The organism is Curtobacterium salicis (assembly GCF_011759505.1).
In the GTDB taxonomy this organism is placed as follows: Bacteria; Actinomycetota; Actinomycetes; order Actinomycetales; family Microbacteriaceae; genus Curtobacterium; species Curtobacterium salicis.
The window spans coordinates 686575-742771 of the sequence record NZ_JAAOYO010000002.1 but is presented as its reverse complement, the minus strand read 5'-3'; the positions used below and the strand labels follow the sequence as shown (position 1 = coordinate 742771).

General features: G+C 72.2%; 53 protein-coding genes (2 of these 53 running past the window's edge). 33 read left to right on the top strand and 20 right to left on the bottom strand.

Going from position 1 to position 56197, the window contains the following annotated elements; all coding sequences use genetic code 11:
- On the bottom strand, positions 1 to 265 hold the 5' end (the start) of the coding sequence (locus E9228_RS07825) for an Ig-like domain-containing protein (protein WP_166779991.1). The gene continues 2525 nt to the left of window position 1, outside the view; the window shows 265 of its 2790 coding nt (coding positions 1-265); it begins with the start codon at positions 263 to 265; its stop codon lies beyond the left edge, outside the window.
- A 195-nt stretch (positions 266 to 460) separates the two neighbouring features.
- Between E9228_RS07825 and E9228_RS07820 the strand changes: the two genes are divergently transcribed.
- A complete protein-coding gene (locus E9228_RS07820) occupies positions 461 to 1294 on the top strand; it encodes an aldo/keto reductase (RefSeq protein ID WP_166780168.1) in 834 nt (277 codons plus the stop codon).
- Positions 1295 to 1364: 70 nt separating this feature from the next.
- Here the strand turns inward: E9228_RS07820 and E9228_RS07815 are convergent, their stop codons facing one another.
- On the bottom strand, positions 1365 to 2516 hold the full coding sequence (locus E9228_RS07815; protein ID WP_341849830.1) for a class I SAM-dependent methyltransferase: 1152 nt from the start codon (positions 2514 to 2516) through the stop codon (positions 1365 to 1367).
- A 143-nt stretch (positions 2517 to 2659) separates the two neighbouring features.
- Between E9228_RS07815 and E9228_RS07810 the strand changes: the two genes are divergently transcribed.
- The gene (locus tag E9228_RS07810; protein WP_166779989.1) at positions 2660 to 3337 is read left to right on the top strand and encodes a GntR family transcriptional regulator; all 678 of its coding nucleotides are present in this window, start codon (positions 2660 to 2662) and stop codon (positions 3335 to 3337) included.
- Positions 3338 to 3532: 195 nt separating this feature from the next.
- Here the strand turns inward: E9228_RS07810 and E9228_RS07805 are convergent, their stop codons facing one another.
- The 5 genes from E9228_RS07805 to E9228_RS07785 all read right to left on the bottom strand — a co-directional run bounded on the left by E9228_RS07805 (position 3533) and on the right by E9228_RS07785 (position 8188).
- A complete protein-coding gene (locus tag E9228_RS07805; RefSeq protein ID WP_208385622.1) occupies positions 3533 to 3952 on the bottom strand; it encodes a heat shock protein transcriptional repressor HspR in 420 nt (139 codons plus the stop codon).
- Positions 3953 to 4059: 107 nt separating this feature from the next.
- Positions 4060 to 5067 (bottom strand): DnaJ C-terminal domain-containing protein, encoded by a 1008-nt coding sequence (locus E9228_RS07800; RefSeq protein WP_166779988.1) that lies wholly within the window; start codon positions 5065 to 5067, stop codon positions 4060 to 4062.
- A gap of 30 nt (positions 5068 to 5097) precedes the next feature.
- Positions 5098 to 5748, bottom strand: coding sequence for a nucleotide exchange factor GrpE (locus E9228_RS07795; RefSeq protein WP_166779987.1), 651 nt, complete (start codon positions 5746 to 5748; stop codon positions 5098 to 5100).
- A 3-nt stretch (positions 5749 to 5751) separates the two neighbouring features.
- Positions 5752 to 7617 carry a molecular chaperone DnaK gene (gene dnaK, locus E9228_RS07790; protein WP_166779986.1) on the bottom strand — a complete coding sequence of 622 codons (1866 nt, stop codon included), beginning with the start codon at positions 7615 to 7617 and terminating at the stop codon, positions 5752 to 5754.
- Between the two features lie 148 nt (positions 7618 to 7765).
- Positions 7766 to 8188 (bottom strand): pilus assembly protein CpaE, encoded by a 423-nt coding sequence (locus E9228_RS07785; protein WP_166779985.1) that lies wholly within the window; start codon positions 8186 to 8188, stop codon positions 7766 to 7768.
- 314 nt (positions 8189 to 8502) lie between these two features.
- On the opposite strand from E9228_RS07785, the gene E9228_RS07780 reads away from it, so the two are divergent.
- From E9228_RS07780 to E9228_RS07710, 15 genes are all read left to right on the top strand, one after another.
- On the top strand, positions 8503 to 11190 hold the full coding sequence (locus tag E9228_RS07780) for a glycoside hydrolase family 2 protein (protein ID WP_166779984.1): 2688 nt from the start codon (positions 8503 to 8505) through the stop codon (positions 11188 to 11190).
- 197 nt (positions 11191 to 11387) lie between these two features.
- Positions 11388 to 11669: a twin-arginine translocase TatA/TatE family subunit gene (gene tatA, locus E9228_RS07775; protein ID WP_166779983.1), complete on the top strand. Its 282-nt coding sequence runs from the start codon at positions 11388 to 11390 to the stop codon at positions 11667 to 11669.
- Between the two features lie 155 nt (positions 11670 to 11824).
- Positions 11825 to 13258 (top strand): MFS transporter, encoded by a 1434-nt coding sequence (locus E9228_RS07770; RefSeq protein WP_166779982.1) that lies wholly within the window; start codon positions 11825 to 11827, stop codon positions 13256 to 13258.
- A 75-nt stretch (positions 13259 to 13333) separates the two neighbouring features.
- The gene (locus tag E9228_RS07765) at positions 13334 to 15508 is read left to right on the top strand and encodes an ATP-dependent Clp protease ATP-binding subunit (protein ID WP_166779981.1); all 2175 of its coding nucleotides are present in this window, start codon (positions 13334 to 13336) and stop codon (positions 15506 to 15508) included.
- A 77-nt stretch (positions 15509 to 15585) separates the two neighbouring features.
- Positions 15586 to 16140 carry a DUF2231 domain-containing protein gene (locus E9228_RS07760; protein WP_166779980.1) on the top strand — a complete coding sequence of 185 codons (555 nt, stop codon included), beginning with the start codon at positions 15586 to 15588 and terminating at the stop codon, positions 16138 to 16140.
- A gap of 56 nt (positions 16141 to 16196) precedes the next feature.
- Entirely contained in the window at positions 16197 to 16850 is a 654-nt protein-coding gene (locus E9228_RS07755) for a response regulator transcription factor (RefSeq protein WP_166779979.1), read from the top strand.
- The gene (locus E9228_RS07750; RefSeq protein WP_166779978.1) at positions 16847 to 18088 is read left to right on the top strand and encodes an ATP-binding protein; all 1242 of its coding nucleotides are present in this window, start codon (positions 16847 to 16849) and stop codon (positions 18086 to 18088) included. Before E9228_RS07755 ends, E9228_RS07750 begins: the two co-directional genes overlap by 4 nt.
- A 47-nt stretch (positions 18089 to 18135) precedes the next feature.
- Positions 18136 to 18672, top strand: a complete 537-nt coding sequence (locus E9228_RS07745; RefSeq protein WP_166779977.1) for a hypothetical protein — start codon at positions 18136 to 18138, stop codon at positions 18670 to 18672.
- Between the two features lie 62 nt (positions 18673 to 18734).
- Positions 18735 to 19844 carry a peptidoglycan-binding protein gene (locus E9228_RS07740; protein WP_166779976.1) on the top strand — a complete coding sequence of 370 codons (1110 nt, stop codon included), beginning with the start codon at positions 18735 to 18737 and terminating at the stop codon, positions 19842 to 19844.
- Complete coding sequence (locus E9228_RS07735; protein ID WP_166779975.1) at positions 19841 to 20566, top strand: ATP-binding cassette domain-containing protein; 726 nt, start codon at positions 19841 to 19843, stop codon at positions 20564 to 20566. Before E9228_RS07740 ends, E9228_RS07735 begins: the two co-directional genes overlap by 4 nt.
- On the top strand, positions 20563 to 21750 hold the full coding sequence (locus tag E9228_RS07730) for an ABC transporter permease (RefSeq protein ID WP_166779974.1): 1188 nt from the start codon (positions 20563 to 20565) through the stop codon (positions 21748 to 21750). The genes E9228_RS07735 and E9228_RS07730 overlap by 4 nt, the downstream gene beginning before the upstream one ends.
- Positions 21751 to 21951: 201 nt before the next feature.
- Complete coding sequence (locus E9228_RS07725) at positions 21952 to 22740, top strand: DeoR/GlpR family DNA-binding transcription regulator (RefSeq protein WP_166779973.1); 789 nt, start codon at positions 21952 to 21954, stop codon at positions 22738 to 22740.
- Positions 22737 to 23831: a 1-phosphofructokinase family hexose kinase gene (locus E9228_RS07720; protein ID WP_166779972.1), complete on the top strand. Its 1095-nt coding sequence runs from the start codon at positions 22737 to 22739 to the stop codon at positions 23829 to 23831. The genes E9228_RS07725 and E9228_RS07720 overlap by 4 nt, the downstream gene beginning before the upstream one ends.
- A gap of 106 nt (positions 23832 to 23937) precedes the next feature.
- Positions 23938 to 26106, top strand: coding sequence for a PTS fructose transporter subunit IIABC (locus tag E9228_RS07715; protein ID WP_166779971.1), 2169 nt, complete (start codon positions 23938 to 23940; stop codon positions 26104 to 26106).
- Positions 26107 to 26267: 161 nt separating this feature from the next.
- Complete coding sequence (locus E9228_RS07710; RefSeq protein ID WP_166779970.1) at positions 26268 to 28067, top strand: DUF262 domain-containing protein; 1800 nt, start codon at positions 26268 to 26270, stop codon at positions 28065 to 28067.
- 186 nt (positions 28068 to 28253) lie between these two features.
- Here the strand turns inward: E9228_RS07710 and E9228_RS07705 are convergent, their stop codons facing one another.
- The gene (locus tag E9228_RS07705; protein ID WP_166779969.1) at positions 28254 to 29939 is read right to left on the bottom strand and encodes a beta-N-acetylhexosaminidase; all 1686 of its coding nucleotides are present in this window, start codon (positions 29937 to 29939) and stop codon (positions 28254 to 28256) included.
- Positions 29940 to 29982: 43 nt separating this feature from the next.
- On the opposite strand from E9228_RS07705, the gene E9228_RS07700 reads away from it, so the two are divergent.
- Together E9228_RS07700 and E9228_RS07695 are read left to right on the top strand one after the other, a co-directional pair.
- Entirely contained in the window at positions 29983 to 31161 is a 1179-nt protein-coding gene (locus E9228_RS07700) for an ROK family protein (RefSeq protein WP_166779968.1), read from the top strand.
- Positions 31162 to 31218: 57 nt separating this feature from the next.
- Positions 31219 to 31932 (top strand): DedA family protein, encoded by a 714-nt coding sequence (locus tag E9228_RS07695; protein ID WP_166779967.1) that lies wholly within the window; start codon positions 31219 to 31221, stop codon positions 31930 to 31932.
- 28 nt (positions 31933 to 31960) lie between these two features.
- Here E9228_RS07695 and E9228_RS07690 read toward each other — a convergent pair whose 3' ends face one another.
- The gene (locus E9228_RS07690; protein ID WP_166779966.1) at positions 31961 to 32158 is read right to left on the bottom strand and encodes a hypervirulence associated TUDOR domain-containing protein; all 198 of its coding nucleotides are present in this window, start codon (positions 32156 to 32158) and stop codon (positions 31961 to 31963) included.
- Positions 32159 to 32379: 221 nt separating this feature from the next.
- Here E9228_RS07690 and E9228_RS07685 point away from each other — a divergent pair, with 221 nt between their 5' ends.
- Positions 32380 to 33435 carry a serine/threonine-protein kinase gene (locus E9228_RS07685; RefSeq protein ID WP_166779965.1) on the top strand — a complete coding sequence of 352 codons (1056 nt, stop codon included), beginning with the start codon at positions 32380 to 32382 and terminating at the stop codon, positions 33433 to 33435.
- A 49-nt stretch (positions 33436 to 33484) separates the two neighbouring features.
- A complete protein-coding gene (locus tag E9228_RS07680; protein ID WP_166779964.1) occupies positions 33485 to 34108 on the top strand; it encodes a phosphoribosylanthranilate isomerase in 624 nt (207 codons plus the stop codon).
- 87 nt (positions 34109 to 34195) lie between these two features.
- On the opposite strand, the gene E9228_RS07675 is transcribed toward E9228_RS07680, so the two are convergent.
- Positions 34196 to 34960, bottom strand: a complete 765-nt coding sequence (locus E9228_RS07675; protein WP_166779963.1) for an HAD-IIB family hydrolase — start codon at positions 34958 to 34960, stop codon at positions 34196 to 34198.
- Between the two features lie 21 nt (positions 34961 to 34981).
- The gene (locus E9228_RS07670) at positions 34982 to 35572 is read right to left on the bottom strand and encodes a nitroreductase family protein (RefSeq protein ID WP_166779962.1); all 591 of its coding nucleotides are present in this window, start codon (positions 35570 to 35572) and stop codon (positions 34982 to 34984) included.
- Positions 35573 to 35633: 61 nt separating this feature from the next.
- Between E9228_RS07670 and E9228_RS07665 the strand changes: the two genes are divergently transcribed.
- Positions 35634 to 36557 (top strand): AEC family transporter, encoded by a 924-nt coding sequence (locus tag E9228_RS07665; protein ID WP_166779961.1) that lies wholly within the window; start codon positions 35634 to 35636, stop codon positions 36555 to 36557.
- Positions 36558 to 36613: 56 nt separating this feature from the next.
- On the opposite strand, the gene E9228_RS07660 is transcribed toward E9228_RS07665, so the two are convergent.
- From E9228_RS07660 to E9228_RS07650, 3 genes are all read right to left on the bottom strand, one after another.
- A complete protein-coding gene (locus E9228_RS07660; protein ID WP_166779960.1) occupies positions 36614 to 38392 on the bottom strand; it encodes a hypothetical protein in 1779 nt (592 codons plus the stop codon).
- 55 nt (positions 38393 to 38447) lie between these two features.
- Entirely contained in the window at positions 38448 to 40301 is a 1854-nt protein-coding gene (locus E9228_RS07655; RefSeq protein WP_166779959.1) for a hypothetical protein, read from the bottom strand.
- Between the two features lie 102 nt (positions 40302 to 40403).
- Positions 40404 to 41240 carry an exodeoxyribonuclease III gene (locus E9228_RS07650; protein ID WP_166779958.1) on the bottom strand — a complete coding sequence of 279 codons (837 nt, stop codon included), beginning with the start codon at positions 41238 to 41240 and terminating at the stop codon, positions 40404 to 40406.
- Between the two features lie 198 nt (positions 41241 to 41438).
- On the opposite strand from E9228_RS07650, the gene E9228_RS07645 reads away from it, so the two are divergent.
- The 6 genes from E9228_RS07645 to E9228_RS07620 are packed head-to-tail and all read left to right on the top strand — an operon-like array spanning position 41439 to position 44436.
- Positions 41439 to 41885: an Asp23/Gls24 family envelope stress response protein gene (locus E9228_RS07645; protein ID WP_166779957.1), complete on the top strand. Its 447-nt coding sequence runs from the start codon at positions 41439 to 41441 to the stop codon at positions 41883 to 41885.
- Positions 41882 to 42073 carry a DUF2273 domain-containing protein gene (locus E9228_RS07640; protein ID WP_166779956.1) on the top strand — a complete coding sequence of 64 codons (192 nt, stop codon included), beginning with the start codon at positions 41882 to 41884 and terminating at the stop codon, positions 42071 to 42073. Before E9228_RS07645 ends, E9228_RS07640 begins: the two co-directional genes overlap by 4 nt.
- Positions 42070 to 42411: a hypothetical protein gene (locus tag E9228_RS07635; RefSeq protein WP_166779955.1), complete on the top strand. Its 342-nt coding sequence runs from the start codon at positions 42070 to 42072 to the stop codon at positions 42409 to 42411. Before E9228_RS07640 ends, E9228_RS07635 begins: the two co-directional genes overlap by 4 nt.
- On the top strand, positions 42408 to 43031 hold the full coding sequence (locus E9228_RS07630) for a hypothetical protein (protein ID WP_166779954.1): 624 nt from the start codon (positions 42408 to 42410) through the stop codon (positions 43029 to 43031). The genes E9228_RS07635 and E9228_RS07630 overlap by 4 nt, the downstream gene beginning before the upstream one ends.
- Positions 43028 to 43609, top strand: a complete 582-nt coding sequence (locus tag E9228_RS07625) for a hypothetical protein (RefSeq protein ID WP_166779953.1) — start codon at positions 43028 to 43030, stop codon at positions 43607 to 43609. The genes E9228_RS07630 and E9228_RS07625 overlap by 4 nt, the downstream gene beginning before the upstream one ends.
- A 2-nt stretch (positions 43610 to 43611) precedes the next feature.
- Positions 43612 to 44436: a phosphotransferase gene (locus tag E9228_RS07620; RefSeq protein ID WP_341849828.1), complete on the top strand. Its 825-nt coding sequence runs from the start codon at positions 43612 to 43614 to the stop codon at positions 44434 to 44436.
- Here E9228_RS07620 and E9228_RS07615 read toward each other — a convergent pair.
- Positions 44433 to 45797 carry a M23 family metallopeptidase gene (locus E9228_RS07615; protein WP_166779952.1) on the bottom strand — a complete coding sequence of 455 codons (1365 nt, stop codon included), beginning with the start codon at positions 45795 to 45797 and terminating at the stop codon, positions 44433 to 44435. The genes E9228_RS07620 and E9228_RS07615 overlap by 4 nt on opposite strands.
- A gap of 121 nt (positions 45798 to 45918) precedes the next feature.
- Entirely contained in the window at positions 45919 to 47604 is a 1686-nt protein-coding gene (locus tag E9228_RS07610; RefSeq protein WP_166779951.1) for a hypothetical protein, read from the bottom strand.
- A gap of 89 nt (positions 47605 to 47693) precedes the next feature.
- Here E9228_RS07610 and pyrE point away from each other — a divergent pair, with 89 nt between their 5' ends.
- Entirely contained in the window at positions 47694 to 48245 is a 552-nt protein-coding gene (gene pyrE / locus E9228_RS07605; protein WP_166779950.1) for an orotate phosphoribosyltransferase, read from the top strand.
- Positions 48242 to 50107, top strand: a complete 1866-nt coding sequence (locus E9228_RS07600) for a hypothetical protein (RefSeq protein WP_166779949.1) — start codon at positions 48242 to 48244, stop codon at positions 50105 to 50107. Before pyrE ends, E9228_RS07600 begins: the two co-directional genes overlap by 4 nt.
- Positions 50108 to 50255: 148 nt before the next feature.
- On the opposite strand, the gene E9228_RS07595 is transcribed toward E9228_RS07600, so the two are convergent.
- On the bottom strand, positions 50256 to 51209 hold the full coding sequence (locus E9228_RS07595) for an aldo/keto reductase (protein ID WP_166779948.1): 954 nt from the start codon (positions 51207 to 51209) through the stop codon (positions 50256 to 50258).
- A gap of 90 nt (positions 51210 to 51299) precedes the next feature.
- On the opposite strand from E9228_RS07595, the gene E9228_RS07590 reads away from it, so the two are divergent.
- Positions 51300 to 51944, top strand: a complete 645-nt coding sequence (locus E9228_RS07590) for a HEAT repeat domain-containing protein (RefSeq protein ID WP_166779947.1) — start codon at positions 51300 to 51302, stop codon at positions 51942 to 51944.
- 53 nt (positions 51945 to 51997) lie between these two features.
- Here the strand turns inward: E9228_RS07590 and E9228_RS07585 are convergent, their stop codons facing one another.
- Complete coding sequence (locus E9228_RS07585; RefSeq protein WP_166779946.1) at positions 51998 to 52693, bottom strand: metal-dependent transcriptional regulator; 696 nt, start codon at positions 52691 to 52693, stop codon at positions 51998 to 52000.
- A 62-nt stretch (positions 52694 to 52755) separates the two neighbouring features.
- Between E9228_RS07585 and E9228_RS07580 the strand changes: the two genes are divergently transcribed.
- Positions 52756 to 53652, top strand: a complete 897-nt coding sequence (locus E9228_RS07580; RefSeq protein ID WP_166779945.1) for a CPBP family glutamic-type intramembrane protease — start codon at positions 52756 to 52758, stop codon at positions 53650 to 53652.
- 23 nt (positions 53653 to 53675) lie between these two features.
- Here E9228_RS07580 and E9228_RS07575 read toward each other — a convergent pair whose 3' ends face one another.
- Positions 53676 to 55109, bottom strand: coding sequence for an FAD-dependent oxidoreductase (locus tag E9228_RS07575; RefSeq protein ID WP_166779944.1), 1434 nt, complete (start codon positions 55107 to 55109; stop codon positions 53676 to 53678).
- The gene (locus E9228_RS07570) at positions 55106 to 56002 is read right to left on the bottom strand and encodes a UbiA family prenyltransferase (protein WP_166779943.1); all 897 of its coding nucleotides are present in this window, start codon (positions 56000 to 56002) and stop codon (positions 55106 to 55108) included. Before E9228_RS07570 ends, E9228_RS07575 begins: the two co-directional genes overlap by 4 nt.
- Before the next feature lie 62 nt (positions 56003 to 56064).
- Here E9228_RS07570 and E9228_RS07565 point away from each other — a divergent pair, with 62 nt between their 5' ends.
- Positions 56065 to 56197: the 5' portion of a glycosyltransferase gene (locus E9228_RS07565; RefSeq protein WP_166779942.1), read on the top strand. It continues 1064 nt past the right edge of the window; 133 of the gene's 1197 nt are visible here — the first part of the coding sequence; it begins with the start codon at positions 56065 to 56067; the stop codon falls past the right edge of the window.

Genomic DNA, 56197 nt, shown 5'->3' with positions numbered 1-56197 from the left:
TGGCTTCTTCGAGCGTGTCGGCCGACCTGTTGCCCCTGACCTCATCGGCGGGAGTCGCGTCGGCCAGGTAGCTGTAGCCGCTGTCGGTCTTCGCGATGAGCTGGAGTGTTGCCCCCTTATCGCCGACCTCGTACTGATGCGCCGACGACGCCTGCGTCTCGGTCGCGGCGCCGGCCGGCATGACGCCGAAACTCAACCCGCTCATGACGGTCGCCGCGGCCAGGACGCCAGCGCCCAGCTTCGCGACGGTGTTCTTCTTGGACATCCGTGTGTGTCTCTCTGTTCGTGATGGGACGTCCCGGGCTGCGCGAGAACGCGGTCCGGGAGCGGAACGAGCCGCGGCAATGCGGCGAGCAACAAATATACCACATACGAATACGGCATGACGCAGATGTGCCGCCGACGGCCCGCTGGGAGCTCCCGGAGCGCTCGCTGAGGACCGAGGAGTTGGATGGACACCATGACTACCGTTCCGAACATCACGCTCAACGACGGCCGCACGATCCCCCAGCTCGGCTTCGGCGTCTTCCAGATCGACCCCTCGGAGACGAAGGCCGCCACCCTGACCGCGCTCGAGGTCGGCTACCGCCACATCGACACCGCCGAGATGTACGGCAACGAGAAAGAGGTCGGCGAGGCGATCGCCGAGTCCGGCATCCCGCGTGAGGAGATCTTCGTCACCTCGAAGCTCAACAACGGCTTCCACGCCCCGGAGGCGGCTGCCGAGAACGGCAAGAAGTCGGCCGACCTGCTCGGTGGCTACACCGACCTGTTCCTCATCCACTGGCCGCTGCCGACCGTCAGCGACTTCGTCCCGACCTGGAAGGCGCTCGAGGAGCTCTACCACGCCGGCACCAGCCGCAGCATCGGTGTGAGCAACTTCCAGGCGCACCACCTCAACCGCCTCGCTGCGGAGACGACCGTCACCCCGGCCGTCAACCAGATCGAGGTGCACCCGTACCTCGCGCAGGAGGAGCTCCGCGCCTACGGCCGCGAGCACGGCATCGTGACCGAGGCCTGGTCCCCGATCGCGCAGGGTCTGGTCCTCGACGACGAGACGATCGTCCGCATCGCCGGCGCCACGGGCAAGACCCCGGCGCAGGTCGTCCTCCGCTGGCACATCCAGCGCGGTGACGTCGTCTTCCCGAAGTCGGTCACCCGCTCGCGCGTCGAGGAGAACTTCGCGATCTTCGACTTCGAGCTCTCCGACGAGGACATGACGGACATCACGACCCTCGACAAGGGCCACCGCACCGGCCCGGACCCCGACACGTTCGACTACGTCCCGGCGTAGTCCGATCCGTCACGACGACGCCCCCGCACCGATCCGGTGCGGGGGCGTCGTCGTCGTGGTGGTGCGGTGCTCAGCCGCGAGCGACCGAGGCGGTCACCGTGAACTTCGCGGTGCGCACGACCTGTCGGGTCGGCCCCACCAGGCGCTCGAGCACCGGCCGGTAGCGCAGGTGCGAGTTCCAGACGCACCACAGTTCCCCGCCGGCCTGGAGGATCGTGGCCGCGTTCCGGAACATCGCCTCGGCCGCGTCGGTGCTCACCGTCGTGCCCTCGTGGAACGGCGGGTTGCAGAGCGCGAGCTGGGCGCTGCCGGAGTCGATCTCGTCGCCGGCGTCACTGCGGAGGACCCGGACCCGATCGGCGACGCTGTTCACCTCGGCGGTCGCGGTGGTCGAGGCGACCGCGGTCGAGGTGACGTCGGTCGCGATGACCCGGATCGCCGGTCGTCGACGGGCGAGCTCGACGGCGATGACGCCGTTGCCGCTGCCGAGGTCGACCGCGGTCCGGGCGGTGGGCACCGCGTCGTCCATCGCCTCGAGCAGCACCCGCGTGCCGAGGTCGAGCGAGGCGCCGGCGAACACCCCACCGTGCGCGACGATGGTCATGCCGAGCTCGTCGAGGTGCACCCGTCGGGGCCACGGCGCGGTGACGGCAGCGCGGGCAGCGGCGGCGGCGAGGGGGTCCTGCGCGACGAGCAGTCGGCTCTTGCCCCGGCCGCGGGATGCCGTGACGTCGCCGAAGTACCGGCGCAGGACATCGTTCTGGGACAGCGTCATGTGCTTGTTCACGCCACCGCAGAGGAGTACCACGTCGGGGGCGGCCCAGCGTGCGACGGCCCGTGCGATCTCGTCGAGCCGGTCGTGCGACTTCGGCAGGCGGAGCAGCACGAGCCGGACGTCCCGGAAGGCGTCCTCGAGGGACCGGGCATGCGTGAACCCGCGGCGTCCGAAGGTCCCGGCGGCGGCGCCGAGGGCGCGTTCGCTCGTCAGGGAGTCCTGCACGACGCGGACGCCGTCGGCACCGTGCAACGCCAGGAGCCCGAGCGTCAGCACGCCGTACCGGTCGTCGACGACCGCGACCTCGCCGGGCTGGCGGAGGGCGTCGCTGTGCACGTGGGGTGCCTCGTCGAGCAGGAACCGGTCCGTGCCGTCGATGGTCATCAGGTCCGGACCGCGGTCGGCGGGGGAGCGGCGGAAGTGGTCCGCGAAGTCGAATGACGGCACCTGCTGAGGGTAGCCGGGCGGGCTGGGCCGGAGGCGCACGGCCATCCGCAGTGGTATGTCACACGCGACAGGCCGCGACACGGACCCTACGCTCGGAGGACGTCCGGATCGTCCGGACCCCAGCGGAGCAGCGAGAGGGGCCGATGTTCGCTCAGCCTTCCGAGACCAGGCCACTGCTGCGCGACATCGCGCGCGACCGACTCCGCAGCGAGATCATGCGCGGGTCCCTCTGCCCGGGTGAGCGGTTGGACGACCAGGAGCTGGCCGCTCGTCTCGGGTGCTCGCGCACGCCGGTGCGCGAAGCCCTGGCGGACCTGGCGCACCTGGGGCTCGTCGAACTCCGCGCGAACCGGTACACGCGGGTCGCGGTCCCGGCGCGGGAGGACGTCGTCCCGGCCCTGCAGGCACTCGGACTGTTGTTCGGTGGCGTCGTGCGGGTGACGGTGCCGCGACTCGGCGACCGGAGTCGGAGCGCGGTCTTCCGGCGGCTGGGGCTCCTGCTCGACTGTCTCGAAGCGCCGTCCTGGCAACCCTCGGCCGACGCGGCGACGCCGATCTACCGCACGTTCATCGAGGAGTGCCGGAACCCGATGTTGACCGCGGCGCTGCGGGGCGCCCTCGACGGGCTGACGTTCCGGCTGCGGCACCGCGAGCTCGAGGCCGCCCTGCCGTGGCAGGACATCCGGACGGGCATCGTCGCCCTGCGGGTCGCGGTCGACCTGCGCGACGGCCGTCTGGCGGAGCGGGCGACGTGGTCCGCGCACCTGCTCCCGGACCCCGACCACGCGGGACCGGAGGACGTCGGACCCGCGCATGTGTGAGCGGTGTGTCCGGGACGTGCTCGCGCACCTCCGACGGCAGGCACGGCGTCACCGGGCCGCGGCGTCCGGGGCGCCGGCGACCGCTGGCGACGACCGGCTCCGACCACCGCCCACCTGCAGCGCCGCTGGCGGGGACTTCGACGCCCTGTTCGACGACTCGGCCCCCTGAGCCGGCGATGTGTGCGGCGGGCGGCGTCAGCGCTGCGGGCGGTAGAGCACGACCGCGTTGTTGCGCTGCGGTCGTGCGCCCGCGCGGAGGGAGACGGCGGCACCGGTCGCGGTCGCCGCGAAGACCCGGGCGCCCGGCCGGCTGATGAGCTGGTCGGCGAGGGCGCGCTCCAGGTCCCGGACACGAGCGCGCAGCAGCGTGTTCTCGTTCTCGAGGTCGAGCACGCGGCGGATGCCCTCGAGGGACACGCCCTCGGAGCCGAGGCGGGCGATCTCCCGCAACTGCGTGATGTCCCGCATCGAGTACCGGCGGGAGCCGCCGCGGGTCCGACCGGGGACGACGAGCCCGAGGCGGTCGTACTGCCGGAGCGTCTGCGGGTGCATCTCCGCCAGCTCTGCGGCGACCGCGATCGCGAAGACGGGGGAGTGCTCGTCCAGATCGGCCATCGGGCGCTCCTTCCGTCGGGTGTGGCGTGGGATGGGGGCGACCGGGAGGCGCGGTGCCGGTTCCTGACGGAGCCGCACCGAGCCTCCCGGCCGTGTGGGGCGCGCGGCTAGCCGCGCGCCTTGGCGAGGAGGTCCTCGCGGGGGTCCTCGTCGGGCAGGGCCGCCGCGAGGGCGTCGAGCGCCTCGCGGGCCTTGTCCGACAGGTGGGACGGGACCGCGACCTGGACGGTGGCGAGCAGGTCGCCGGTGCCGTTCTTGGTCGTGACCCCGCGGCCCTTGACACGCAGGACACGTCCGGACGGCGTGCCCGGGGCGACCCGCAGCTTGACGGTCGGACCGCCGAGCGTCGGGACCTCGATCGTCGCGCCGAGTGCCGCCTCGACGAACGTCACGGGGACGTCGATCCGCAGGTTGAGCCCGTCACGCTCGAACACCGGGTGCTTCCGGACGGTGACGGTGACCACGAGGTCACCGGCGTCACCGCCGTCGGGGCTCGGCTCACCGCGCCCACGCAGCCGGATCTTCTGGCCGTCGGCGACGCCCGCGGGGATGCGGACGTTCACCTGACGACCGTTGCCCTGCGCGAGCTTGACGGTGTCGCCGGCGATCGCGGTGGCGAAGTCCAGGGTCGTCGTCGCGGTGACGTCGCGCCCCTTCGTCGGACCGCCGAAGCCGCGGAAGCCGCCGGTGTTCTGGCCGAAGCCACCGCCGCCGAACATGCCGCCGAGGATGTCCTCGAAGCCGCCGGCACCACCGCCGCCGCCCTGACCGAAGCGGACGCGCTGTCCGCCGCCGCCCTGGCCGCCGCCGAACATGCCGCCGAAGACGTCCTCGAAGCCGCCCTGGCCGCCCGGGCCACCCGCGGTGAAGCGGGCGCCGGAGCCCATGGCACGCACCTGGTCGTACTCGGCGCGCTGCTCCTTGTCGGAGAGCACCGAGTACGCCTCGCTGATCTCCTTGAACTTCGACTCGGCGGCTGCGTCACCCGGGTTGGAGTCCGGGTGGTACTGCCGCGCGAGCTTCCGGTACGTCTTCTTGAGCTCAGCTTCGGATGCGTCCTTCGACACACCGAGCACGGCGTAGAAGTCCTTGTCGAACCAGTCCTGACTGGCCACGGCTCACCTCCCTTCTTCCGTCGTCGGCGCTCAGGCCGGGACCGCCACCGCGACCTTGGCGGCACGGATGACGCGGTCGCCGAGCTTGTAGCCCGGCTCCACGACGTCCGCCACGGTCTGGCTGGTGGCGCCCGGCGTGGGCAGCTGGACGATGGCCTCGTGCACGTTGGGGTCGAAGGACTCGCCCTTCTCACCGATCTGCACGAGCTTGAACCGGTCGAACCCGCCGCGGATCTTCTGCGCGATGACGTGCATCGGTCCGTCGGTCAGGTCACCGTGCGCCTCGGCACGGTTCAGGTCGTCGAGGGCGGGGAGCAGGGCCCGGACGACCTCGGCGATGACGACCTCGCGGTTGGCGTCCCGGTCGCGCTCGACGCGCTTCCGGAAGTTCACGAGCTCGGCCTGCGCACGGAGCATGTCCGTCCGCATCTCGGCGACCAGGTCGCGGTCGGACGGCGAGAGCCGGTCCTCGGCGATGCCGGACGCGGCATCGGCGAGCAGGGCCTCGTCCTCCGGGCTGAGGTCGTCGGCGGGGCCACCGGCGGCGGGACCGTCGACCGGGACCTCGACGTCGGGACCCTCGGCCTCGATCAGGTCGTCGGGCTCGGTCGCGTTCGTGGCGTCGCCCTCGACCTGCGGGTCCTGGGCGTCGTCGACGTTGTCGTTGTTCGGGTCAGCCATCGGTTACTTCTTGTCCTTGTCGTCCTCGTCGTCCACGACCTCGGCGTCGACGATGTCCTCGTCGTCACCGGCGGTCTGGCCCTCGGCACCGGCGTCCGGACCGGCTGCGGCAGCGGACTGGTCCTGGGCGTAGATGGCCTGGCCGATCTTGCCCTGCGACTCGTTGAGCTTGTCGAACGCGGTCTTCACCGCGTCGTCGTCGTCACCCGCGAGGGCCGACTTCAGCGCGTCGACATCGGCCTGCACCTCGGACTTGACGTCCGCGGGGAGCTTCTCGTCGTTCTCCTTGATGAGCTTCTCGATCGAGTAGGCGAGCTGCTCGGCCTGGTTGCGACGCTCGCTGGCTTCGCGACGGGCCTTGTCCTCGGCCGCGTGCTCCTCGGCTTCGCGGACCATGCGCTCGATGTCCTCCTTCGGCAGCGACGAGCCGCCGGAGATGACCATCGACTGCTCCTTGCCGGTGCCCTTGTCCTTCGCGGACACGTGCACGATGCCGTTGGCGTCGATGTCGAACGTGACCTCGATCTGCGGGATGCCCGCGGGTGCCGGGGCGATGCCGGTGAGCTCGAAGGTGCCGAGCGGCTTGTTGTCGCGGGTGAACTCGCGCTCGCCCTGGAAGACCTGGATCGCGACCGACGGCTGGTTCGAGTCGGCGGTGGTGAAGGTCTCGCTGCGCTTGGTCGGGATCGCGGTGTTGCGGTCGATGAGCTTCGTCATCAGGCCGCCCTTGGTCTCGATGCCGAGCGAGAGCGGGGTGACGTCGATGAGCAGGACGTCCTTGCGCTCGCCCTTGAGGACACCGGCCTGCAGTGCGGCACCGACGGCGACGACCTCGTCCGGGTTGACACCCTGGTTCGGGGACTTGCCACCGGTCAGCGACTTGACGACCTCGGCCACGGCGGGCATACGGGTCGAGCCGCCGACGAGGACCACGTGCGCGATGTCGTTGACGGACACGCCCGCTTCCTTGATGACGTCGTTGAAGGGCTTCTTGGTGCGGTCGAGCAGGTCGGAGGTCATCTGCTCGAACTGTGCGCGCGAGATGGTCTCGTCGAGGTTCAGCGGGCCCTCGCTGGTGAGCGTGAGGTAGGGCAGCTGGATGTTGGCGCTGAGCTGGCTCGACAGCTCCTTCTTCGCCTGCTCGGCGGCTTCCTTGAGGCGCTGCTTCGCGATCTTGTCCGTGGACAGGTCGACACCGTGGTCGGCCTTGAACTTCTTCACCAGGTGGTCGACGATGCGCTGGTCCCAGTCGTCGCCGCCGAGGCGGTTGTCGCCGGAGGTCGCGCGGACCTGGATGGTGGAGAAGTCGTCGTCCTTGCCCACCTCGAGCAGGGAGACGTCGAACGTGCCGCCACCGAGGTCGAAGACCAGGATGAGCTCGTCTTCCTTGCCCTTGTCGAGGCCGTACGCCAGTGCTGCGGCGGTCGGCTCGTTGATGATGCGGAGGACGTTGAGGCCGGCGATCTCACCGGCGTCCTTCGTGGCCTGGCGCTCGGCGTCGTTGAAGTACGCCGGGACGGTGATGACCGCGTCGGTGACGTCTTCACCGAGGTACTGCTCGGCGTCGCGCTTGAGCTTGCCGAGGGTACGGGCCGAGATCTCCTGCGGCGTGTACTTCTTGCCGTCGATGTCGGTCGTCCAGTCGGTGCCGATGTGGCGCTTGACCGAGGCGATGGTGCGGTCGACGTTCGTCACGGCCTGGCGCTTGGCGGTCTCGCCGACCAGGACTTCGCCGTCCTTCGTGAAGGCGACGATGGACGGGGTCGTCCGGAGGCCCTCGGCGTTGGCGATGACGGTGGGCTCGCCACCCTCGAGCACGGCGACGACCGAGTTGGTGGTTCCGAGGTCGATTCCTACTGCGCGTCCCATGGGACTCCCTTTCGGTAGTGGAGCAAAGTCTGCTCGGACTTGCGTCCGATGGACTCAACTCTACTCCGCCTCGGCTGGACGTCAAGGTGGGTGGGCCAGGAGTTGCGCCGGATCGACTCAAGTCACCGGGACCGGCCGGAGCGACGCCTCAGTCCAGCGCCGCGGTGATGTACGCCGCCAGGGCCGCCCCGTACGCCATCGCTGCATCCGCCGCGGCGAAGGACCGTTCGACGTCGTCGATCCGGGCGGTGACCGTGTGCACGACGTCCCCGGCGGCCGACGTCGTCCGGGTCAGGCCGACGAACGCGGGACCGAGGAGCTCGCGCAGCTGGTCCTCACGCGGGAGCCAGAGCGACTCCTCGGCCGTGACCGAGTCGAGCGCCCACTCCGTCGTCCCGTTGAACCCGAGCACGGTGCCGGTCGGGTGGTCGTGCCGTTCGACGGTCATCTCCGAGACCGTGTAGACGTCCTCCTCGACGCCCGGCTTGTCGATGACGAAGCGATCGCCGGTGTCCGGGTGCCAGCGGAGTCCGGCGTCACGCAGGGACCGGGCGAGTTCGACGCTGATCATGCGCTCCAGCCTGGCACTCGGAGGTCGGGACCGGCCGGGAGGCACGTGGCGGCGTCACCCGCGCACCTCGCGGCCGCCGGAACTCGCGCCCGCCGGATCGCGCGCCCGTGCCTCGGACCTGGGCGCAGGGCAGCCGTACTAGCATCACCGAGCATCCCCACGTGCGATCGCCCGCCGGTCCGCGTGCGCGACGTGACGACCCCGGGCGACCGGTGCCGTGCCTCCCGGCCGTGGCCGACGAGGCGGCGGCGGGTCGGACGACGCCGTCGGGCCGTGGTCGACGCGGACCGATCCGCCAGCAGAGAAGGACCCGCATGACCCTCGAACGCGAGGAACTCCGCGACGACTGGACCGTGTCCGCGGCCGAGGAGGGCGCGCGTGCCGACCTGCCGGACGCCCTGCGCGGCCGGACGCTCACCGCGACGGTCCCCGGCCAGGTGCACATCGACCTGGAGCGCGAGGGGCTGTTGCCGGACCCGGCGTTCGACCGCAACGAGCCCGCGACCGCGTGGGTCGGACAGACTGACTGGGTCTACCGGCGGACCGTCGACATCGACCCGCGCGGCTTCGAGCGGGTCGACCTGGTGTGCGACGGACTCGACACCGTCGCGACCCTGACCCTCGACGGCGTCCAGGTGGGCACGACCCGGAACATGCACCGCCGCTACCGCTTCGACCTGCTCGACATGACCGACGGGACGAACGCGAGCACCGACCGCGAGCTCGAGGTCCTGTTCGAGTCGCCGTACCGCGAGGCCGAACGGGTCGCCGCCCGAGCCGGCACGATGCCCGGGCCCTACGACGAGCCGTTCCCCTACATCCGGAAGTCCGCGTCGAACTTCGGCTGGGACTGGGGCCTGACCGCCGTCACGAGCGGACCCTGGCGTCCGGTCGCGATCGAGCGCTGGTCGACCGCCCGACTGCGGGACGTCCGTCCGCTCGTCGACGTCGAGGCGGGCGAGGGCGTGCTCGACGCCCACATCGCCTTCGAGCGATCCGGCATGAACGACCTGGACCAGGACGGCGAGGACGACGACCTCGTGCTCGTGGTCACCGTGTCCGGCCACGGGACGAAGCAGCGCTCGCGCGTCAACGTGACGCCGAAGGAGGACGAGGCCGTCGTGACGGTCCGGATCCCGGACGCCGAACTGTGGTGGCCGCGCGGCTACGGCCCGCAGCCGCTGTACGACGTCGAGGTGCACCTGCAGACGGTCGACGGCGACGTCCTCGACCGCACGACCTTCCGGACCGGCTTCCGCTCGGTGGTCGTGGACACGGCCGAGGACTCGATCGGCCGGCCGTTCGCGATCCGGGTGAACAGCGCGCTGATCGACGTGCGCGGCGTGAACTGGATCCCGGACGACGTGATCGTGTCCCGGGTCACGAAGGAGCGCTACGCCGAGCGGCTCGACGCCGCCGTCGCGCTCAACACGAACCTGGTGCGGGTCTGGGGCGGTGGCGTCTACGAGTCGCACGACTTCTACCAGCGCTGCGACGAGCTCGGGCTGCTGGTCTGGCAGGACTTCCTGTTCGCCTGCGCCGCCTACCCGGAGATCGAGCCGATCCGCAGCGAGGTCATCGCCGAGGCGCGGGACAACGTCGGCCGGTTGGCCCGGCACCCCTCCCTGGTGGTGTGGAACGGCAACAACGAGAACATCTGGCTGCACGACGCCGACGGCTGGGGCGAGGAGCTCGGCGACCGCGGCTGGGGGCTCGACTACTACCTCGACCTGCTGCCGACGATCGTGGACGCCGTCGACCCGTCCCGCTTCTACACGGTGGCGTCACCGTGGTCGGGCGCCGAGTCGCTGGCACCCAACGACGTCGACCACGAGACGCACCACTCGTGGGACGTCTGGAACCGGGTGTCCGACGAGCACTACCGGGACTCGGTGCCGCGCTTCGTGTCGGAGTTCGGCTGGCAGGCGCCGCCCGCGTGGCGGACCCTCCGCGAGGCCGTGACCGACGACCCGATGACGCCGACCTCGCCGGGGGTGGTGCACCACCAGAAGGCCGACGACGGCATGGCCAAGCTCGCCCGTGGTCTGGAGCCCCGGTTCGGCGACGGCTGGGACACCGACTTCGACCGCTGGCACTGGCTGACGCAGCTGCAGCAGGCGCGCGCGATCGCGACCGGCGTCGAGCACTGGCGGACGCACTGGCCGCGCAACACCGGTGTCGTCGTGTGGCAGCTGAACGACCTGTGGCCGGTGTCGTCGTGGTCCGCGATCGATTCCGCCGGGCGCCGCAAGCCGCTGGCGCACGAGTTGCGCCGGCTGTACGACGACGTCCTGGTGGCGGTCCGGCCGGTCTCGACCGTGGGCACCACGGTCACGCCGGTCGCGCCTGACACGGAGCGCGAGGACCCGACGGGAGGCGCGCACCCGCCGACCGCGCAGCTGCCGGTCGCGCAGTCGCCGGACGCGCAGCCGCAGGACGGGCAGTCGCCGGACGCGCTGTCGCAGGATGCGGACGGGGCTGTCTCGCCGATCGAGGTCGCGGTCCGCTCGGCACGGAACGGCATCGACTCCGTGGTGCGGGTGCGTCGCATCGACCTCGCCGGGCAGATCCTGGCCGAGGAGTACCTGCCGGTGGTCCTCGACGGCCCCGGGGTCGCCGTGGTGCCCCTGCCGGCCTCCGTCGGGGTCGTCTCGGACGAACGCGGTGAACTCGTCGTCGCGGACATGGACTGGCGTCGCGCCGTCTGGACCCCGGCCCCGGACCAGGACATGCGCTGGCAGCCCGCGCACTACCGCGTCACCGTGTCGGACGAGGCGGACCGTTCCGGGGTCCGGATGGTCGTCGAGGCGGACTCGCTCGTCCGGGACCTGCTCGTGCAGCCCGACCGGGTGTCCCCGACGGGTGCCGTCGACCGGGGGTTCATGACCCTGCTGCCCGGCGAGCGGGTCGAGTACCGCGTGACGGGTGTCAGCGAAGCCGATGCGGCTGCGCTGACGGCGGCGCCGGTGCTCTGGACGCTCGACCGCGTGCTCGCCGACTGACCTGACCGTCGGCGGGCAGGTCCCGCCCGGTGACCCTGGGCGAACGGTGTCCGTTGGGTCGCCCGTCTGGGTTTCTCCGCCCCCGGGAGTTAGCATGGACGGAGAGCGGGACACCGCCGAACCGGTCGACGACGACCGGGCCGCACGATCAGCAGCCTGATCGAACGGCGACCAGTCCCAGTACCGAAGGAGTCATCATGTTGCAAGGCCTCACCGGACTCCACCTGGTGATCATCCTGGGCATCGTGCTGCTGCTGTTCGGTGCGACGAAGCTGCCGGCACTCGCGAAGGGCCTCGGCCAGTCGATCAACATCTTCAAGAAGGAGATGGACAGCGACGACCGCAAGAAGCCGACGACGCCGGACGTCACCGACACGACGTCCTACGGTGCGACCGCCCAGCAGGCCGCTCCGGTCCAGCAGCCGGTCGTGAACCCCGGACCCTCGGTCCCGCCGAACAACGACTCGCGCGCCCAGTAAGGCCCCTCAGACCGCCGACCCATCGGCATCCCGGCCCCGGGACCGACAGCCCTCCTGCATCTGCCATCGCGCAGACGGCACGGGGGCTGTCGTCGTCCTACGGTCCGCCACCACCTCCGCCACCACGCCGTCCGCACGCGGCGCATGATGGCAGCATGACGTCTGCCCCCGCCGCCGACCGGCCGGGAGGCACGGCACCCCTCCACGACGACCGCCGACTCGTGCTCGTGGTCGCGATCCTGTCCTCGTTCGTGGTCGGTCTGGACTCCAGCGTCGTCAACGTCGCGTTGCCCGCCATCCGGACCGAGCTCGGCGGCGGGCTCGTCGTGCAGCAGTGGACGGTCGACGCGTACCTCGTGACCCTCGGGTCGCTGATCCTCGTCGCCGGCTCGCTGTCGGACCTGTTCGGCCGGGTGCGCATCATCACGTGGGGCCTCGTCGTGTTCGGGATCGCCTCCGTCGTGTGTGCGATCGCCCCCACCGGCGAGGTGCTCATCGTCGCCCGGGCGTTCCAGGGCGTCGGCGGGGCGCTCGTCACCCCGAGCGCGCTCGCCCTCATCGTGGCGGCGTTCCGCGGAGCCGTGCAGGCGAAGGCGATCGGCACGTGGACGGCGTGGTCGAGTGCCGCGTCGATCCTCGGCCCCGTCGTGGGCGGACTGATCGTGGACGGCATCGGGTGGCGGTGGATCTTCGTCGTCACCGCGGTGCCGATCGCGGTGACGATCCCGCTGGTCCGGCGGATCTCGGGCGACGTCGTGGCGGGGGACCGGCCGCGGGTCGACGTCGTCGGGGCGGTCCTCGCCGTCGTCGGGGTCGGCGGGGTGGTGCTCGGGCTGATCGAGCAGGAGCGCCTGGGCTGGGGGGCGCCGGTCGTCGTCGCGGCGCTGGTCGTCGGTGCGCTGGCCCTCGTCGCCTTCGTGCCGTGGGAGCTCCGGGTGACGCGGGCCTCCGGGTCGCCGCTCGTGCCGCTCGCGCTCTTCCGGGTCCGGAACTTCGCGGTCGGCAACCTCGCGACGCTGTCGATCTACGGCGCCCTCGGGATGGTCTTCTTCGTCGTCACGCTCTTCCTGCAGGAGGTCTGGTCCTTCCCGGCCTGGGTGGCGGGGCTCGCGACGCTGCCGCCGACCGTGGTGCTCCTGCTGCTCTCGACGACCGTCGGGGGACTGGCCGGTCGGTTCGGGCCGCGGTGGTTCATGGCCGCGGGCCCCGCGGTGGCCGCCGTCGGTGCGCTCCTCATGCTCACGGTCGGCGAGGACCCGAGTGGCTACTGGACCGGTGTGCTCCCCGGGCTGGTGCTCGTCGGGTTCGGGATCACCCTCATGGTCTCCCCGCTGACGAGCGCGGTGCTCGGTTCGGTGCCGCAGCAGGAGGCCGGGGTCGGGTCCGCGGTGAACAACGCGGTCGCCCGGATCGCCGGCCTGGTGACGGTCGCACTCGCCGGCGTCGTCCTCGGTGGTGAGGTGAGCGTCGCCGGCGTCCACCGGGCGATGGTGGTGATGGCGGTCCTGCTCCTGGCCGGCGCCGTGGTGAGTGCCATCGGCATCGTGAACGTACGATCACCGGAAGCGGAAGAAACCAGCCCGTTGTAAAGTTGAGCCAGACGGACTCAATGTGAGTCCGATGACTTCGTGACCACACGACCGACGCAACGGAAAGGACAACGCATGGCGAACCTCCAGGGCGCACCTGACTCGCAGGAGAAGCAGAAGACCGCCCTCGAGCAGTACGGCGTCGACCTCACCGCGGTCGCCCGCAGCGGCAAGCTCGACCCGGTGATCGGCCGCGACGCCGAGATCCGACGGGTGTCCCAGGTGCTCACCCGCCGCACCAAGAACAACCCCGTGCTCATCGGCGAGCCCGGTGTCGGCAAGACCGCCGTCGTCGAGGGGCTCGCCCAGCGCATCGTCGCCGGGGACGTCGCGGACTCCCTCAAGGACAAGCGGCTCGTCTCGCTCGACATGTCCGCGCTCATCGCCGGCGCCAAGTACCGCGGCGAGTTCGAGGAGCGGCTGAAGGCCGTCCTCAAGGAGATCGACGACTCCGACGGCCAGGTCATCACCTTCATCGACGAGCTGCACACCCTGATGGGTGCCGGCGGCGGCGAAGGGTCCGTGGCCGCGTCGAACATGCTCAAGCCGATGCTCGCCCGCGGTGAACTCCGGCTCATCGGTGCGACGACCCTCGACGAGTACCGCGAGTACATCGAGAAGGACGCCGCCCTCGAACGACGCTTCCAGCAGGTGTACGTCGGCGAGCCGAGCGTCGAGGACACCATCGCGATCCTCCGCGGCCTCAAGGAGCGCTACGAGGCGCACCACAAGGTGACGATCAACGACTCCGCCCTGGTCGCCGCGTCGGCGCTGTCCGACCGCTACATCTCCGGCCGGCAGCTGCCCGACAAGGCCATCGACCTCATCGACGAGGCCGCCAGCCGACTCCGCATGGAGATCGACTCCAGCCCCGTCGAGATCGACGAGCTCAAGCGCAGCGTCGACCGGCTGCGCGTCGAGGAGTTCGCGCTGAAGCAGGAGAAGGACGACGCGTCGAAGGCCCGCCTGTCGACGCTCCGCGCCGAGCTGCAGTCCCGCGAGGAACGGCTCGGCGAGCTCGAGACCCGCTGGCAGGCCGAGCGCGCGTCCCTGAACCGCATCGGTGAGCTGAAGCAGCAGCTCGACGAGCTCAACATGCGTTCGCAGCGTGCCCAGCGAGAAGCCGACTACGAGACCGTGTCCCGGCTGGAGTACGGCGAGAAGCCCCGCATCGAGGCCGAGCTCGCCGCCGCCGAACAGGCCGGGTCGGCCGACCGCATGGTGAACGACAGCGTCACCGACGAGGACATCGCCGCCGTCATCGCGCAGTGGACCGGCATCCCCGTCGGGCGACTGCTGCAGGGCGAGACCGAGAAGCTCCTGCACCTCGAGAGCGAACTCGGCCGCCGGATCATCGGGCAGCGCACCGCCGTCACCGCGGTCTCGGAAGCCGTCCGTCGCACCCGCGCCGGCATCTCCGACCCGGACCGGCCGACCGGCTCGTTCCTGTTCCTCGGGCCCACCGGCGTCGGCAAGACCGAGCTGGCGAAGGCGCTCGCCGAGTTCCTGTTCGACGACGAGAAGGCCCTCGTCCGCATCGACATGAGCGAGTACGGCGAGAAGCACTCCGTCGCCCGGCTGATCGGTGCCCCTCCGGGCTACGTCGGGTACGAGGCCGGCGGGCAGCTCACCGAGGCCGTCCGGCGTCGGCCGTACTCGGTCATCCTGCTCGACGAGATCGAGAAGGCCCACCCCGAGGTGTTCGACGTCCTGCTGCAGGTCCTCGACGACGGGCGACTGACGGACGGGCAGGGCCGGACCGTGGACTTCCGGAACACGATCCTGGTGCTCACCTCGAACCTCGGCTCGCAGTTCCTCACCGACCCCGCGCTGACCCCCGAGCAGCGAGAGACCGGCGTCCGGGAACTCGTCCAGCAGGCGTTCCGGCCGGAGTTCCTCAACCGGCTCGACGACATGGTCGTGTTCCAGGCGCTCAGCCCGGACGACCTCGGTCAGATCGTCTCGCTGTACGTCGACCGTCTGGCGCGACGGCTGTCCGGGCGGCGCCTCGACCTGGCGGTCACGCCCGACGCCCGAGCCTGGCTCGCCGAGCGCGGCTACGACCCCGCCTACGGTGCGCGTCCGCTCCGTCGGCTCATGCAGCGGCAGATCGACGACCAGCTGGCCCGGGCGATCCTGGCCGGGGACGTGCGGGACGGTGACACGGTGCGGGTCGATGTCGCGGGCGACGGGCAGTCGCTGACCGTCGAGCCGTTCGAGGTCGCCGAGGGTGAGCTGGTCGAGGAGTAGTCCGGAGGTCGCCGACCGGGAGGCCCGTGGCCGGTTCCTGGGGACCGGCCACGGGCCTCCCGGCTACCGTCGGCGACATGCCCGAGATCAAGGCCCTGAGCCGCGTGACCGAAGCCATCGAGCACGCCAGCGTGCTCGATGCAGCCGTCGACCTCGACCGGAAGGTCGTCAACGCGTTCGCCCGCCCGCGGGCCGTGCGGCAACTGCTCCACGGGGTGCCGTTCGGCCACCCGATCCACCCGCTCATGGTGCAGGTGCCACTCGGCGCCTGGATCTCCGCCGCGGTCCTGGACCTGATCGGTGGCAAGGGCAACCGGAAGGCCGCCAAGACCCTCATCGGAGTCGGTCTCGTCTCGGCGGGCAGCGCGAGCGTCGCCGGGTACGTCGACTGGTCCGAGCTGAACCGCGAACAGCTCCGCACCGGGTGGGTGCACCAGGCCGTGAACTGGGTCGGCATCAGCCTGTACGGGCTGTCCTGGCTGCAGCGGAAGCGCGGGAACCAGGCGTCCGGCAAGCTCCTGGCCTTCGCCGGTCTGAGCGTCGTCAGCGTCGGCGGGTACCTCGGTGGCCACCTCGCCTACCGCCAGCGCGCCGGTGTCAGCCAGGCCGGCGAGGTGCCGTTCGACAAGTGACCGCCCTCGGCTGACGTTCCCAGCCGATCCACTGGTACATCACATGCACTGGATGCATGCGTGTACTGGTGGTGGATGATGAACGACCCCTCGCGGACCTGGTGGTGCGGGGGTTGCGACGGCAGGAGATGGCGGTCGACGTCGCCTACCGCGGCGACTCGGCCGACGAGCTGCTGAGCGTCAACGACTACGACGTGGTGGTGCTCGACCGCGACCTGCCCGGCCTGCACGGGGACGAGGTCGCCCGACGGCTCTCCGCCCGCGGCTCGTCGACCCGGATCCTGCTGCTGACCGCCGCCACGTCGCTCACCGACCGGGTCAACGGACTCGAACTCGGCGCGGACGACTACCTCACGAAGCCGTTCGAGTACCCGGAACTCGTCGCGCGCGTGCGGGCACTCGGGCGTCGCGCGGTGGCCCCGGTCGCGCCCGTCCTCGGACGCGACGGACTGGTCGTCGACACGAACCGGCGCATGGCGACACGCGACGGCCGGCCGCTCGACCTGACCGCGAAGGAGCTCGGCGTCCTCGAGGTGCTCCTCCGGGCGGACGGCCGCGTCGTCTCGGCGGAGGAACTGCTCGAGAAGGTCTGGGACATGAACGTCGACCCGTTCACGACCGCAGTCCGGGTGACGATGTCGAAGCTGCGACGGAAGCTCGGCTCGCCGGACCCGATCCGGACCGTCCCCGGCCAGGGGTACGCGCTGTGAGACGGGGCTGGAGCCTCCGGACCCGCACGGCCCTGGCGTTCGCACTGACGTCGATGGCGCTGACCGCGGCGGCGATCGTGTTCGTCACGCTGGGGTCCCAGCATGCGATCACGGAGCTCGTCGTCGGCGACGGGGACGGGCGGGTGGCGGTGACCCCGGCGGCCGGACCGGCAACGGAACCGTCCGCCGCGCCGGACCGTCGCTCCGCGGATGCGCCCGACGTCGGGGGGACGTCCGAGGTCGGCCGCGTGGCCGTGGTGTCGGCCGTCGCCGCGCTGCAGTGGCAGTGGTCGGCACTCGGCATCGCCGTAGCCGGCGTGGTCGCCGGGGGTACCGGGTGGCTGCTGAGCCGACGGATGCTCGCGCCGCTCGACCGGATCGCCGCGACGGCCGAACGGATCTCCGCCTCGACCCTGCACGAGCGGATCGCGCTCGCCGGGCCCGACGACGAACTCCGCCGGCTGTCGCGGACGATCGACGGTCTGCTCGACCGGCTCGACACGGCGTTCGCCAGTCAGCGGCGGTTCGTCGCGCAGGCGTCCCACGAACTCCGGACCCCGCTGGCGGTCCAGCGGGCGACGATCCAGATCGGTCTGCAGGACGACGCCGACGGGCGGGACCTCGCCGCAGCCCGGGCGGAACTCCTCGAGCAGAACCGGCGGACGGAGCACCTCGTGGAGTCGTTGCTCGTCCTGGCCGAGGCCGAACGCGGACTCGACGGGCGGACGAGCGACGTTGACCTCCGCGCACTCGTCGACGAGGCCGTGGCAGGGACGGCGTCGACCGCGCACGGGGCCGGCGTCCGTGTGCGGAGCTCGACCGGTGCCGACCCGGTGCGGCTCCGGTGCGAGCCCGTCCTCACCCGCCAGCTGCTGCGGAACCTGCTCGACAACGCGATCGAGTACAACGTGCCTGGTGGCGTCGTCGGCGTCGCGGTCGAGGGCGACGCCGGCGGCTGCGTGGTCCGCGTCGACAACACCGGGCCGGAGCTCGACGCCGCGGTCGTGGCGACGTTGACGCAGCCGTTCCGACGGGCCGTCGCTGCGGACGCCGGCCCCGGTGGTCCTGGCAGTCCGGGCGGTCCGAGACCGTCCGGACGGCGGCACAGCGGCCTCGGGCTGTCCATCGTCGAGGCCGTCGCGCAGGCCCACGGCTGGCAGGTGACCCTGGCTCCGCGGGCCGGCGGCGGCCTGGTCGTCGCGGTGCGTGTTCCGCCGGTGGGTGTTTCGCCGATGTGACCTGCCGGGTACGGCTCGCGAAACACGGACTCCGGTGTCCTGGGGTCATGCAGAACACGACACTGAACCACGACATGCGAGGCCTCTCACGGGTGCTGCTCGCCGCCACGACCGCCGCCCTGCTCGTCGCCGGCCTGACCGGGTGTTCCGGATCCGACGCATCGACCGCCGGCCGGGCCGCCGGAGCCACGGACGCGTCCGGTCTCGGCGCGCAGTGGGGCTCCTGCATGCGCGCCGCCGGTTTCGCGGTCGAGGACCCGAGCGACGACCAGGTGCGCTCAGGGACCGTCCTCGCTCCGCAGGGTGGCCACCAGCAGGCCTTCGGGACCGCGGCCGCGGCGTGCTCCTCGGACCTGGGCATCGAGCAGATCGACTCCGCCGAGAAGGACAGGTGGACGCGGGAGTACGCCCGGGTGGCCTCGTGCATCCGGGACGAGTTCCCGGACTACCCCGAGCAGGAGCCCGGCGGCCTGGCACTCGGACCGGAGGAGTACCCCCGCGCGCTGGAGGACGGCTTCCAGGAGCGCGCCGACGAGTGCCTCCGGAAGTACTCCCCGGACACCCGGAGCCAGACCGCCGGATGACCGCCCACAGCCACAGCCACAGCCACGGCCACGGCCACGGCACCGACCCCGAGGAACAGACCATGACCAGAGGAACGACCCCGAGGCGCACGCGACCTGCCCGCGTCGTCGTCGCCGCGACCTGCCTGGTCGCCGTGCTGGGTGCCGGAGCGGCCACGTGGGCGCTCCTCGACCTGCCGACGTCCAGCCAGGCCGCCGAGACGGACACCGGCTCGACCACGACCGGCACTGCGACCACGACCGGCACGCCGACGTCGATCGGCACGGTGACGAAGGGTGACCTCGTCGCGTCGACGACCATCGCCGGCACGCTCGGGTACGGCACCCCGGTCGCCCTGCCCGGTGCGGCGGCCGGCACCATCACCTGGCTGCCGAAGCCCGGGCAGGTCGTCCACCGCGACGAGCCCCTCTACGCGGTGGACGAGCGTCCGGTGCGGGCGATGCACGGCACGACCCCGCTCTGGCGCCCGCTCGTGACCGGGACGACGGGTGCCGACGTGCAGCAGCTCAACGAGAACCTGGCCGCCCTCGGCTACGACGTGGCCCAGGACGATGCCTTCGGGCGCCGCACCCTGGCAGCGGTGCGACGGTGGCAGGCAGACCGCGGGCTGCCGGTCACCGGTCGGATCACGGCGGACCAGATCGCCTTCGTCGACGGGGACGTCCGGGTGGCAGCGGTCACCGGGCAGCTCGGCCGTCCGGCCCAGGGTGAGACCGAGGTGCTGCAGATCACGAGTACCGAGCGTGTGGTCACCGCGACCGTCGCCCAACGCGACGCCGAGCAGGTGGCGGTGGGCACCACGGTCGAGGTCGTCGTGAACGGTGCCGGCGGCGCGCTCCCCGGCGAGGTCGTGGACGCGGTCCCGACCGAGTCCGACGACGGCTCCCAGGACGTGGCGGTCACGGTCGCGTTCGACGCGGGGGACCGGACGTTGCCCTCGGCCGGGTCCGCGCAGGTGATCGCACGGAGCGAGACAGAGCACGACGTGCTCTCCGTGCCGGTGTCGGCACTCGTGGTGACCGGCGACGGCGACGGGCACTACGCGGTCGATGTGCTCCGCGGGTCGGGCGAGACCCGGCGCGTCCGGGTCGAGGTCGGCTTCGTCGCCGACGGCCGCGCGCAGGTCACCGGCGACGTCCACGAGGGCGACGAGGTCGTGGTGCCCTCGTGAGCGACGTGGTGCTCTCCCTCGACGACGTCTCGCGGCGGTACGGGGACGTCCAGGCGCTCCGCGGGGTCTCGCTCGAGGTCCGCCGCGGGGAACTCGTCGCCGTCGTCGGACCGTCCGGCTCGGGCAAGTCCACGATGCTCAACATCGTCGGCACGCTCGACCGACCGAGCTCGGGCACGATCGCGATCACCGGCCAGGACGTCGGTGCGATGCGTGACGACGACCTCTCCGCCCTCCGCGCCGAGCACATCGGGTTCGTCTTCCAGCACTTCCACCTGCAGGCCGGCGCCACGGCCTGGGAGAACGTGGCCGACGGCCTGCTCTACTCGGGGGTCCCGCGTCGGGAGCGGCGCGACCGGGCTGTCGCCGCGCTCGGCCGCGTCGGTCTGGACCACCGCGTGGACCACCGGCCCGGACAGCTGTCCGGCGGCGAGAAGCAGCGGGTCGCCATCGCCCGGGCCCTGGTCGGGGAGCCGACCGTGCTGCTGGCGGACGAGCCGACCGGTGCGCTCGACACCACGTCCGGCGCGGCGGTCGTCGCACTGCTCCGGGAACTCAACGCAGCGGGGACGACCGTGCTCGTCATCACGCACGACCTGGACCTGGCGGCCTCGCTGCCCCGCCGGGTGCGGATGCGCGACGGCCGGCTGGAGAGCGACACCGCGGACACCGCCGGCGTGACGGGGGCCGCGCCCACCGCACGCACCGGGGCCACCCGATGACCGCCCGACGCACCCTCGGCCCGGGTGACCTGCTCCGCCTGGGCGTGTTCGGCCTCCGCACCCGCCCGACCCGTGTCGTCCTGTCGGCGCTGGGCATCGCGATCGGCATCGCCGCGATGATCGCGGTGGTCGGGATCTCGTCCTCGAGCAAGGCCGCCCTCGACCGCGTCCTCGACACGCTCGGCACGAACGTGCTCACGGCGACGCAGGCGCAGGGCTTCGCGGACGTCCCGCCACTGCCGGCGACGGCGGTCTCCTCCGCACTCCGGCAGGACGCGGTCCTCGACGCCGCCGGAGTCGGCACGGTCACGGACGGCCGGGCCTACCGGAACCCGTTCATCCCGGCGGCGGAGTCGAAGGGCATCGGGATGCTCGCGGCCTGGGGCGACGTCCCCGCGGTCCTCGGCGGCGCTGTCGCCTCGGGCCGCTGGCTCGACACGACCGCGGACGCGCCGGCGCAGGTCGTGCTCGGCTCCGCCGCGGCCCGGAACCTGGGCATCGAGCGCGTCGACGCCGCGACCCGGGTGTGGACGGGCGACCGCTGGGTGCAGGTCGTCGGGGTGCTCGAGCCGTTCGGTCTGGCGGAGGACCTGGACAACCAGGTCTTCGTCCCGCGGGGCCTCGCCACCGAACTCGGCTTCGACGGGCACCCGACAGCGGTCTACACACGGGTCGACCCGGACGACGTGGCACGCGCCCGGACCGTCCTGGCCGACGCGATCAGCCCCGGCGCGCCCCAGGACGTCGGAGTGACGCGGCCGTCGGATGCCCTGGCCGCGAAGAACGCCACCGACGACTCGTTCACCGGCCTGCTCGTCGGCATCGGCGGGGTCGCCCTGCTGGTCGGCGGCATCGGCGTCGCGAACACGATGGTCATCACCGTGCTCGAACGCCGGGCCGAGGTGGGCGTCCGACGGGCCCTCGGTGCGCGTCGAGCCGACGTCCGCAACCAGTTCCTGGTCGAGTCGCTGCTGCTGTCGTTCCTCGGCGGGGTCGCCGGCGTGGTGATCGGCCTCGGCGTGACGATCGCCTTCGCCCTCAGCCAGGGGTGGCCGGTGGCCACACCGCTCTGGGCGGTCGCCGGGGGGCTCGGCGCGACCGTGGTGATCGGTGGCGTCTCCGGGCTCTACCCGGCGAGCCGGGCGGCGCGCATCCCACCCACGAGCGCGCTCGCGGCGGTGTGAGGGGCGAGTGCGCTCGGCCCGGTGTGCGTCGCACGGACGGGAGGCCCGTCACCGGTCCGGCGGGCCGGTGGCGGGCCTCCCATCCGTCGCCGCCAGCGCGGCCGCTCCTGCGATCGTGTTGGTTCGGGTGCGGAACAGTTGCGTTCGTGTTGGGTTCGGACGTACAGTTCTCGAATCCCACGCGAACGAAGGAGTTCGGGCATGTACGCAACCGAGCGGCACGAGGCCATCGCCGCCGCCCTGCAGTCCGCGGGCCGCGTCTCCGTCGCCGACCTGGCCGACCACTTCGACGTCACGACCGAGACCGTCCGACGCGACCTCGACGCCCTCGAGACCGCCGGCCTGCTGCGGCGCGTGCACGGCGGGGCGGTCCCCGTCGAACGCTCCAGCCTGGTCGAACTCACCGTCGCCGAGCGCGAGGGGCAGCACGGTCCGGAGAAGACCGCGATCGCGCGGGCCGCGATGCGCCTGGTGCCGCCGACGTTCACCGGTTCGATCGCCCTCGACGCCGGCACCACCAGCGGCGCCGTCGCCACCGAACTCGCCCGGTGGGAGCCGTCCACCGCGGGCGCCACCATCACGGTCATCACGAACTCGGTGCCGATCGCCGCGACCCTGCAGCACAGCGAGCACGTCGAACTGCACCTGCTCGGCGGCCGGGTGCGCGGGGTCACGAGCGCCGCCGTCGGCACCGCGACGGTCGACCAGATCGGCGCCCTCCGCCCCGACGTCGCCTTCATCGGTACGAACGGCCTGTCCGCCGGGTTCGGACTGAGCACGCCGGACGAGTACGAGGCCGCCGTCAAGGCCGCCTACGTCCTGGCCGCTCGCCGCAGCGTGGTGCTCGCCGACGCCGCGAAGCACGGGGTCGAGGCCCTCATGCGGTTCGCCCGGCTCGACGAGATCGACACGCTCGTCACGGACCAGACGCCGCCGGCCGACCTCGGCGGAGCGCTCGCCGACGCCGACGTCGAGGTGATCGTCGCATGAGCACCCCGACCGCGCAGCAGCCCGGTCGCCCGATCGGCGGCCGCATCGTCACCGTCACGCCGAACCCGTCGCTCGACCGCACGATCGAACTCGCGGGTGAACTGCAGCGCGGCGCGGTCCAGCGGGCCACCCGGTCCACGGCCGAGCCCGGTGGCAAGGGCGTGAACGTCTCCCGGGTCGTCGTCGCCAGCGGTGGGGACACCGTCGCGGTGCTGCCCGGCGACGAGCTCGACCCGGTGCTCGTCGGCCTGACCACCCGGGGCATCCCGACCGCCGCGTTGCCGATCGGTACCGCACTCCGCTCGAACGTCACCGTGACCGAGCCGACCGGCACCACCACGAAGCTCAACGAGCCGGGCCCCTCGCTCGCCGGCCGCCTCGACGCCCTCGCCGACCTGGTGGCGACGACCGCCGGGCCGACCCCGACCGGACCCGCCGCGCGCTGGGTCGTGTTCGCCGGGTCCCTGCCGCCCGGACTCCCCGACGACGCCCTCGCGGTGCTCGTCCGGGCCGTCCGGCAGCGCCACGGCGACGAGGTCCGGATCGCCGTCGACTCGTCCGGTGTCCCGTTCACCGCGCTGCTGCAGTCCGGCGAACGGATCGACCTGGTCAAGCCGAACGCCGAGGAACTGGCCGAGGTCGTCGGCGGCGACCCGGAGCAGTACGAGCAGGACCCGGAGCGCGCCGCCGCCGCAGCCGCACGCCTGCGGGAGCGCGGCGTCGACACCGTCCTGCTGACCCTCGGCAGCGCCGGAGCCGTCCTGGTCGACGGCACCGGCTCGTGGACCGCAGCAGCACCCCGGATCACGGCCCGCTCGACCGTCGGTGCGGGCGACTCCGCGCTGGCCGGGTACCTGCTCGCGGAGGTCGCCGGCGGCCCGCCCGAGCGTCGACTGGCCCAGGCGGTCGCCACCGGAGCCGCCGCCGCCGGACTGCCCGGCAGCGACGTCCCGGCCCTCGACGCCACCGATCCGGACGCGATCGTCGTCCACCGCCTCGGCCCACCGGCGAGCCCGGTCGGCTCGCCGCCGGCCCCCACCGGCGCGACGGCACCGGTCGATGCGTCCGTCCCCGTCCCGCACGGCGCCTGACCACCCGGTCCGTCGTCCCTCCCGGTCGTCCCGGCCACCCGTCCGGTCCGACCGCCCCCACCAGCACAGCCCCCGGCGCCCCGCGCCACTTGCGAAGGAGCAACCCATGTCCGCTGCGCACAGCACCGGCACCAGCGCCGGCAACGGTGCCGACCTGATCGGCGTCGACCTCGTCGGCCTCGACGAGGACCTCGGTGCCACCTCGGCCGACGTCATCCGCGTCCTGGCCGACCGGATCGCCGCGACCGGTCGAGCCGCCTCCGGTGACACCCTCGCCGCCGATGCGATCGCCCGCGAGGCGAGTGTCGGCACCGGCGTCCCGGGCGGCATCGCCATCCCGCACGCACGGTCGACCTCGGTCACCACACCGACGCTGGCGTTCACGCGCCTCGCCCGCACGGTGCCGTTCGGCGCCCCGGACGGCGACGCCGACGTCGTGTTCATGATCGCCGTGCCGGAGGGTGCCGACAAGGACCACCTCACCGTCCTCTCCACCCTGGCCCGTGCGCTGATCCGCGACGACTTCACCGCCGCCCTCCGTGCCGCTGCGAGCCCGCAGGAGATCGTCGACCTGGTCGACCGCGAGGTCAGCGGCGAGGTCGCCGCAGCCGGCGTCGGGACCGGGGGACGAGCCCCCGGACCGTCGACGAGCGAGCCGACCACCGCGTCAGCCGCTGCCGCCTCGTCGACCCCCGCAGGTGGCGACGGCGCCGCCGGTCGCCGGAAGGTCATCGTCGGCGTCACCGCCTGCCCGACCGGCATCGCGCACACCTACATGGCCGCAGACGCCCTCGTCGCCGCCGCGCAGCGCGCCGGTGCCGAGATGCACGTCGAGACGCAGGGGTCCTCGCAGGTCGAGCCCCTCGACCCGGCGCTCATCGCCCGCGCCGACGCCGTCGTCTTCGCGGTCGACGTCGACGTCCGTGACCGCAGCCGCTTCGCCGGCAAGCCCCTGGTCTCCGGACCGGTCAAGCGCGGCGTCGACGAGCCCGACGCGATGATCGCCGAGGCCCTCCGCGCCGCCGACGACCCGACGGCCGCGCGGGTCTCCGGTTCCGCGGCGGAAGCCGGCACGAGCACCGCGAAGGACGAACACTTCGGACAGTCGCTCAAGCGCTGGCTGCTGACGGGCGTCTCCTACATGATCCCCTTCGTCGCGGGCGGCGGGTTGCTCATCGCGCTCGGCTTCCTGCTGTCGGGCTACGGCATCGCGCTCACCCACGGCGACGACGGCGTGAACAACGCGGTCTGGGCTCTGCAGCACTCCACGCTCATCGACCTGCCGCCGCAGGGGCTCGGCTACTACCTCGGCGCGGCCGCGTTCGAGATCGGCTCGGTCTCGCTCGGGTTCCTCGTGGCGGCCCTCGCCGGGTACATCGCCTACGCCATCGCCGACCGCCCGGGCATCGCGCCGGGCTTCGTCGCCGGGTCCATCGCCGTCTTCATGAACGCCGGGTTCCTCGGTGGCCTGGTCGGCGGTCTCATCGCCGGTGCCGCCGCGTACTGGATCGGCCGCATCCCGACGTGGCGCTGGCTGCGCGGGCTGATGCCGGTCGTGATCATCCCGCTGTTCGCGTCGATCATCGCCTCCGGCCTCATGCTGCTGGTGCTCGGTGGGCCCATCGCGTGGCTGATGACGCAGCTGACCGGGTTCCTCAACTCGCTGTCCGGTGCCTCCGCGGTGCTGCTCGGGATCATCCTCGGGCTGATGATGGCGTTCGACCTCGGCGGGCCGGTCAACAAGGTGGCGTACGCGTTCGCCGTCGCCGGCCTCGGAGCCGGCACCGCGACGAACGTGGTGCCGTTCGAGATCATGGCCGCGGTGATGGCGGCCGGCATGGTCCCGCCGCTCGCCCTGGCCCTCGCCTCCACCGTCCTGTACCGCAACGGCTTCACGAAGCCCGAGCGGGAGAACGGCAAGGCCGCCTGGCTCCTCGGCGCCTCGTTCATCTCCGAGGGTGCGATCCCGTTCGCCGCCGCCGACCCGCTGCGGGTCATCCCGGCCTCGATGGTCGGCGCCGCGGTGACGGGAGCGATCTCGATGGCCGCCGGCGTGACCTCGCGGGCACCGCACGGCGGGATCTTCGTCTTCTTCGCGATCGGTGACGTCCTGATGTTCGTCGTCGCGATCCTGGCAGGGACCGTGGTGTCCGCGCTGGTGCTCGTCGCCCTGAAGAAGTGGGTCCGTCGTCGCCCCGTCGACGAGGCCGCTGCGGGCAGCGAGGCTGCCCTGGCCGGCGAGACGGTGGGCCAGCGCGCGCCGGTCGCCGCATAGTCAGATACGAGACGCTCGCGTCCCGTGTTGACGCCGGTGTGCCGGTGACGGAACCGCGCAACGAATTGGAGGCCCGGTGCCAGGTAGCACCGGGCCTCCACCCCGTTTGGGGGTGAACAAACCGGGTGTTCGAAACCGTGACGTGCCAATAGTCTCTCCTCATGGCACGAGTAGAGCAGGACCTTGCGGTTCGGAGTGAAAGCGTTCAACGGCTGTATGGTCTATATATTGCAGATCGATTCGAAGTCAACCGCCGCTACCAAAGAAAATTAGTTTGGAGCGTCGAGGAGAAACAGAAGCTTGTCGACTCGATGTTGCGTGATCTCCCCTTACCACTCTTTCTCGTAGCGGAACTCACGACGGGTACAGATGCCTCTTTGGAGCTGATTGATGGCCTCCAGAGGCTCAACGCAATCTTTGCGTTCTTGGAGAACGAATACCCGATCAATGGCAAGTACTTTGATCTTGACGCGCTCGCTGATACCAAACTGATGAAAGACGAGGGAAGGCTCGAGCAGAAAGAGCCTAAACTCGAACGCGAGGCATCAACTGACTTTGTAAATTACACGGTCGCATTGTCGGTCTACCGGGCGGCGGATCAGGCGAGCATTGAAGAAGTCTTCCGGAGGATCAATTCCGGCGGCCGCCGCCTTTCACGGCAGTCTCTTCGGCAGGCGGGTACAGTATCGTCGCTTGCAGATCTCGTACGCGTTTTGTCTTCCGAGATTCGAGGCGACACTTCTCCCACCGATTCCGTGCCGCTCCGTCGAATGCCTCAACTGAGCATCAGCAACTACGACCTCGACTATGGAGTCGTGGTAGATGAGATCTTCTGGGTCGAGAACGGCATCCTTCGTCGCGAGGACGTGCGCGAATCCCTTGACGAGCAACTCATTCTTGATCTGTTAATCGACGTCACGATTGAGCCAACTCCAAGTTCTGGCACCCGTGTGCGCGATGCTTACTATAGCTATGGAGACATCGACTCCGCTGAGTCTGCAGAAGCAGTTGCGATTGCCGCGTCTATCGATCTCAAGGGGGCAGGAGCAATCAAGATCGCCTTCAAGCGAGCCTATGATGCGGTTCGGACCGTCGTGAGAAAAAGCGACAAGAAATTCTCGAACCTCGTTGGAGCGGGCCCGGGAGGGCGCAATCCGCGATACTTCCACATCACTTTCCTTGCATTTTATGAGTTGATTAACGTCGATCGCCTGCGACTTAACGACGTCGATAAAGCGGTCAAGGCGTTGACGAAAATTGGAGGAGCCGCACTCAACGTGCCGGGGGGCGGTGGGGACTGGACTGCAAAGTCCAAGCGCGCGACCGTAGATGCAGTTAAAGGGGTGTTGCGATCGTCGTTCGAAGGGCCTGTGGATGGGGATGATTTAGGCTCCTTTGGCTATGCGAGTCAGCTCGAGGTCTTGCTTGGAAATGCTCGGGTCGAGCAGCAGCTCTTTGATTGTAAGCAAGGGCTTTTCACGCTGGCCAGTAATGATAGAAAGTTTGACCCGGGCGCTTTGGCAACCATTGCTCGGACTCTGGCTGCGATGGCTAACATGGGCAAAGGCGCTGTTGGCTACGTAGCGGTCGGGATTGCAGACGATAAAAAAGACGCCGAGCGAGTGGAAGAACTCGACGGTGTGAACGCTATCGAATACCGAAAGTTTTTGGTTGTTGGAGTGGAGCGAGAGGCGCTGCTAGCGGGAAAGCCGCTTAATGACTACTGGCATTGGATCACTCAAAAATTGGCCGGAGTGGGGCTTGATCCCGCGCTTCTTAGCCAAGTTCTTGCTAACGCGCGGCTAGTTCCCTACGAAGGCCGAGTCGTCCTGCTCTTCAAGGTCAGCGCACTAGCCGCTCCCATCTTTTTCGAGGGACAACTCTGGGAGCGCGCCGGTTCGCAGACTGTGCTGGTGCAGCAGGCGGACTACGCGCGGGTTTTTGGGGCCTTCACGGCATAGACGGAAACACACGACGGACGGGAGGCCCGGTGCCAGCTGGCACCGGGCCTCCCGTCCGTCGTGTGGTCGCGACGCACCGCCGGCCGCGCGTCGGGCGGTCACGTCACGTCGCTGGCGTGGCGCCCACACGTCGGAACCTGACCGCTCGGCGGAACCGAGCGGGATGTCGCGACCGCGCGACGCGCGCTACTCGGCGATGTTCGCCGTCACCGCGTCGATGTGGGCGGCGCGCTCCTCCCGGGAGCTCGGACGACCCGGCACGCCCGGCCGCTCCTCCCACGGCAGCGGCCCGGACTCGTGGCGGTACTCGATGCCGAGGGCGTCCAGGCGGCCCAGGTGCTCCGCGAGACGCTCGCGGAAGTCCGCGACGTCCCGGGGTCCTGCCACGTCCGCCGACCACAGCGCCTCGGACAGGGCGACCACGCGCGGGAACAGCTGGTAGTCGAGGCGTCGGACGGTGTCCACGTGCTCGGTCCACATGTTCGCCTGCCCGCCGATCACGTGCGCCCGCTCGTCCTCGGTCAGGGACTCGGGCACCGGGTCGAACGCGTACACGTCGTCCACGGTCAGCACGATCGACACCGGGATCGGCTCGTTCGGCAGGTCGCTCTGCCGGTAGTCCAGGTACACCTGGTCGTCCGGGGTGGAGATGACGTCGTGCCCCCGGCGCGCCGCCGTGACCGCACCGCGCATGCCCCGCCACGAGACGACGGTCGCGGACTGCGAGAGCGTGCCGCCCTCGAGGATCTCGTCCCAGCCGAACGCCCGTCGCCCGTGCGACTCGATGTGTGCCGCGAGCTGTCCGACGATCCAGGCCTGCAGCTGCTCCTCGTCCTCGAGCCCGAGCTGCCGGATCCGCTCCTGCGTCCGCGGGTCGTCCTTCCACTGGTCCTTCGGGCACTCGTCGCCGCCGAGGCCGATGTACGCCGACGGGAAGAGCGCGATGACCTCGTCGAACACGTCCCGGAAGAACTGCACGGTGCTGTCGTCGGCGTTGAGGACGTCGTGTGCCACGCCCCACTCGGTCCACACCTCGACCCGGCGCTCCGGGTGCACGCCGAGCTCCGGGTAGGCGGCGAGGGCGGCACGGACGTGCCCGGGCGTCTCGATCTCCGGCACGACGGTGACGAAGCGGTCCTCGGCGTAGGCGACGATCTCGCGGATGTCGTCCTGCGTGTAGAAGCCGCCGTGCGGGCGGCCGTCGTACCCGGCGACACGCAGCTCCCCGTCGGCGTCCGGGACGTGCGCGCCGACCTGGGACTCGCGTCGCCACGAACCGACCTCGGTGAGCCGGGGGTACTTCTTGATCTCGATCCGCCAGCCCTGGTCCTCGGTGAGGTGGAAGTGCATCCGGTTGATCCGGTGCGCCGCGAGCTGGTCGATGACCCGCAGGACCTCCGCCTTCGTGCGGAAGTGCCGGGCCACGTCGAGCATGACGCCCCGCCAGGCGAACGCGGGGGCGTCCTCGACGACCGTCGCCGGCAGAGTCCACGCGGCCGTCCGCACCTGTCCTCGGCGGTACACGTCGGTCGGCAGCAGCTGCAGCAGGGCCTGGACGCCGTAGAAGACCCCGGCAGCGCCGCCGCCCTCGACCGTCACGCCGTCCGGCGTGACGGAGAGGCGGAACGACTCGTCGCGGCTGCCGCCCGGTCCGGCCGGCAGCCCCTCCGGCGCCGCGGCGATCCGCAGGGCGATCGCGGGGGCGTCGGAGTCACCGGTGCCGGAGAGGGGCAGTCGGGTGGAGGCTCGGAGCACCTGCTGCAGGTACTGTGCGGTCGACTCGGTGGCGGGCTCGGCGCTGATGCGCGTGCGCCCGTCGATGGTGAAGGTGCCGGACGAGTCGTTCCGGGATCGCGGTCGGGGGATCAGCATGTCGGTTCACCATTCCTCAACGGTCTTTCGTAATGTGGAGATTATGGCGACGCACTCGAGCATGTCAACGGTCGGCAGTTCCCCGGCCCTGCTCCGCAGGATGAACTCCCGCGCGGTCCTGGCCGAACTGTTCCGGGCCGGACCCGACGCCGGGGACCCGGGCCGCGCCTCCCGGACGGTCACCGAACTCGTCGCCGCGGTCGGCCTCACGCGCCCCACCGTCGAGGCCGCCCTGACCGACCTGGTCGCCGAGGGCTGGGTCGAGGAACTCAAGGCCGTCGCGACGCCGAACCGCGCCGGGCGACGCGCCCGACGCTTCCGGATCGACGCGCGAGCCGGGCTCGTGCTCGGCATCGACCTGGGCCTGCACGCCGTCGTCGGCGTGCTCGCCGACCTGCACGGCGACGCGGTCGCCCGCACCGAGCAGTTCGCCCCGACCCTGGCCCCGATCGACCAGGCCGTGGCCGCCGTCCGTGAGGTCGTCGACCGCCTGGTCGGGAACCTGCCACCCGGGCGCCTGCTCGCCGTCACCGTCTGCGTGCCCGCCGTCATCGACCGCGCCGGACGGATCGTGCACACCGTCGCCGCGCCCGAGTGGCAGAGCGGCGGCATCACCGACCGCATCGCCGCCCTCGTGCCGGACGCGGTCACCGTGTTCGAGAACGACGCGAAGGCCGCCGCCCGCGCCGAGGCCGCCTGGGGGCGGCTGCACGGCGTCCACGACGGCCTGCTCCTGGTGATGGGCCGACAGATCGGCGCCGCCCTCGTCGTCGGCGGTGCCGTCGCGCAGGGCGCACACGGCGCGGCGGGCGAGGTCGGCGGACTCGTCGCGACCGGGTGGCCGGCCGCGGCGCGCGCCCTGGAGGCACGGACCGGTCCCGGCGCGGCCGTCCCGTCCGCAGGTGACGACGGCCGTGCCGCGGTGCGGGCGCTCGCGGCCGACGTCGCTCCGGGCGTCGCGCAGCTCGTGGCGGCGGTCGACCCCGAGGTCGTGGTCGTCGGCGGTGAGGTGCTGCCGGACGGCGAGGAGTTCTGCACCGCCCTGGCCGGGGAGCTCGAACGCATGCCGGGCCTCGGGCTGCCGGGGACGCCCGGGGTGGCGGTGGTGCCGTCCGGGCTCGGGCGCGACGCCGTGTCGCGGGGCGCGGTGGCGCGGTCCCTGGCGACCGCCCGGGCCGAGCGGCTCGGGCTCGGAGCGGGGCAGCACGCCGGCGTGGCCTGACGCAGCGCTCGCCGACGCACACCGGAGTCTGTCAGCCCACTCAGGCAGGGTGACGGGATGACGACTGCCGTGCCCTCGACCGTCGCCCACGTCGGCGTCCCGACCGCGTCCTCCGGATCAGGGGGTGGCCCGGACCCCGACATCGGCGGGCTGACCGGTCTGGTCCTGCAGGTCATCGACGCGATGGGGGAGTGGGGCGTCGCCCTCATGCTCTTCATCGAGACGGTGTTCCCGCCGATCCCGTCCGAGGTGATCCTGCCCCTCGCCGGGTTCCTCGGCGGCGCCGGCCGGATGGACCTGACCCTCGTGCTGGTCCTGGCCACCGCCGGGTCGACCGTCGGCGCACTCGTGCTCTACTGGCTCGGCGCGGCGATCGGCTTCCACCGGACCGTCCGCTGGTTCGGCAAGCTGCCGCTCGTCGACGAGGACGACTTCCGGAAGGCCGCGTCCTGGTTCCACCGGCACGGCAAGAGCGCGGTCTTCTTCGGCCGCCTGGTGCCCGTCGTCCGCAGCCTGATCTCACTGCCCGCGGGCGCCGACCGGATGCACCTCGGCACGTTCACCCTCTTCACCGTGCTCGGCAGCGGACTGTGGAACACGATCCTGGTCCTCGGCGGCGCGGCCCTCGGCACCCAGTACGAGCGCATCGAGGCCTACACCGACTGGATCGACCGGGCCGTGTACGCGGCGGTCGTCGTCATCGTGGTGGCGTTCGTCGTCCGCCGGGTCCGACGAGGCCGGGCCGCAGCGCGGTCGACCGCGTCGGAGTAGCGGACCGACCGCGTCGCGGGAACGAGCCCTACGCCTTCGTCAGCGCCGACTCCTTGTGGGCGGCCTTCTTGCCGGACTTCTCCGACTCGATGATCCAGTAGGGGTCGTCGTCGGTCGGCTTGAAGGACTGCCCGTCGAACTCGAAGTCGGACGTCTTCTTCTCGACGAGCTTGCCCGTCGTCTTCCCCTGGGACGTGTTCCAGTGCACTTCGTCGCCCTTGCGCATGTCGGCCTCCCGCCTCGTCCGGACCGGCTGTCCGGAGCCTGGACGGTACCCGGGCGGCACCGGCGGACGCCGACACCATCCCTGATGCGCAGTTGTGACCCGGAGGCGGGTCACATTCGGGTAACCCCGCCTCGGTCCGCCGGGCCCGCGCGTACCGTTGTCGAGGAGTCACACCGCCAGGACCGAGGCGGATCCGGACTCCCGAGGGATCGATCGACACCATGAGCTTGGCCACCGGCAGTGCGCGAGCGGACACCGTCCTGGCTGGACGGTACCGCCTCGTCAAACTGATCGGCACGGGCGGCATGGGCTCGGTCTACGAGGCCCGTGACGAGCACACCTACCGGGCCGTCGCGGTGAAGATGTTCGCGACGCCGGAGCGCATGACCACCGCCGACCGGGTCCGCCAGGAGCGCGAGATCCGCCTGCTCAGCATGCTCTCGCACCCGGGGCTCATCCCGCTGTACGACGCCGGCACGCACGACTTCGAGGACGGCCCACACCGGTACATCGTGATGGAGCTGATCGCGGACGCCACGCTCCTGCGCCGACTGGCCGAGGGGGCGTTGCACAACTACGAGGTCGCGGACCTCGGCGCCCAGCTCGCCGACGCCCTGGCCTACGTGCACTCCCGCGGCATCGTGCACCGGGACGTGAAGCCCGCCAACATCCTGCTGAGCGACGAGGGCGCCTCCGGGTTCGTCCGCACCGTCAAGCTCACCGACTTCGGCGTCGCGCACTTCGTCGACGGCTCGCGCCTGACCAACGACGGCACGATCATCGGCACCGCCGCCTACCTGTCGCCCGAGCAGGTCGCCGGTGAGCCGATCAGCTACGCCACCGACGTCTACTCGCTCGGGCTCGTGCTGCTCGAGGCGCTGACGGGCGACCAGGAGTACTCCGGCACCGTCATCGAGGCGGCCCTCGCCCGGCTCCGACGCGACCCGCACGTCCCCGACTCGGTCGCCTCCGAGTGGCGAGAGCTGCTCATCCTGATGACGGCACGCGACCCGGCCCGCCGGCCAACGGCCGTCGCGGTCGCGCGGGCACTCCGCGGCGGGTCGACGCAGGTCACCGGTCCGGTGCCGCTCGGCCCCGACCGGGAGGTCCGCCGCCGGGAGCACCGCATGCACCGGGCCGCCCACCGGCACGCCCGGCGCGGCACGTTCGACGTGGTGCGGCGCTGGCGCCGACGGAACGTCCTGGCGGCGTCGGCCACCGCGGTCGCGGTCGCAGCGGCGTGTGTCGGCTCCTACGTCGTCGGCGCACTGCACTGAGCAGGCTCGGACTCATCGCCCGCGGCAGGCGATCAGGCAGGATGGGTGCATGAGCGACCAGCGATGGATCAAGATCTGCGGCCTCTCCACCCCGGAGACGGTGGACGCCGCCGTCGAGGCCGGCGCGGACGCCGTCGGCTTCGTCTTCGCCGCCGGCAGCCCCCGCACGGTGACCGCCGACACCGCGAAGGAGCTCGCCGAGCGCCTGCCGGACGGCATCGACGCCGTCGGGGTGTTCCGCGACCAGCCGATCGACGAGGTGGTGGGCATCGCCTCCGCCGTCGGGCTCACGACCCTGCAGCTGCACGGCCGCGAGTCAGCGTCGGACTTCGCCCGCGCCCGTGACGCCGGGTTCTTCACGATCCGCGCTCTCGCCGCCGCGGACTACCTGGCCGAGACGCCCGAACGACGTGCCTCGTTCGACCACGACCTGCTGCTGCTCGACGCGGCCGTCCCCGGCAGCGGGCACCTCGTCGACCCGGCGACCCTCACCGGCACCGTCGACGAAGCGTGGATCCTCGCCGGTGGGCTCACCCCCGAGAACGTCGCGGGTCTCGTGCAGCGCCTCGACCCCGACGGCGTGGACGTGTCGAGCGGCGTCGAGTCGGCACGCGGCGTCAAGGACGTGCGCGCGATCCGGGCGTTCGTCGAGGCGGTCCGCAGCATCCCCTGAGGTGGGGGAACTCTGAGGCGGGGGATCCCTGAGGCAGGGGAACTCCGAGACGTGGGGCGCGCCTCCCGGCCGGTTCGGTCAGGCCGGTCAGACGGTGCGGAGCGTCGGGATGAGCGCGCGGAGGAACACGTCGGTGTCCTCCCAGCCCTCGACGGCGTGCGTGGGCACGCCGAGGGCCTTGACCGGGTAGTCGTTGCCCTCCGGGTCGAGGCGGTCGCCGACGAACAGCATGTCCTGCAGGGCGACGCCGGTCAGCTCGGCGAGGCGCTGCATGCCGTACGCCTTGTCGATGCCCTTCCGGGTGATGTCGATGCTCGTGGAACCGCCGGAGCGGACCTCGAGGTCGGGGAGCTCGGCCTGCACGAGTCGACGCAGGTCGTCCTTCTTCGCACCGGTCGGGTCCCAGAGCTTCTTCACGTCCACGGGAGCCGACTGACCCAGGGCGGAGAACGTGATCTGCGAACCGCGGTCCTCGAGGATCGCGCCCCAGGTCTCGGACTCCCAGTAGCCGGCGGCCTTCGCCTGGGCCTCGACCGCGGCCAGGGCACGCACCTTCTCGTCGTCGGTGAGGTCCTCGGCGTACTGCAGCGCCCAGTCGTCGGCGTCCCACCGGTAGTAGCGCGTGCCGCACGTCGGCATGAGGTGCAGCTCGTCGAGCCGCAGGCCGTCGCGCCTCCGCAGCGGGGAGACGAGCTGCTGCTCGAACTGCTGGAAGTTCCCGCCGCTGATGACGGCGACGGGAACGACCTCGAGCAGGGACGCGAAGGTCTCGAGCATCTGCGGATCGAGCGGGGACTTCGACGGGGCGAGCGTGTCGTCGAGGTCGAAGGCGACGAGGCGAGGTGCAGGCATACCGTCGATCATGCCAGGCGTCTACTCCTTGACGAGGACGACCTCGTCGAGGGGGAGGCGGGTGCGCGGGGCGACCTCACGCTCGGCCGCCTTCTCGTCGAGCTGCGCGGCGTCGGCGACGTGGCCGATCGCGGTGACCGTCACCGGGACGAGGTGCTCCGGCAGGTCGAAGGCGGCGCGGACGGCGTCGACCTCGAAGCCGCCCATCTGGTGCAGGTGCAGACCCTCGGCGTGCGCCTGGACGGCGAGCGCTGCGATGGACTGGCCGAGGTCGTACTCCGCCCAGCGTCGCTCGTCGCCGTCGGCGGTCACCGGCTCGGCGATCGCGACCAGGAGTGCGCCGGCGCGGTGCGCCCAGGCACCGTTGAAGCCCATCAGCGTCGCGTGGATCGCGTCGAAGGTGCGGGTGCCGCGGCGACCGACGATGAACCGGCGGGGCTGCGTGTTCGCGGCGGACGGCGCCCAGCGAGCGGCCTCGAGGAGCGCGTCGAGCTGGTCGTCCGAGATCGTCGCGGTCTCGTCGTAGGAGCGCGGGCTCCACCGTTCCTCGAGCAGGGGCACGAGGGGCTGGCTGGAGTCCGTGGAGCGGGAGAGCGTCGTCTGCGTGGTCATGGTTGCCCGAACAACCGCCCGGGCGTCACTATTTCCGTCCGGGCCTGCGAGGATGGGCAGGATGAGTGGTGTCCTGATCGGCTTCGCGATCATCGGCGTCGTCATCGCCACCGGCTACGGTGTCGGTCGCGCCGGACTCCTCGGGCCGCACGCGCAGTTCGTGCTGAGTCGGCTGGCGTTCTTCGTCCTCATGCCGTGCCTGCTGTTCCACACGATCGCCACCGCGGACGTCCGGACGCTGTTCTCCCCGATGCTCGCCGTCTCCGCGATCACCGCGCTGTCCGTCGCGGCCGGCACCGCCCTGGTCTTCGCGCTCGTGCTCCGCCGACCGCTCACGACCACGACCGTCGGCGCCCTCGCCGCCTCGTACTCGAACGCGAACAACATCGGGCTGCCCGTCGCCGTCTACGTCCTCGGACAGGCGACCGCGGTGGTGCCGGTGATCATGCTGCAGCTCATCGTGATGGCGCCGATCGCGCTGACCGTCCTGGACGCGGCCACGGCCTCCGGCGGCGGGTGGCGGCGCCGCGTCCTCGGACCGCTGTCGAACCCGCTCATCATCGCGTCGCTGCTCGGGCTGCTCTGCTCGGTGACCGGCGTGCACCTGCCGGATCCCGTGCTCGAGCCCTTCGTCCTGGTGGGCGGTGCCGCGGTCCCCGTCGTGCTGCTCTCGTTCGGCATGAGCCTGCACGGTGCCGCCCCGCTGCGCGATGCCGCCACCCGGGTCGACGTGCTGCTGGCGAGCGGCGTGAAGCTCCTCGTGATGCCGGCGGTCGCCTTCCTGCTCGCCCGGTACGTGTTCGGGCTCGACGCCGAGCACGTGTTCGTGCTCACCGTCCTCGGCGGACTGCCGGCGGCCCAGAACGTCTTCAACTACGCGCAGCGGTACGGGGCGGCGGTGCCGGTCGCGCGGGACGTCGTGCTCCTCACCACGGTCGGATCGGTGCCGGTCCTGGTGGGGATCGCGGCGCTGCTGCACCCGTAGGGCGGAAGGCGCGGGGCGGGGCCGCCACGCGCCTCCCGTCCGGCGGCGGGCTGCGCTCAGCGACCGCCCTCGACGCCGTCGATGCTGACCGCGGCACCGTAGTCGAGGCTGACGGACTGGTCCGCGCCGACGGCGATCCCGTCCAGGAGCTGCTCGACCGTGTAGTCGTGGACACCGCCCGCGTTCGGGGCCGGGACGTCCACGGCGAACGCGCCGCCCGCTCGGTCGCCGCCAGCGGTGACCGGCGTGCCGACCGGGGCGCCGTCGCGGAGGAGCTGGACGGTGGCGCCGGGCACGGCGGTACCGGTGACCTGGGCGGGCCGGGTCACGTCGTCGTCGAAGTGCTGGTCCACGTCGGCGAGTGCGGCGGCGTCGAGCTGGACGGTGCGCTCCTCCTGGCCGACGATCGAACTGCCGACGAGCTGTTCGACGACGAGCGTCTGCGCCACGCCGACCGGCAGGTGGCGCAGCGTGGTCGTCCACGTCGAGTCGTCGCCGGCAGCCCGGGTGGCGGCGGTCTCGATCGGTGCTCCGTTGATGGTCACGGTCGCCCCGGGGATCTTCGTTCCGGCCAGGGTGACGCTCCGGTCGGCGACGTCAGCGACGGGCTCCTCGACGGACCACGAGTCGGAGTAGTCGTCCTCGGCCGCGAGCTGTGCCGCGTCGTCGGACGAACCGAGCGCGACACGACCGTCCTCGCCGAGCGTGAGGTACCGATCGCGGTTCGACCGCGACTGCAGGACCGTGCCCCCGGCTCGTTCGACGGCGGTGAACTGCTGTGCCGTCGTGGAGGTACGGCAGGTCGAGAGGATCACCCGTCCGTCCGCGGCGGCGTTGCTGCTCGGCTGGACGCACCGGTTGCCGTTGACGACGACCTGAGCGGTCCCGCCGGTCTTCGGGATCGCCCACGACACCGTCTCGGCCGTGGCCTGCTCGGTCGGCTTCGACGCCCAGGTGATGTCCTGCAGGAGCCCCGTGCCGGCGCGGACCGGGGTCAACGCCACGGACTCGCCGGCCACGGGACTCGTGAACAGGGCGCGACCGCCGCGGAGGTCCTTCTGCTCGATGATCGGCCAGTCGAGCGTCGGGTCGGCCGGACCGACCGGGGGCTTGCCGCCTCCCTTCGGCTGGACGGTGACCTCGTCGTTGTTGTGCGTGATGGCGACCGTCGCCCGGGGGAAGGTCCCGGCGAAGGAGATCCCGAAGGCCCCGTCCGCTCGTGCGGTCGTGCGGTGCTCGTCCCCGCGGACGTCGACGACGCGGACGTCCGCGCCCGGGTAGGTCGTGCCGACCACCGTCAGCTGGCGGATCGACGGGTTCTTGTCCCAGAGGGTGACGTCGTCCGGCGCGGTCAGGGCCTTGCGGACCGTGATGGCAGCGGGGCTGGTCTGACGGTCGTCATCGGTCACGACGAAGGCGTCGATCTCCCAGAGGCCGTCGTCGACGGTGAAGTCGACGTCGGTGGTGCCGGCGGCGACCGTGGTCGTGGCGATCACCTCGTCGTCGTCGGCGTTCCACGGGTCGTTGCGGTCGACCACGGTGAGCGTGCCGTCGGCGCTGGACTCGACCGAGGCCGTCACGTCGTTGCGGTCGACCTCGAAGCGGGGTCGGGTGCCGTCGGTGCTCGCGGGCGCGGCACCGTCCACGGCGGTGATCGTGGTGCTGCTGCCCGGGATGACCGGGAGCTGGGGGACCGTGGCGGTGGTGCGGGCACCGGGTGCGCTGGCGACGTCGGCTCCACGTGTGGCGGATGCCGTCTCCGGCGCCGTGGCGGTACCGGCGCAGAGCGCGGCGGTCAGCACGGCGGTGCCGAGGAGGAACGGGTGGTACTTCACGAGTGGCCTTTCAGAGCGGAGAGGGGGGGACGGTAGCGGTCGTGCGGTCGCGCGGTCAGGGGGCTGCGACGTCGTCGATGCTGATGCCGGCGCCGTAGTCGATGGTGACCTCGGCGGGCGTCCCGACCACGGCGCCACCGAGGACCTGCACGACGGCGAACTCGTGCGCACCGGCCGCGTTGGGTGCCGGCACGTCGAGGGCGAAGGACCCTGCGGCATCGCCGTCGCTCGCAGCCGTCGTCGTGGCGTCCTCGACCGGGACCCCGGCGTCGAGGAGCTGGATCGTCGCGCCCGGTTCGGCGTCACCGGTGATCTGGGCCGGCAGGGTGACGTCGTCACGGAACGAGCTGGTGACGTCCGACAGGTTCCCGGCGTCGAGACGGACGGTCTGCTCGCTGCGGGCGACGACGACGCCGTCGATGAGCTGCTGCACCTCGACCGTGCGGTCCTGCCGGACCGGCAGGTCGTGCAGCGTCGTGCTCCACGACCCACCCGCGGTGACGGTACGAACACCCTTCGCGCTGCCCGTACCCGCGCTCGTGCTGGTGCCGTTCTCCACGGGGACGCCGTCGACCGTGACGAGGGCGCCGGGGATCGCGGTGCCGGACAGGCGCACGGACCGATCCACGACGGACGGCGTGGGCTCGGCGACCGACCACGAGGACTCGTACTGGTCGACGTAGGCGAGGACGGCGGCATCGGCCTCGTCACCCATGACCACCGTGCCGTCTGCCCCGAGGGTCAGGTAGCGGGACTCGTCCGATGCCAGGCGCAGCAGTGTGTCGCCGTCGCGCAGCACCGCGGTGAAGGTCTGGCTCGGGTCGCCGTCCTCGTCGCGGATGCAGGTCGCGGACCGGAGTGAGCCGTCGCCGCCGGCGGTGACGCAGGTGTTGCCCTCGAGGATGATCGGCCCGGACACGTCGACGTTCGGTATCGACCAGCCGACGGCGTTGTTGCCCGCGACGTCTTCCGGGCCGAGACGCCACTGCAGCCCCGCACTCGTCGCGGAGGTGAGGTACGCGCTCTCACGACCTCCTTCGCCGCCGACGAAGAGACCGAACAGGGAGCGGAGGTCTCCGAGGTCCACGATCGGCCACACCAGGGACGGGTCGCCCTCGCCCGGCTCGACCTGTTCGAACGGGACGACCTGGGTGCCGTTGGTGAGCTCGTTGTGCTCGACGACGACCTGCGTGCGCCCGGTCGACCCGAAGTAGCTGATGCCGAACCGGCCGTCCCCTCGGGATCGGGTGGAGTACCGGTCGCCGTCGCCGGTCACGATCTCGACGCGCTCGTTCGCGTAGGTCGACCCGGTGACGGTGATCCGCTCGTCCGTGCTCCCTGCCACGTCCGAGGAGGTTCCGGCGAGGTCCTGGACGTCCTGGCCGCCGACGGCGAGCGTGAACCGCTCGGGCCGGGTGCGCTGCCCGTCCGCCGTGACGACGTACGCCGAGTAGTCCCAGTTGCTGTCCGGCACGGCGAAGGAGACGTTGCTCGTGCCGGCCTCGACCGGGGTCTCGAGGACGACCGCGTCGTCGGTGGGGTCGTACGGGTCACCGTGTTCGACGACCGTCAGGGTGCCGTCGTGGCTGGAGCGCAGCGAGAGGTCGATCGGGACGTCGTTGTCGATGTTATCGTCGTCGTCCACCACGACCCAGAGCGGCAGGTCCTGCCCGTAGTCCGTCTCCCACTCGCCGTTGACGGTGAGGAGCAGGGTCGCGGAGCCGGGGAGGTCGGGGTACTCGGGGATGATCTCGCGCTGGGCTCGAGAGTCGTGCGCTGCGGTGGCCGTCGCCGCCTTCGTCGCGGCGGTGTCGGCGGGGGCGGCGTCCGCGGTACCGGCCAGCGCGAGTCCGGAGGCGATGGTCGCGACGAGGGCGGTGGCGCCCGCGAGGGTGGGTCGGTTGTGCACTGTGGTCCTTCCCGAACAGCGGAGTGCTGCTCGTCAGGATCACAACTCTCTCATGTCAAATGTAAAATACATCGACTGTGAGGGATTGCGCGAGCCGTCCGATCAGAAGATCATCGGGCGGTCGTCGTCCAGCACGGTGTCGAGGTCCAGGTCGACGGACACCGGCACGTGGTCGCTCGGGGCGTCGCCCTTGCGCTCGTCGCGGTGGATCGTCGCGCCGACGGTGACGTCCGCGAACGCCTGCGAGCCCATCACGAAGTCGATGCGCATGCCCTCGTTGCGGGGGAACCGGAGCTGCTTGTAGTCCCAGTAGGTGTACCCGGTCGGCACGAGGGGACGGACGACGTCCTGCAGCCCGCGCTCCTCGAACGCGCGGAAGGCCGCCCGCTCCGGGTCGCTGACATGCGTGGAGCCCTCGAAGGCCCGCGCGTCCCAGACGTCCTCGTCGAGCGGCGCGACGTTCCAGTCGCCCATCAGCGCCAGCGGCAGGTCGGGCTCCGCCTGCAGCCACCCGGTCGTCCGGTCGGCCAGCTGCGCCAGCCAGTCGAGCTTGTACGTGTAGTGCGGGTCGCCGAGCTCGCGGCCGTTCGGCACGTACAGGCTCCACAGTCGGACGCCCTCGACCGTGACGCCGATCGCTCGCGCCTCCACCGGCAGGTCCGGGCCCTCCTGCCCCTTGAGGAAGCCGGGCTGCCCGGGGAAGTCCCGCGTGACGTCCTCCATCGGCAGGCGACTGGCGAACGCGACGCCGTTCCACTGGTTGAGGCCGTGGGCCTCGACCGTGTAACCCGCGGCCTCGAACGCCTCCACCGGGAACTGCTCCGGCTTGCACTTGATCTCCTGCATGCCGAGGACGTCGACGTCCTCACGCACCAACCAGTCGACGACCCGACCGACTCGGGTGCGGACGGAGTTGACGTTCCAGGTCGCGACGCGCATGCGTTCGAACCTACCGGGAGCGCCCGACGACCGGCCCGGCCGACCGGCCCGGCCGACCGGCCCGGCCGACCGGCCCGGACCGCCGGCCCCGACCATCGACCTCGATCCACAGCCGGACCGCCACCCCTGTCCACGGGCGCGCTCCGGTGGCAGGGTGTTCGCTGGACGCACATCCGACCAGCACCACAGGAGGCACTCATGGCAACGACGGCGAACTCCGACCGCGTGGACGGCACGACCACCGGCAGCACCACCACCCAGGTCACCTCGACCGGACGCACGATCATCGACGACGCGGTCGTCGCGAAGGTCGCCGGCATCGCCGCCCGCGACGTCCCCGGCGTGGTCGCGCTCGGCGGCAACACCGCGCGGGCCTTCGGGGCCATCCGCGACGCCATCGGCTCGAGCGACCTGGGACAGGGCGTCCGCGTCGAGGTCGGTGAGACCCAGGCCGCCGTCGACCTGACGCTCGTCGTCGCCTACCCGATGCCGATGCAGGAGGTCGCCGCCGCGGTCCGCCAGGCCGTCACGGACGCCGTCACCGACCTGGTGGGCCTCCAGGTCACCGAGGTCAACATCGCCATCGTCGACGTGGACATCCCCGCGCTCGACGCTCCCGTCGTGACCGAGACGCGCGTCCGGTGAACACCACCGTCGTCGGCATGGCCGTCGGGGCGGTCCTGGCGATCGTCGCCCTGACGCTGGGCTTCTGGGCGTTCGTCGTGGTGGCCGTCGCGATCGCGCTCGGCGGGCTGATCGGCCGCATCGTCAGCGGTGACGTCGACCTCCGCCGACTGCTCGACGTGCTCCGCGGTCGTCGGAGTTCCTCGTGAGCCCAGCCGTGCTGCCCGGGACCGACCGGATCGCGTCCCCGGCGCTCGTGCACACCGCGCAGGCCGTCGCCGCCGAAGCGCTCCGCGCACCACTCCGGGAGGTCCGTGCCCGGGTCGTCGACGACGGCCGCGGCGCGCTGGTGGTCGAGATCACGAGCCCGCTCACCCTGCCGGCGCTCGGAACGCACACGGTCCCGGGCGAACCCGTCCTCGCGTCAGCACACCGGGCACGCGCCACCATCGCCGAACGGTTCCGGTCGATCACGGGTCGCAAGGTCGAGCGTGTCTCAGTGACCTTCGCCTCCGCCGTCCTCGACGTGCCGCGGAGGGTCCGGTGAGCCCGGACCGCGTCGACCCCGTCCGGAAGACCCCGCCAGCGGACGACGACCGCTTCGTCCGACGTCTGGTGCGCCGTGAGACCTCGGCGTCCCGCACGCCCTCCGTCGTCGTCGCGATGGTCCTGCTCCTCGTGCTCGCCGCCGCCGTCGGGACCGCCGCGGTCGTCGTGCTGCTCGACGAGCGCATCGCCGGCGTCGACCCGCGGTCGATCGTGGACGCCGCCGTCCGCGCTCCGGACGGTCTCGTCGACGCGCTCGTCATCACGGTGGGAGCCGCCCTCGCCCTGCTCGGGCTCTGGTTCCTGCTGCACGGGCTCCTGCCGTCCCGGCGCCCGCGGCACGCCGTCCGCTCCACACGCCTCGGGGTCGTCGTCGATGACGAGGTCCTGGCCTCCGCCGCGGCCCGTGCTGCCCGCTCGGCCACCCGTCTGGCACCGGACGCGGCCGTCGGTTCGGTCGGACGCCGCACCCTCGACGTGGTCCTGCTGCCGGCCGCGGGGGTGGACGTCGCCGCGCTCGCCGCGACCGAGGCCGTCGACCGTGAACTCGCCGACGCGGACACCGTGCCGCCGCTGACCGCCCGCGTCCGGGTGCGTCCGACCGGACGGATCGACGGATGAACGGCACGAACCGGTCACTGGGCCGGGCCGTCCTGGTCCTGGTCGGGTTGCTCTTCCTGGCGCTCGGAGCCGCCGTCGTGCTCGTGCAGACGCTGCCCGCCGCCGCCGACGTCTGGCACACCGCGGCGGACCGGGCACTCGGCGGTCTCCGGTCCGGCGCTGCGGACACCTCCGCGTGGTGGTGGGCGCTGGGCGGCGCCGTCGTCCTCGGCGTCCTGGCGCTCCTGGTCCTCGGTTCGATCGGTGGCGGTCGTACCGGCACGGTCCTGCAGGACGACGGCCCCGAGGGTGGCGTCCCGGGCCAGGTCCGGATCGAGGCCGCCGCCGTCGAGCACGCGCTCTCCACGGCCGTCGCGACCCTGCCGCAGGTGGCTTCGCTCGCCGTGGACGTCCGCCGGGTACGCGGCCAGGTCGCCGTCCGGATCATCGTCCGCACCCGCCGTGGGGCCCCGCCGCGGGAGGTCGTCGAGCGGGTCGAGGAGGTCGTCCGCGACCTCGACGCGCTGCTCGGTGAGCAGCTGCCCGTCCTGCTGCGGATCGTCCGCGGTGGCTCGTCGCGTCCCGACCGCGTGCGCTGACCGTGGCACCGACCGACGACCTGGCCGGGCGCGGTGGTCAGCCGGACGAGCCGGTGACCGTCCCGGACGCGGTCGCCGAACTCGCCGGCGGCCGCGTGCTCGTGCCGGTGTGGGTGAACTCCGCCGGCGGCAGGACCTTCCGCCTCGGACCGTCGCCCGACCGGGCTGAGGGGTACGTGAAGTGGGTGCCACCGCACTACGCGCCGTGGATCGCCGCCGAGGTCGCCCGACTGCAGTGGGCCGGCGGGTGGCTCACCGTGCCCGAGGTCGTCGACCACGGTGCGGACGGGTCCGGTGCCTGGATGACGACGCGGCCGGTCGCGGGCTGGAGCGCCGTCGACCCGCGGTGGCACGACGACCCACGGACCGCGGTGATCGCGGTGGGCGAGGGGCTCCGGGCGATGCACGAGACGCTCCCGGTGGCGTCCTGCTCGTTCGTGTGGTCGACCGAGGAGCGACTGGACCGTGCGCGCGCAGCTGGTCGTGCCGTCGACGCGATGGGGCCACAGCCGGAGACGGACCAGCTCGTCGTCTGCCACGGCGACGCCTGCACCCCGAACACGCTGATCGGGGACGACGGTCGCTGGATCGGTCACGTGGACCTCGGCGCACTCGGGGTCGCCGACCGGTGGGCGGACCTCGCCGTCGCGTCGATGAGCCTCGGGTGGAACCACGGCCCCGGCTGGGACGGGCTCTTCCACGAGGCCTACGGACTGCCGCAGGACGCTGAGCGGACCGCCTGGTACCGGATGCTGTGGGAGCTGGACGTCGACGACGTCGACGACCCGCGTGGTCCGGAAGGGGCCTGCGGGACGGGATCGGACTAGAAGCCGACCCCGCGTGCCGCCATGAAGCCGACGGGGTCGACGGTGCCGCCGCCGACGTGCGTCTCGAAGTGCAGGTGGCAGCCGGTCGAGTTGCCGGTGGAGCCGACGAGGGCGACCAGGGTGCCTGCGGCGACCTGCTGCCCGGGGGCGACCCGGAAGCCGCCGGCGACGATGTGCCCGTAGGCGGTCTTGATGCCGCCGCCGTGGTCGATGCGGACGTAGTTGCCGTACCCGCCGTACGGGCCGACGTACTCGACGGTGCCCGCGGACGCGGCGACGATGGCGGTGGAGCAACCACTGCCCAGGTCGAGGCCGTCGTGCATGGCGACCGCGCCGGTGTACGGGTTCACGCGGACCCCGTACCCGCTGGTGATCCAGCCACCCGCGGGGCGGACCCACCCGGAGCCGGAACCGGCGCCGGGTGCCGGTGTGCCGGAGCCGGCCGCCGCACCGGCGCCCGCCGACGCGCCGCCACCCTGGTTCGCGGCCGCGGCCGCGGCTGCCGCTGCCTGCTGCTGCTGGAGCTGGCGCGCGAGCGCGGCCTCGAGCGCGCGGCGCTTGCGCTCTTCCTCCGCCTTGCGGATCCGCTCGCCCTTCTCGAACTGCGCCTCGGTCGTCGCGCGACCGGACGTCAGTGACGCGAGCTGCGCCTGCAGCCGGGCCTTGTTCGCCTCTTGCTCGTCGTACGCGGCCTGCGCGCGGTCGGACGCCGCCTGCGCTTCGCCCATCCGGTCCTGCGCGGCCGCGGCGAGCTCCTGGAGCGCGAGTGCTGCCCGGTCGGCCTGGTCGGTGAGCGACCGGGCGACGGAGGCGTCGGTGGTCGCGGCGGTCTCGACGCGTTCGGCCTGCTCGGAGAGCTTGCTCAGTGCTCCGAGGTCGTAGAGGAGGTCGCGGGCGTCCTCGCCCCCGGCGATGACGCTCGTGGTGACGTCGGCTCCGCCGGAGCGGGCCATCTGCGCGGCGAAGCGGCCGGCCTGCGCCGCACTGGCCTCGGCGACCTCGGTGTGCTCGTCGGCGTCCTCACGGAGGGCCTGTTCCTTCTCGGCGGCGCGGAGGGCCTTGCGCTGCGCGGCTTCGAACGCGGCACCCAGACGCTCGGCCTCGGCCTTCGCAGCGTCCGCCTCGGCCGCCAGGCCGGTGATGATCCCGCGGATCTCGACGATCTGCGACTGCTTGGCGGACTCCTTGCCCCGCGCGGCGACGACGTCGTCCCACGACGGGTACGACGCGGCCTGTGCGGCCGGAGCGTCGAGGACGAGTGACCCGACCAGGCCGGCGATCGCGAGCGCGGTTGCGAGCAGGTGTCGTCGGCCCGCCGGAGCGGAGCGGGGACGGGGAGCGGGGACCACGGAGCGAGACATCGGAACGGAGCCTATACATCCACACAGGTCGAACCCTGCGGCGACGCTCCGCTGGGGAGGACTCGGGCGGGGAGATCGCCCTGTGGAGGGGGAGTACCCCGCCCCGGTGGTCCTCGCGGGCTCAGAACCCGCGGTCGCGGAGGATCTGCTCGGCCGACCCGACCACGCGCTGCCGCAGCACGTCGGCCCCGCGGGTGCCCGCGTAGTCGTACACGTCGTACCCCGTGCAGTGCGTGATGGTCGCGGGACGGCCGAGCGAGTCCTCCACCGGGGTCGTCCAGACGTCGCCCGACCCGATCACGACGTAGTCCGGCCGTGCGTCGCGGTAGGCGCCGAGGTCGACGAGCCAGGGGTACGTGTCGAAGGAGTCGCGGACCTGCAGCAGGCGGACGTCCTGTTCCGCGTAGGCCGCGAGCGGGCGGATCGTCCAGAACTGCCCGACCCCGACCGGGTCGCGTCCGTCACTCCGTTGCGCGTCCACCCACCGGTCGAGGCAGGTCACCGGGCCGTACCGCGCCGCTGCGACGGCCCCGAGGGTGCCGGGGGTCACCGCGACGCCGACGACCAGGACGGCGGCGGCCGCGACCGCGAGCGCCGTCCGGAGTCCCCGTACCGGCCGGTGCAGGCGGGTCCGTCGGACCGCGGTCCGGGTGAGCTCGCAGACGGCCACCACGGCGAGGAGCGGCATCGCCACCACCGGCTCGAGGTAGCGCGGGGTCTCCGACCCGGCGACGACCACACCGACCGACACGGCCACGATCGTCACGAGGGGCAACGCGGTCGCCACGAGCACCGTCCGGGAGGTCCGCGCCCGCCAGGCCCACACCGTCCCGCCGGCGCTGAGCAGCACCCCGACCAGCATGAGCAGCAGCCCGGCGTCCCCGGCCGCCGACGCCGCCCGGTCGTCCGTGAGCGACGCGAAGAACGCAGCCGTCGCACCGGCCCGTTCCGGGTGGACGTAGGTCGAGGGGTCGAGTGAGACGAACGGGCGCAGGGGGATCCGCAGCAGGTACCCCACGACGGCGCCGACCGTCAGCGTCGCCGCGACCCACGCGGCCGGACGCCAGGGCAGACGCCGGGCAGCGGCGAGCACCGCGAGCGTCACGACGACCGGTGCCGCCGACCACGGCACGTACAGCGGGTTGGAGGCCGTGCTCAGCGCCGCCACCAGCCCCAGCGTCACGAGGACCGGGATCGAGGAGCGCCCGGTGCGGACGGTCCGGAGCACCAGCACGGCGGTGCCGAGCATCGCGAGCACCGCCCCGTAGTAGTAGGTGGTGGTGAGGAGGAGCGACGCCAACTCGAGCGAGGTCGCGGTCGCGGAGGACTCCGTCAGCACGAGCATGGTGAGCAGGACGACGGCGATCACCGACACGGCGACCCGCGCCGACCGGCCGGCGGACGGCATGAGCTCGTTCGCCGCCGCGCGCACGAGGGCGTACACGGCGAGCAGCACGAGCACGCCGTTCAGCGCCAGGGCCTGCTGGGGCGTCGAGGTCACCGCCGCGGTCGCCAGGTAGACGGGCAGCTCCGGGAAGAAGAACAGCGCCGGGGACATCGCCCACTCGAACGGCTGCCCGAGCGCGATCGACCGTGCCACCAGCGGCAGGAGCACCGAGTCCCCGTCGTACCAGAGCAGTGCGACCCGGGCGGTGGCGAGCACGTGGCGCAGCGCGAGGACGGCGAGCACCAGGGCGAGCAGCACGCCGAGTGCCTCGTGCGCGACCGCCCGGACGACGGTGGATCGCGGGCGGCGGTCGCCGGCCTCGATCGGTCGGACGCCGTCCCGCGGACGGGCGAGGGGCATGACCGGAGCGTACCGGCGGCGGCATCGGAGCAGCCGGGCAGTGTGCCCGGGTGAGCGCGGAACGGCCGTCGCCGGTACCCTTGACCACCGTGACCCACGCGCGCGAGCAGTTGATCGAGCACATCAAGGCCGATGCGGTCTTCCACGGCGACTTCACGCTGACCAGCGGGAAGCAGGCCTCCTACTACATCGACCTCCGCAAGGTGAGCCTCGACCACCGCGTCGCGCCCCTGATCGGACAGGTCATGACCGACCTGATCGCGAGCGTCCCGGACGTCGACGCCGTCGGCGGGTTGACGATGGGCGCCGACCCGATCGCGAGCGCGGTGCTGCACCAGTCCGCGGCCCGCGGGGGGACGTACGACGCGTTCGTCGTCCGCAAGGAGCCCAAGGACCACGGCCGCGGCCGCCAGGTCGAGGGTCCGGACGTCCGCGGCAAGCGGGTCATCGTGCTCGAGGACACCTCGACCACCGGTGGCTCGCCGCTCAAGGCCGCCGAGGCGCTCGAGCGTGAGGGCGCCGTCATCGCCGCCGTCGCCGTCGTCGTCGACCGGGACACCGGCGCCAAGGAGAAGATCGAGGCAGCCGGGTACCCGTACCTCGCGGCGATCGGGCTGGCCGACCTGGGACTGTCCGCGTGACCGAGGAGCGTCCGGAGGGGCGCGACGAGTCCGACCCGTCGGTCGCGCCCGAGCACGGGGGCGACGGACCGGAGGCTCAGCGCGGTCCCGATCCGGACGCTCCGTTCCACGGTCTCCGCAGTGCGGCGGACATCTTCGGTGCGCCGATCACCGAGGAGGAGTGGCCCTCGCGCCGCGAGCGTCGAGAGGCCGAGCGGGCCGCCCGACAGGCGGGGCAGCCCGAACCGGAGCCCTTCACCGCACCCGCGTCGCTGCCGGCCTCCGCACCGCAGGCCGACGCCGACGCCGAGGACCACGCTCCGGAGCTCGACCCCGGTGCGACGCAGGCGATCTCGATGCCGGAAGAGCTGGCGCTGCCCGGCGGGGTCGCCGGCCGGGTCCCGCCGCCCGCAGCCGTGCCGCCGGTGTCGAACGCGCCGGACCCCCGCGCGATCTCGCTGCCCACCGCCCGCTCCGACCGGGACGTCCGCGCCGCCGAGAGCCGTGCGATCGAGGACGAGCGTCGCCGCACGGACCCGGACGGCCTGGGCCGCTCGGACGTCGACTGGCTCGGTCGTGCCCGTCCCGCGACGCCGGGCGACCTGTCGGACACTGCGGTGCCGACTCCGCTGCCGCCCGACGCCGTGCAGTCCGCGCCGGTCCCGCCTGCCCTCCGCGGTGGTCCGGACGCGCAGCCGCTCGGGGTGCAGGACGCCCTGCCGCCGACCTCCGAACCGCCGACGTTCACCGAACTCCTGCGTCTCGGCGACGACGTCGAGGGCGCTCCGCGGGCCGACCGTCCGTTCGACTGGTCGCTGCTGGACGACCACACCGGCGAGGTCCCGACGGCGCTGACCCGCGATGCGTTCGACACGAACCTGGTCGCCGCCGAGTCGTGGGCGAGCGGCACACCGCTCGCCCAGGAACCGGTGGCCGGGCTCTCGAGTGCGCCGGACCCCGTTCCCGAGGTCGCCGACGCACCGGAGGACGACCGCGCGGACGAGCGCACCACGCCGTCCGGGTCGAGCTGGTCCCTCAGCGACGAAGCCGCACGCACCGGCGAGGTGTTCCCCGGCGACGTCGACGACCCGGTCGTCGCAGAGCCTGTCGTCGTCGCAGAGCCGGTCGTCGTCGAGGACCCGGCCGACATCGACGACCGCAGCGCCGACGCCGATGAGGACGATGACGTCGACGACGACCTCGCCGCCGGCAGCGCCCCGACCGCCGCGTTCGCGCCCCGTGCGGCCGCCGCGGTCCCGCCGCCCTCGGTGCTGCCGACCCCGGACGCCCCGCCGCTGGTGCAGCCCGCGAGCCACCCCGAGCGCAGCGCCGAGCGCGGTCCCCGGAACGCGCCGACCCCGGCATGGCCGACACCCGCACCGGTGGACCGGACGCGAGACGCGGACGACCACGTCGACACTCCGCGCGGCCTGGCCCTCGAGGACATCGACCAGTCCGAGTGGCAGGGCCGCGAGACGAGCGACACCGGTGTCATCAAGGACCTGTTCGGCACCGAGGCGATCCAGCAGCTCCGCGACGCCGACGCCCACCGCCCCGAGGACACCAGCACCCGGATGATGCCCGCGGTCGCCGCACCCCAGCAGCCCGCGGCGGCCGCGGGTGGTCCGGCGACGTCGGGGACGGACCGCGACAACTTCATCAACGAGGGCTTCGCACGACTGCAGAACGAGGGGCGTCGCGGCAAGCAGCTCCTGGTCTACGGGTCGATCGCGATCATCGTGGTGCTCCTGCTCCTCGTGCTCCTCATCACGGCGTGGATCCGCGGCAACAGCCTCGAGGACCAGCCCAGGTCCCCCTCGAGCAGCCCGGCAGCGGCGCGCTCGGTACTGCCCTCCGCCGCCGGGATCGGGACCGACGGCTGATCCGACGCTGCCGGACCGACGCTGCCGGACCGACGCAGCCGGCCCGACGCGACCGGTCCGACCCGCCAAGTGACGGACGGGAGGCTCCCCACCCGCCGGTGGGGAGCCTCCCGTCCGTCATCCGGTCGCGGAGCGCGACCGTGGCCGGTCAGGACGCCGCGGGGACCGCCGCCGAGACGTCGGTGAGCGTCTGCAGCTCCTCGGCGCTGAGGTCGAGCTCGGCCGAGGCGAGGAGCGCCGGCAGCTGCTCGGTGTTGCGCGCCGAGGCGATCGGCGCGACGACGTCCGGCTGTGCCTGCAGCCAGGCGAGGGCGACCGAGGCGATCTCCGCGGAGTGCGCCGACGCGATCTCGGACAGGGCGTCCACGACGGCGAGGCCCTGGTCGGAGAAGTAGCCGGAGACCTGGCCCTCGCGGTCCTTGCCGGCGAAGTCCTGCTCCGTCCGGTACTTGCCCGTCAGGAAGCCCGCGGCGAGGGCGAAGTACGGCACGACGCCCAGGTGCTCCCGTGCGGCGAGCGGCGCGATGTCCGATTCGTACGGTTCGCGGGTGACGAGGTTGTAGTGCGGCTGGATCGCGACCGGCACGGCGAGGTCGTGCTCCTTCGCGATGCGGATCCACTCCGCGGCGCGCTCGTCCGAGTAGTTCGAGATCGCGGTGTACCGGACCAGGCCCTCGCGGACGAGCTGGTCGAAGGCGCGGACGGTCTCCTCGAGCGGGGTGTCCTGGTCGTCGAAGTGCGCGTAGTAGAGGTCGATCCGGTCGGTGCCGAGCCGCTGCAGGCTCGCGCGGGCGGCCTTCGCGACGTTGCCCGCGGACAGCCCGGGGAACGCGGGGTGCTGTGACACCTTCGTGGCGATCGTCACGTCGTCACGCTTGCCGGATGCGGCGAACCACGAACCGATCACGGTCTCGGACTCACCGCCGGAGTTGCCGTCACCCCAGGCGGAGTACACGTCCGCGGTGTCGATGAAGTCGCCGCCGGCACCCGTGTAGGCGTCGAGGACCTGGTGCGAGGTGGCCTCGTCCGCGGTCCAGCCGAAGACGTTGCCGCCGAGGGCGAGGGGGAAGACGGTGAGGTCACTGGAGCCGATGCGGGGCATGCTGCAGTCCTTTCAGGTCGGTACGATCCCGTCCACGCTATGCCCCTCGCCGGGCTGCCACTCAGGTGCGCGGGGTGAGGTGGAGGAGCCATGCCGACGCTCGCCTCGTACCTCACCGACCCCCGCCCCGCCGTCCGACTCCGGGCGGTGATGGCCGCCGGGACCACCCCCTCGACCGACGAGCTCGACGTCCTCGTGGGGCAGTGCGCCGTGGAGCCGGACCTGCAGGTGCGGGAGATGCTCACGTGGGCGTTGGTGCGCCTCCCCGCCGACCTCGTGGTCCCGCGGCTGCTCGACGAACTCGACCGTCCGGAGGCGCAGGCACGGAGCCAGGCGCTGCACACCCTCTCGAAGATCCGCGACGGGTCGGTCTACCCGCAGGTGGCGCGGCTGCTCGGCGACGTCGACCCCGGCGTCGCCCGGACGGCCTGGCGTGCCGCCGTGCTGCTCGCGTCCGAGGAGGCGAAGCCCGCACTCGCACGGACCCTCGCGGTGCAGCTCGGGCACGGGGACGCCGAGACCCGGCTGGCCCTGAGCCGTGCGCTCGCCGGACTCGGTCCGGACATCGCGTCGCCGGTGCTGGCTGCGGCAGCGGACCACCGCAACCCGGACGTACGGGAGCACGCGGCCGAGACGGCGCGGCTGCTCGGAGACCCGGACGCGGGGTCGGCGTTGGCGTCGGCGCGGGCACGGCGCGAGGTCGCCCTCGGGCGGACGCGGTCCGCCAAGGGCTGACGCGGGCGCGGGCGCGGGTCAGCGTGGCGCGCGCGTTCAGCGTTGCGCGCGGGTCAGTGCGGAGCGTCCGGCGTCAGCCAGATCGCGGTCGCGGCGGCGGCCGGGAGGTCCACCAGCGCCTCCGCCCCGCCGGCGTCACGCCGCGCGACCGCCACCACCCCCGCGTAGTCCCGCACCTGCTCGACCCGCAGGTGCGTCCCCAGCCCGACACCGAGCTCGTCGAAGTACCGGAGGAGCGCGGGGTCGTCGTCGGACACCCGCTCGACCGTCCCGCAGACGCCGGGGTCGACCGTGCCGAGGAGGGCACCGGGGGAGTCCGGCACGACGCCGTCCGCGTTCGGGATCGGGTCGCCGTGCGGGTCGTGCGTCGGGTGCCCGAGGTCGGCGTCGACCCGGTCGAGGAACGTCTCCGACACGGCGTGCTCGAGCGCTTCGGCCTCGGTGTGCACCTCGTCCCACGAGTAGCCGAGCCGTTCGACCAGGAACGTCTCGATCAGGCGGTGCCGACGGACCATCGCGACGGCGGCCTGCTGCCCGAGCGGAGTGAGGACCACCCCGCGGTACAGCGTGTGCTCGATGAGCCCGTCGCGGTCGAGCTTCCGGAGGTTGCCGGACACCGTCGAGGCGGACACGTGCAGGGCCGCGGCGATGTCCCGCGTGGCGAGACCCCCTTCGCCGCCGCGTTCGCTCGCCTTCCAGACGAGCTTGACGTAGTCCTCCGCCATGGTGCTGAGGGAGGGCAGGCGCATGGGCCAATGCTACGACCGACACCGGGACGGCCGACACTGGTACAACCGTGAGGGTGACCCCCGTGCAGCCTCCCGCCGTCCGCCGCCGACGGTGGTGGCCGGTCCCGCCGTCGCTGCTCGTCGGCATCGCCCCGCTGGTGCTCTTCGCCACGTACAGCATCGTCCGCTCCCGCCCGAGCGACGACTACGACTCGCTCGGACTGACGACCGACAGCGTCCTGCACGACCTGGTGGTGCCGGAGTCGATCGTCGCCGGGGTCATGGTCGTGCTCGTCACCGCACTCGGCTGGTGGCGGATCGCGACCGTCGACCCGACACGTGGCCGCCCGCGGTGGGCGGTGCTGGCGCCGGTCCTCATCGCGGCGGTGTGCATCGCACGGCTGCCGCTGATCGACTGGGCGGGGAAGTCGCTGGACTACTTCCTGCTGCTCACCGTCGGGGTGCTGCTCGTCGGGGTGTTCGAGGAGCTGCTCACCCGCGGTGTCCTGCTCGTGGGACTCCGGCGTCGTCTGCCCGAGTTCGGGGTGTGGATCGCGTCGTGCGTGCTGTTCGGACTGCTGCACTTCGTGAACGTCCTGGCCGGCGCCCCGGTCGCCCAGACGGTGGTGCAGGTGGTGTTCGCCGCGTCGTTCGGGTCGACGCTGTACCTGGCGCGACGACTCACCGGCACCCTGCTCGCCCCGGTGCTGCTGCACGCGTTCTGGGACTTCGGCGCGATCGCGGTCAGCGCCTCGCGCGGTGCTGGGCTCGACTTCTTCCTCGTCGGACTGGTCGGTCTGGCGTCGTTCGCGGTGCTGCTGCTCGGCGTCGTCGCCGGGGCGGTCGTCGCCTGGCGGGACGACCGCGCCTGGCGGCTCCGGCGCCGGTGGCGGACCGTGCCGTCGATGGACCGGACCGTCGTCGACGGGGGTGGGGCGAGCCTCCCGGCCGGCACGGACCCCGTCGCCCTGGCGCGCTGAGGCACCCGGTGTGACACGGGCCGTCAGGCCGGGGTCGACTTGAGCAGCCGGGTCACCGCGATCATCGCGCCGCCCACCACCGCCGGGATCCCGCCGCCGGGGTGCACCGACGCGCCGACCCGCCACAGCCAGGGCCGCCAGGGGTCGTTGTACGAGGGGCGGTGGAACGGGCCGCTCAGCCACGGCGGACGCGCGGCCCCGTAGAGCGCGCCGTGGGGCTCGCCGCCCCCGGCGTAGTACTGCGGATCGAGCACCATCTGCTCGTCGAGGAGGTCGGTGAGCGGTCCGTCGAGCCCCATCGCGGACGAGACGCGGTCGACCTCGCGCCGCACGAAGGGGTGCTCGGCCGTGTAGTGACCGCCGTCGGCGGGCGCGGTGAGCAGGATGCCCACGGTGCTGCGCGGGTTCGGGTAGACCTCGCCCGCGCGGTACTGGTTCACGAACACCATGGTGTCCGCCGGCTCGTCGCCCGCCTCGAGGCTGCGGTGCAGCGCGGCCGGCTTCGTCGGCAGCACCACGCTGTGCGTCGGGAAGTCGGCCGGCAGCTCCTCCCGCAGCACCCCGTAGACCGCGATCGCCGAGCAGGAGAGGGTACGGGGGCGCAGTCGGGGGAGCGTGGGGAGCCGCGACGGAGCGGTGAGCGTGGCGAGCCGGTCGGCGTCCAGCGCACTGACGACGAGGTCGGCGGGATGGTGCCCGGCGGCGGTGGTGACCGAGCCGCGCTCGATGCGGGTGACCGCTTCGCCGGTGCGGATGTCGACCCCGGCCGCCTCGGCCAGCCGGCCCAGCGCGAGCACGATCTCGTACACCCCGCCGCGCGGTACCCAGGCGCCGGTCTCCGCCATGATCGCCGGCATGCTCGCGTAGAGGGCGGGGGTGCGTGCGGGCGAGACGCCCGCGTTGAGGGTGTGGATCGCGATGATCTCGCGCAGCCCGTCCGGCAGCCACGGCAGGCCGTCGAGGTACGCACGGGTGGTGAGGCGCGAGCCGTAGACCGCCAGCAGTCTCCGGAGCGCCGGGAGGGCCGCTCGGTCGAGGGGGTCGGCGAGCAGCAGCTCGGTGACGTCGTCGGCGAGGGGCGCGTGCAGGTCCGAGAACCGTCGCCAGGCGGGGTACCAGGGGTGGTCGGGGGCCACCGGCAGGGAGGTCTCGTCGCCCGTGTAGTAGTAGCGGCCCACCTCGGGCATCCGCACCAGGTCGAGGTGGCCGTCGGCACGGGTGCGGTCGGAGGTGCGCCCGCCGTCGCCGAGCCGCCGCAGCAGCTCGTCCCACACCGCCGGGAAGGTCACCAGCGACGGCCCGGTGTCGATGCGGTCCGCGCCGAGCTGGATGCGACGGCTCTTGCCGCCGAGCTCGGGGGCGGCCTCGAGCAGGGTGACGCGGTGGCCCGCGTGCGCCAGCAGCGCGGCGGCGGTGAGCCCACCGATCCCGCCGCCGACCACGACGACGCGGCTCACGGGGCGCCCACCAGCACGATCGAGACCATGAGGAGCACCCCGGCGAACGCCCCCGCGATGTACGGGAACGCGACCGACAGCCGGTAGAGCCGGTGACCGGTCTCCGGCGTCGGGTCGCGCAGCAGGCTCACCACGAGGACGCCGGCGATCAGGAGGTTGACCGCGGCCACGGGCACGCTCACCACGGCGAACAGCGCGGTGGACACGATCCACCAGGACCCGCTCCACAGGGCCGTCCCGCGGGAGCCGAGCAGCACCGCGGTGGTGGTGATGCCCGCGTCCCGGTCCTCCGCGATGTCCTGGACCGCGTCGAAGGCGTGCTTGGCCACGCTCCAGGCCATCAGGCCGAGGGCGGCGGGCCAGACCGGCGTCACCGCGAGGGCCGCGGGCACGATGACCAGTGGCAGGGCGTAGGCCGCGTTGCTCAGCGAGTCGAGGAAGGGCCGCGCCTTGAAGCGCAGCGGCGGTGCCGAGTAGAAGACGAAGACGCCCACGTAGAGCAGGATCGCCGCGTTCGCGAGGGGCGGCAGCGTGAGGGCGAAGGTCGCGAGGAACGGGACGTTGACGATCGCGACGGCCCAGGCGATGAGTCGGACCTCGGACTGCCGGATCCGAGCACCCTCGATGGAGCCCTTGCGGGGGTTGGCCGCGTCGGTGTCCTGGTCGTAGATGTCGTTGACGCCGTAGATGAGCAGGTTGAACGGCAGCGTGAGCCACAGGATGACCGGCAGGGCCCGGAGGTCGAACAGCGTGCCGGTGAGCCACACGGCGACGAGACCGGAGCCGATGGTGTTGATCCACAGCACCGGTCGCGAGATGAGCACCAGGCGGCGCACGGCCAGACCGACTCCGGACGGAGCGGTTCGCAGTATCCGCTCACTGCCGTCAGCCACGGGCCCGAGCGTACCCGGCCCGCATGGACGCCGGGCGACGGCTTCCGGGCCACACTGGGCGGATGCGCATGATGCTCCTCACCGCCGGCACCCGGGGTGACGTGGAGCCCTTCGCCGCCCTGGCGCGGCACGCCGCATCCCGCGGTCACGAGGTACGGCTGGCGCTGCCCGACGACGCGGACGTCCCCGAGGGGG

What these genes read in the sequence shown, in the direction of transcription:
- E9228_RS07820 (WP_166780168.1), top strand. Translation starts at nt 461, where the DNA reads ATGACTACCGTTCCGAACATCACGCTCAACGACGGCCGCACGATCCCC.
- E9228_RS07810 (WP_166779989.1), top strand. Translation starts at nt 2,660, where the DNA reads ATGTTCGCTCAGCCTTCCGAGACCAGGCCACTGCTGCGCGACATCGCG.
- E9228_RS07805 (WP_208385622.1), bottom strand. Translation starts at nt 3,952, where the DNA reads ATGGCCGATCTGGACGAGCACTCCCCCGTCTTCGCGATCGCGGTCGCC.
- E9228_RS07795 (WP_166779987.1), bottom strand. Translation starts at nt 5,748, where the DNA reads ATGGCTGACCCGAACAACGACAACGTCGACGACGCCCAGGACCCGCAG.
- dnaK (WP_166779986.1), bottom strand. Translation starts at nt 7,617, where the DNA reads ATGGGACGCGCAGTAGGAATCGACCTCGGAACCACCAACTCGGTCGTC.
- E9228_RS07785 (WP_166779985.1), bottom strand. Translation starts at nt 8,188, where the DNA reads ATGATCAGCGTCGAACTCGCCCGGTCCCTGCGTGACGCCGGACTCCGC.
- E9228_RS07780 (WP_166779984.1), top strand. Translation starts at nt 8,503, where the DNA reads ATGACCCTCGAACGCGAGGAACTCCGCGACGACTGGACCGTGTCCGCG.
- tatA (WP_166779983.1), top strand. Translation starts at nt 11,388, where the DNA reads ATGTTGCAAGGCCTCACCGGACTCCACCTGGTGATCATCCTGGGCATC.
- E9228_RS07770 (WP_166779982.1), top strand. Translation starts at nt 11,825, where the DNA reads ATGACGTCTGCCCCCGCCGCCGACCGGCCGGGAGGCACGGCACCCCTC.
- E9228_RS07765 (WP_166779981.1), top strand. Translation starts at nt 13,334, where the DNA reads ATGGCGAACCTCCAGGGCGCACCTGACTCGCAGGAGAAGCAGAAGACC.
- E9228_RS07760 (WP_166779980.1), top strand. Translation starts at nt 15,586, where the DNA reads ATGCCCGAGATCAAGGCCCTGAGCCGCGTGACCGAAGCCATCGAGCAC.
- E9228_RS07755 (WP_166779979.1), top strand. Translation starts at nt 16,197, where the DNA reads ATGCGTGTACTGGTGGTGGATGATGAACGACCCCTCGCGGACCTGGTG.
- E9228_RS07745 (WP_166779977.1), top strand. Translation starts at nt 18,136, where the DNA reads ATGCAGAACACGACACTGAACCACGACATGCGAGGCCTCTCACGGGTG.
- E9228_RS07740 (WP_166779976.1), top strand. Translation starts at nt 18,735, where the DNA reads ATGACCAGAGGAACGACCCCGAGGCGCACGCGACCTGCCCGCGTCGTC.
- E9228_RS07730 (WP_166779974.1), top strand. Translation starts at nt 20,563, where the DNA reads ATGACCGCCCGACGCACCCTCGGCCCGGGTGACCTGCTCCGCCTGGGC.
- E9228_RS07725 (WP_166779973.1), top strand. Translation starts at nt 21,952, where the DNA reads ATGTACGCAACCGAGCGGCACGAGGCCATCGCCGCCGCCCTGCAGTCC.
- E9228_RS07720 (WP_166779972.1), top strand. Translation starts at nt 22,737, where the DNA reads ATGAGCACCCCGACCGCGCAGCAGCCCGGTCGCCCGATCGGCGGCCGC.
- E9228_RS07715 (WP_166779971.1), top strand. Translation starts at nt 23,938, where the DNA reads ATGTCCGCTGCGCACAGCACCGGCACCAGCGCCGGCAACGGTGCCGAC.
- E9228_RS07710 (WP_166779970.1), top strand. Translation starts at nt 26,268, where the DNA reads ATGGCACGAGTAGAGCAGGACCTTGCGGTTCGGAGTGAAAGCGTTCAA.
- E9228_RS07705 (WP_166779969.1), bottom strand. Translation starts at nt 29,939, where the DNA reads ATGCTGATCCCCCGACCGCGATCCCGGAACGACTCGTCCGGCACCTTC.
- E9228_RS07700 (WP_166779968.1), top strand. Translation starts at nt 29,983, where the DNA reads ATGGCGACGCACTCGAGCATGTCAACGGTCGGCAGTTCCCCGGCCCTG.
- E9228_RS07695 (WP_166779967.1), top strand. Translation starts at nt 31,219, where the DNA reads ATGACGACTGCCGTGCCCTCGACCGTCGCCCACGTCGGCGTCCCGACC.
- E9228_RS07690 (WP_166779966.1), bottom strand. Translation starts at nt 32,158, where the DNA reads ATGCGCAAGGGCGACGAAGTGCACTGGAACACGTCCCAGGGGAAGACG.
- E9228_RS07685 (WP_166779965.1), top strand. Translation starts at nt 32,380, where the DNA reads ATGAGCTTGGCCACCGGCAGTGCGCGAGCGGACACCGTCCTGGCTGGA.
- E9228_RS07680 (WP_166779964.1), top strand. Translation starts at nt 33,485, where the DNA reads ATGAGCGACCAGCGATGGATCAAGATCTGCGGCCTCTCCACCCCGGAG.
- E9228_RS07675 (WP_166779963.1), bottom strand. Translation starts at nt 34,960, where the DNA reads ATGCCTGCACCTCGCCTCGTCGCCTTCGACCTCGACGACACGCTCGCC.
- E9228_RS07670 (WP_166779962.1), bottom strand. Translation starts at nt 35,572, where the DNA reads ATGACCACGCAGACGACGCTCTCCCGCTCCACGGACTCCAGCCAGCCC.
- E9228_RS07665 (WP_166779961.1), top strand. Translation starts at nt 35,634, where the DNA reads ATGAGTGGTGTCCTGATCGGCTTCGCGATCATCGGCGTCGTCATCGCC.
- E9228_RS07650 (WP_166779958.1), bottom strand. Translation starts at nt 41,240, where the DNA reads ATGCGCGTCGCGACCTGGAACGTCAACTCCGTCCGCACCCGAGTCGGT.
- E9228_RS07645 (WP_166779957.1), top strand. Translation starts at nt 41,439, where the DNA reads ATGGCAACGACGGCGAACTCCGACCGCGTGGACGGCACGACCACCGGC.
- E9228_RS07625 (WP_166779953.1), top strand. Translation starts at nt 43,028, where the DNA reads ATGAACGGCACGAACCGGTCACTGGGCCGGGCCGTCCTGGTCCTGGTC.
- E9228_RS07615 (WP_166779952.1), bottom strand. Translation starts at nt 45,797, where the DNA reads ATGTCTCGCTCCGTGGTCCCCGCTCCCCGTCCCCGCTCCGCTCCGGCG.
- E9228_RS07610 (WP_166779951.1), bottom strand. Translation starts at nt 47,604, where the DNA reads ATGCCCCTCGCCCGTCCGCGGGACGGCGTCCGACCGATCGAGGCCGGC.
- E9228_RS07595 (WP_166779948.1), bottom strand. Translation starts at nt 51,209, where the DNA reads ATGCCCCGCATCGGCTCCAGTGACCTCACCGTCTTCCCCCTCGCCCTC.
- E9228_RS07590 (WP_166779947.1), top strand. Translation starts at nt 51,300, where the DNA reads ATGCCGACGCTCGCCTCGTACCTCACCGACCCCCGCCCCGCCGTCCGA.
- E9228_RS07585 (WP_166779946.1), bottom strand. Translation starts at nt 52,693, where the DNA reads ATGCGCCTGCCCTCCCTCAGCACCATGGCGGAGGACTACGTCAAGCTC.